The 57,671-nt window shown below is 28.2% G+C and carries 63 protein-coding genes, 2 tRNA genes, 1 rRNA gene, 1 other RNA gene, 1 riboswitch and 1 other annotated feature (1 of these 69 running past the window's edge); of the genes, 12 read left to right on the top strand and 55 right to left on the bottom strand.

Annotation, left to right across the window (positions count from 1 at the left end; genetic code table 11):
• The 25 genes from IC214_RS10260 to IC214_RS10140 form a co-directional block, all read right to left on the bottom strand.
• A protein-coding gene (locus IC214_RS10260) for a hypothetical protein (protein WP_227866615.1) crosses the window boundary here: on the bottom strand, positions 1-139 show its start. Its footprint begins 932 nt before the window's first position; the window shows 139 of its 1,071 coding nt (coding positions 1-139); its start codon is at positions 137-139; its stop codon lies beyond the left edge, outside the window.
• A gap of 210 nt (positions 140-349) precedes the next feature.
• Positions 350-426 (bottom strand) — tRNA-Ile (locus tag IC214_RS10255).
• Positions 427-744: 318 nt separating this feature from the next.
• Positions 745-1,227: a hypothetical protein gene (locus tag IC214_RS10250; RefSeq protein WP_021365848.1), complete on the bottom strand. Its 483-nt coding sequence runs from the start codon at positions 1,225-1,227 to the stop codon at positions 745-747.
• A gap of 151 nt (positions 1,228-1,378) precedes the next feature.
• Positions 1,379-2,233, bottom strand: coding sequence for an ORF6C domain-containing protein (locus IC214_RS10245; RefSeq protein WP_227866614.1), 855 nt, complete (start codon positions 2,231-2,233; stop codon positions 1,379-1,381).
• A 101-nt stretch (positions 2,234-2,334) separates the two neighbouring features.
• Positions 2,335-2,742 carry a RusA family crossover junction endodeoxyribonuclease gene (locus IC214_RS10240; RefSeq protein WP_227866613.1) on the bottom strand — a complete coding sequence of 136 codons (408 nt, stop codon included), beginning with the start codon at positions 2,740-2,742 and terminating at the stop codon, positions 2,335-2,337.
• 137 nt (positions 2,743-2,879) lie between these two features.
• Complete coding sequence (locus IC214_RS10235; RefSeq protein WP_227866612.1) at positions 2,880-3,461, bottom strand: DUF3850 domain-containing protein; 582 nt, start codon at positions 3,459-3,461, stop codon at positions 2,880-2,882.
• A 22-nt stretch (positions 3,462-3,483) separates the two neighbouring features.
• On the bottom strand, positions 3,484-3,753 hold the full coding sequence (locus IC214_RS10230; protein ID WP_227866611.1) for a hypothetical protein: 270 nt from the start codon (positions 3,751-3,753) through the stop codon (positions 3,484-3,486).
• Between the two features lie 82 nt (positions 3,754-3,835).
• Positions 3,836-4,159, bottom strand: a complete 324-nt coding sequence (locus IC214_RS10225; protein WP_227834398.1) for a DUF1827 family protein — start codon at positions 4,157-4,159, stop codon at positions 3,836-3,838.
• 17 nt (positions 4,160-4,176) lie between these two features.
• On the bottom strand, positions 4,177-4,350 hold the full coding sequence (locus IC214_RS10220; protein ID WP_227866610.1) for a hypothetical protein: 174 nt from the start codon (positions 4,348-4,350) through the stop codon (positions 4,177-4,179).
• The gene (locus IC214_RS10215) at positions 4,347-5,072 is read right to left on the bottom strand and encodes a phosphoadenosine phosphosulfate reductase family protein (protein WP_227866609.1); all 726 of its coding nucleotides are present in this window, start codon (positions 5,070-5,072) and stop codon (positions 4,347-4,349) included. Before IC214_RS10215 ends, IC214_RS10220 begins: the two co-directional genes overlap by 4 nt.
• A 4-nt stretch (positions 5,073-5,076) precedes the next feature.
• Entirely contained in the window at positions 5,077-5,316 is a 240-nt protein-coding gene (locus IC214_RS10210) for a hypothetical protein (protein WP_107578205.1), read from the bottom strand.
• Positions 5,317-5,411: 95 nt separating this feature from the next.
• Complete coding sequence (locus IC214_RS10205; RefSeq protein ID WP_227866608.1) at positions 5,412-5,660, bottom strand: hypothetical protein; 249 nt, start codon at positions 5,658-5,660, stop codon at positions 5,412-5,414.
• On the bottom strand, positions 5,660-5,989 hold the full coding sequence (locus tag IC214_RS10200; protein WP_227866607.1) for a hypothetical protein: 330 nt from the start codon (positions 5,987-5,989) through the stop codon (positions 5,660-5,662). The genes IC214_RS10205 and IC214_RS10200 overlap by 1 nt, the downstream gene beginning before the upstream one ends.
• 3 nt (positions 5,990-5,992) lie before the next feature.
• Positions 5,993-6,256 (bottom strand): hypothetical protein, encoded by a 264-nt coding sequence (locus tag IC214_RS10195; RefSeq protein WP_227866606.1) that lies wholly within the window; start codon positions 6,254-6,256, stop codon positions 5,993-5,995.
• A complete protein-coding gene (locus IC214_RS10190) occupies positions 6,244-6,393 on the bottom strand; it encodes a hypothetical protein (RefSeq protein ID WP_227866605.1) in 150 nt (49 codons plus the stop codon). Before IC214_RS10190 ends, IC214_RS10195 begins: the two co-directional genes overlap by 13 nt.
• Before the next feature lie 9 nt (positions 6,394-6,402).
• A complete protein-coding gene (locus IC214_RS10185; protein WP_227866604.1) occupies positions 6,403-6,777 on the bottom strand; it encodes a hypothetical protein in 375 nt (124 codons plus the stop codon).
• Positions 6,778-6,789: 12 nt separating this feature from the next.
• Positions 6,790-7,047: a hypothetical protein gene (locus IC214_RS10180; protein WP_227866603.1), complete on the bottom strand. Its 258-nt coding sequence runs from the start codon at positions 7,045-7,047 to the stop codon at positions 6,790-6,792.
• 13 nt (positions 7,048-7,060) lie between these two features.
• A complete protein-coding gene (locus IC214_RS10175) occupies positions 7,061-7,285 on the bottom strand; it encodes a hypothetical protein (protein WP_227866602.1) in 225 nt (74 codons plus the stop codon).
• A 39-nt stretch (positions 7,286-7,324) separates the two neighbouring features.
• Complete coding sequence (locus IC214_RS10170) at positions 7,325-7,576, bottom strand: hypothetical protein (protein WP_227866601.1); 252 nt, start codon at positions 7,574-7,576, stop codon at positions 7,325-7,327.
• A 69-nt stretch (positions 7,577-7,645) separates the two neighbouring features.
• A complete protein-coding gene (locus IC214_RS10165) occupies positions 7,646-8,440 on the bottom strand; it encodes a hypothetical protein (RefSeq protein ID WP_227866600.1) in 795 nt (264 codons plus the stop codon).
• A 14-nt stretch (positions 8,441-8,454) separates the two neighbouring features.
• The gene (locus tag IC214_RS10160; RefSeq protein WP_227866599.1) at positions 8,455-9,297 is read right to left on the bottom strand and encodes a recombinase RecT; all 843 of its coding nucleotides are present in this window, start codon (positions 9,295-9,297) and stop codon (positions 8,455-8,457) included.
• Positions 9,298-9,309: 12 nt separating this feature from the next.
• Positions 9,310-10,272 (bottom strand): lambda-exonuclease family protein, encoded by a 963-nt coding sequence (locus tag IC214_RS10155; RefSeq protein WP_227866598.1) that lies wholly within the window; start codon positions 10,270-10,272, stop codon positions 9,310-9,312.
• A 134-nt stretch (positions 10,273-10,406) separates the two neighbouring features.
• Positions 10,407-10,631 carry a hypothetical protein gene (locus tag IC214_RS10150; protein ID WP_227859855.1) on the bottom strand — a complete coding sequence of 75 codons (225 nt, stop codon included), beginning with the start codon at positions 10,629-10,631 and terminating at the stop codon, positions 10,407-10,409.
• Between the two features lie 132 nt (positions 10,632-10,763).
• The gene (locus tag IC214_RS10145; protein ID WP_227836282.1) at positions 10,764-11,093 is read right to left on the bottom strand and encodes a helix-turn-helix domain-containing protein; all 330 of its coding nucleotides are present in this window, start codon (positions 11,091-11,093) and stop codon (positions 10,764-10,766) included.
• A gap of 140 nt (positions 11,094-11,233) precedes the next feature.
• Positions 11,234-11,431, bottom strand: coding sequence for a helix-turn-helix domain-containing protein (locus IC214_RS10140; RefSeq protein ID WP_227862575.1), 198 nt, complete (start codon positions 11,429-11,431; stop codon positions 11,234-11,236).
• 74 nt (positions 11,432-11,505) lie between these two features.
• Between IC214_RS10140 and IC214_RS10135 the strand changes: the two genes are divergently transcribed.
• Entirely contained in the window at positions 11,506-11,880 is a 375-nt protein-coding gene (locus IC214_RS10135) for a DUF6173 family protein (protein ID WP_227862574.1), read from the top strand.
• Positions 11,881-11,889: 9 nt separating this feature from the next.
• Here IC214_RS10135 and IC214_RS10130 read toward each other — a convergent pair whose 3' ends face one another.
• Positions 11,890-12,096 carry a hypothetical protein gene (locus IC214_RS10130; protein ID WP_227862573.1) on the bottom strand — a complete coding sequence of 69 codons (207 nt, stop codon included), beginning with the start codon at positions 12,094-12,096 and terminating at the stop codon, positions 11,890-11,892.
• Positions 12,097-12,198: 102 nt separating this feature from the next.
• Between IC214_RS10130 and IC214_RS10125 the strand changes: the two genes are divergently transcribed.
• Positions 12,199-12,393, top strand: a complete 195-nt coding sequence (locus IC214_RS10125; protein WP_227853341.1) for a hypothetical protein — start codon at positions 12,199-12,201, stop codon at positions 12,391-12,393.
• Positions 12,394-12,475: 82 nt separating this feature from the next.
• On the opposite strand, the gene IC214_RS10120 is transcribed toward IC214_RS10125, so the two are convergent.
• Positions 12,476-13,267: an ORF6N domain-containing protein gene (locus tag IC214_RS10120; protein WP_227866597.1), complete on the bottom strand. Its 792-nt coding sequence runs from the start codon at positions 13,265-13,267 to the stop codon at positions 12,476-12,478.
• Positions 13,268-13,301: 34 nt separating this feature from the next.
• Positions 13,302-13,490, bottom strand: coding sequence for a helix-turn-helix domain-containing protein (locus tag IC214_RS10115; RefSeq protein WP_022618278.1), 189 nt, complete (start codon positions 13,488-13,490; stop codon positions 13,302-13,304).
• Positions 13,491-13,651: 161 nt separating this feature from the next.
• Here IC214_RS10115 and IC214_RS10110 point away from each other — a divergent pair, with 161 nt between their 5' ends.
• The gene (locus IC214_RS10110; protein ID WP_227866596.1) at positions 13,652-13,984 is read left to right on the top strand and encodes a helix-turn-helix domain-containing protein; all 333 of its coding nucleotides are present in this window, start codon (positions 13,652-13,654) and stop codon (positions 13,982-13,984) included.
• A gap of 9 nt (positions 13,985-13,993) precedes the next feature.
• On the opposite strand, the gene IC214_RS20870 is transcribed toward IC214_RS10110, so the two are convergent.
• Entirely contained in the window at positions 13,994-14,128 is a 135-nt protein-coding gene (locus tag IC214_RS20870) for a hypothetical protein (RefSeq protein ID WP_255613158.1), read from the bottom strand.
• Positions 14,129-14,625: 497 nt separating this feature from the next.
• Between IC214_RS20870 and IC214_RS10105 the strand changes: the two genes are divergently transcribed.
• The 4 genes from IC214_RS10105 (at position 14,626) to IC214_RS10090 (ending at position 20,040) form a co-directional block, all read left to right on the top strand.
• Entirely contained in the window at positions 14,626-16,074 is a 1,449-nt protein-coding gene (locus IC214_RS10105; protein WP_227831655.1) for an SAP domain-containing protein, read from the top strand.
• A 268-nt stretch (positions 16,075-16,342) separates the two neighbouring features.
• A complete protein-coding gene (locus IC214_RS10100; protein WP_227866595.1) occupies positions 16,343-18,007 on the top strand; it encodes a DUF4041 domain-containing protein in 1,665 nt (554 codons plus the stop codon).
• 454 nt (positions 18,008-18,461) lie between these two features.
• Positions 18,462-18,863 (top strand): type II toxin-antitoxin system HicB family antitoxin, encoded by a 402-nt coding sequence (locus IC214_RS10095; RefSeq protein ID WP_227866594.1) that lies wholly within the window; start codon positions 18,462-18,464, stop codon positions 18,861-18,863.
• Between the two features lie 58 nt (positions 18,864-18,921).
• Entirely contained in the window at positions 18,922-20,040 is a 1,119-nt protein-coding gene (locus tag IC214_RS10090; RefSeq protein ID WP_227866593.1) for a site-specific integrase, read from the top strand.
• 166 nt (positions 20,041-20,206) lie between these two features.
• On the opposite strand, the gene IC214_RS10085 is transcribed toward IC214_RS10090, so the two are convergent.
• The 6 genes from IC214_RS10085 to IC214_RS10060 form a co-directional block, all read right to left on the bottom strand.
• Complete coding sequence (locus IC214_RS10085) at positions 20,207-20,596, bottom strand: YkvA family protein (protein WP_227432374.1); 390 nt, start codon at positions 20,594-20,596, stop codon at positions 20,207-20,209.
• A gap of 191 nt (positions 20,597-20,787) precedes the next feature.
• Positions 20,788-21,789 (bottom strand): aspartate--ammonia ligase, encoded by a 1,002-nt coding sequence (gene asnA, locus IC214_RS10080; RefSeq protein WP_227432373.1) that lies wholly within the window; start codon positions 21,787-21,789, stop codon positions 20,788-20,790.
• A 58-nt stretch (positions 21,790-21,847) separates the two neighbouring features.
• Positions 21,848-22,103, bottom strand: a binding site (T-box leader).
• A gap of 137 nt (positions 22,104-22,240) precedes the next feature.
• Complete coding sequence (locus tag IC214_RS10075; RefSeq protein WP_227866592.1) at positions 22,241-23,431, bottom strand: MalY/PatB family protein; 1,191 nt, start codon at positions 23,429-23,431, stop codon at positions 22,241-22,243.
• A 283-nt stretch (positions 23,432-23,714) separates the two neighbouring features.
• Positions 23,715-24,836 carry a M20 peptidase aminoacylase family protein gene (locus IC214_RS10070; RefSeq protein WP_227432371.1) on the bottom strand — a complete coding sequence of 374 codons (1,122 nt, stop codon included), beginning with the start codon at positions 24,834-24,836 and terminating at the stop codon, positions 23,715-23,717.
• A 59-nt stretch (positions 24,837-24,895) separates the two neighbouring features.
• Positions 24,896-25,381, bottom strand: coding sequence for a YjiG family protein (locus IC214_RS10065; protein WP_227482732.1), 486 nt, complete (start codon positions 25,379-25,381; stop codon positions 24,896-24,898).
• A gap of 1 nt (position 25,382) precedes the next feature.
• Positions 25,383-26,051, bottom strand: coding sequence for a nucleoside recognition domain-containing protein (locus tag IC214_RS10060; protein WP_227482733.1), 669 nt, complete (start codon positions 26,049-26,051; stop codon positions 25,383-25,385).
• A 387-nt stretch (positions 26,052-26,438) separates the two neighbouring features.
• Between IC214_RS10060 and IC214_RS10055 the strand changes: the two genes are divergently transcribed.
• Positions 26,439-28,463 carry a sigma 54-interacting transcriptional regulator gene (locus IC214_RS10055; protein WP_227482734.1) on the top strand — a complete coding sequence of 675 codons (2,025 nt, stop codon included), beginning with the start codon at positions 26,439-26,441 and terminating at the stop codon, positions 28,461-28,463.
• Between the two features lie 151 nt (positions 28,464-28,614).
• Here the strand turns inward: IC214_RS10055 and IC214_RS10050 are convergent, their stop codons facing one another.
• The 3 genes from IC214_RS10050 to IC214_RS10040 all read right to left on the bottom strand — a co-directional run bounded on the left by IC214_RS10050 (position 28,615) and on the right by IC214_RS10040 (position 32,071).
• Positions 28,615-29,802 carry a DUF3798 domain-containing protein gene (locus IC214_RS10050; RefSeq protein ID WP_227432367.1) on the bottom strand — a complete coding sequence of 396 codons (1,188 nt, stop codon included), beginning with the start codon at positions 29,800-29,802 and terminating at the stop codon, positions 28,615-28,617.
• A gap of 203 nt (positions 29,803-30,005) precedes the next feature.
• A complete protein-coding gene (brnQ, locus tag IC214_RS10045) occupies positions 30,006-31,277 on the bottom strand; it encodes a branched-chain amino acid transport system II carrier protein (protein WP_227432748.1) in 1,272 nt (423 codons plus the stop codon).
• 140 nt (positions 31,278-31,417) lie between these two features.
• Complete coding sequence (locus IC214_RS10040; RefSeq protein ID WP_227860550.1) at positions 31,418-32,071, bottom strand: pentapeptide repeat-containing protein; 654 nt, start codon at positions 32,069-32,071, stop codon at positions 31,418-31,420.
• A gap of 333 nt (positions 32,072-32,404) precedes the next feature.
• Positions 32,405-32,506, top strand: a riboswitch (purine riboswitch).
• A gap of 71 nt (positions 32,507-32,577) precedes the next feature.
• Here IC214_RS10040 and IC214_RS10035 point away from each other — a divergent pair.
• Positions 32,578-33,921 carry an NCS2 family permease gene (locus IC214_RS10035; protein WP_227432365.1) on the top strand — a complete coding sequence of 448 codons (1,344 nt, stop codon included), beginning with the start codon at positions 32,578-32,580 and terminating at the stop codon, positions 33,919-33,921.
• A 155-nt stretch (positions 33,922-34,076) separates the two neighbouring features.
• Positions 34,077-35,441, top strand: a complete 1,365-nt coding sequence (locus tag IC214_RS10030; RefSeq protein WP_227432364.1) for an amidohydrolase — start codon at positions 34,077-34,079, stop codon at positions 35,439-35,441.
• A 367-nt stretch (positions 35,442-35,808) separates the two neighbouring features.
• Here the strand turns inward: IC214_RS10030 and IC214_RS10025 are convergent, their stop codons facing one another.
• The 7 genes from IC214_RS10025 to IC214_RS09995 all read right to left on the bottom strand — a co-directional run bounded on the left by IC214_RS10025 (position 35,809) and on the right by IC214_RS09995 (position 44,167).
• Positions 35,809-35,976, bottom strand: coding sequence for a hypothetical protein (locus IC214_RS10025; protein ID WP_227862563.1), 168 nt, complete (start codon positions 35,974-35,976; stop codon positions 35,809-35,811).
• 69 nt (positions 35,977-36,045) lie between these two features.
• Positions 36,046-37,911 carry an HIRAN domain-containing protein gene (locus IC214_RS21175; protein ID WP_227862562.1) on the bottom strand — a complete coding sequence of 622 codons (1,866 nt, stop codon included), beginning with the start codon at positions 37,909-37,911 and terminating at the stop codon, positions 36,046-36,048.
• A gap of 171 nt (positions 37,912-38,082) precedes the next feature.
• Positions 38,083-38,865 (bottom strand): shikimate kinase, encoded by a 783-nt coding sequence (locus tag IC214_RS10015; RefSeq protein ID WP_227824250.1) that lies wholly within the window; start codon positions 38,863-38,865, stop codon positions 38,083-38,085.
• Between the two features lie 63 nt (positions 38,866-38,928).
• A complete protein-coding gene (locus IC214_RS10010) occupies positions 38,929-40,146 on the bottom strand; it encodes an MFS transporter (protein WP_227845576.1) in 1,218 nt (405 codons plus the stop codon).
• Positions 40,147-40,366: 220 nt separating this feature from the next.
• The gene (aroE, locus tag IC214_RS10005) at positions 40,367-41,230 is read right to left on the bottom strand and encodes a shikimate dehydrogenase (RefSeq protein WP_227432359.1); all 864 of its coding nucleotides are present in this window, start codon (positions 41,228-41,230) and stop codon (positions 40,367-40,369) included.
• Positions 41,231-41,313: 83 nt separating this feature from the next.
• Complete coding sequence (locus tag IC214_RS10000; protein ID WP_227866591.1) at positions 41,314-43,236, bottom strand: FAD-dependent oxidoreductase; 1,923 nt, start codon at positions 43,234-43,236, stop codon at positions 41,314-41,316.
• A gap of 82 nt (positions 43,237-43,318) precedes the next feature.
• Positions 43,319-44,167, bottom strand: a complete 849-nt coding sequence (locus tag IC214_RS09995) for a sugar phosphate isomerase/epimerase family protein (protein ID WP_227432357.1) — start codon at positions 44,165-44,167, stop codon at positions 43,319-43,321.
• Positions 44,168-44,580: 413 nt separating this feature from the next.
• Between IC214_RS09995 and IC214_RS09990 the strand changes: the two genes are divergently transcribed.
• The gene (locus tag IC214_RS09990; protein WP_227432356.1) at positions 44,581-45,462 is read left to right on the top strand and encodes a LysR family transcriptional regulator; all 882 of its coding nucleotides are present in this window, start codon (positions 44,581-44,583) and stop codon (positions 45,460-45,462) included.
• A 210-nt stretch (positions 45,463-45,672) separates the two neighbouring features.
• Here the strand turns inward: IC214_RS09990 and IC214_RS09985 are convergent, their stop codons facing one another.
• From IC214_RS09985 to rnpB, 8 genes are all read right to left on the bottom strand, one after another.
• Positions 45,673-46,482, bottom strand: coding sequence for a DUF3800 domain-containing protein (locus IC214_RS09985; RefSeq protein ID WP_255613040.1), 810 nt, complete (start codon positions 46,480-46,482; stop codon positions 45,673-45,675).
• Between the two features lie 210 nt (positions 46,483-46,692).
• On the bottom strand, positions 46,693-48,627 hold the full coding sequence (locus tag IC214_RS09980; protein ID WP_227866590.1) for a cell wall-binding repeat-containing protein: 1,935 nt from the start codon (positions 48,625-48,627) through the stop codon (positions 46,693-46,695).
• 110 nt (positions 48,628-48,737) lie between these two features.
• Entirely contained in the window at positions 48,738-49,751 is a 1,014-nt protein-coding gene (gene galE / locus IC214_RS09975; RefSeq protein ID WP_227432353.1) for a UDP-glucose 4-epimerase GalE, read from the bottom strand.
• Between the two features lie 22 nt (positions 49,752-49,773).
• Positions 49,774-50,649: a UTP--glucose-1-phosphate uridylyltransferase GalU gene (gene galU, locus IC214_RS09970; protein WP_285894577.1), complete on the bottom strand. Its 876-nt coding sequence runs from the start codon at positions 50,647-50,649 to the stop codon at positions 49,774-49,776.
• Positions 50,650-50,842: 193 nt separating this feature from the next.
• Positions 50,843-51,163 carry a hypothetical protein gene (locus IC214_RS09965; protein ID WP_227432352.1) on the bottom strand — a complete coding sequence of 107 codons (321 nt, stop codon included), beginning with the start codon at positions 51,161-51,163 and terminating at the stop codon, positions 50,843-50,845.
• The gene (locus IC214_RS09960) at positions 51,153-53,144 is read right to left on the bottom strand and encodes a hypothetical protein (protein ID WP_227432351.1); all 1,992 of its coding nucleotides are present in this window, start codon (positions 53,142-53,144) and stop codon (positions 51,153-51,155) included. Before IC214_RS09960 ends, IC214_RS09965 begins: the two co-directional genes overlap by 11 nt.
• 122 nt (positions 53,145-53,266) lie before the next feature.
• A complete protein-coding gene (locus tag IC214_RS09955; protein ID WP_227866589.1) occupies positions 53,267-55,777 on the bottom strand; it encodes an SPOR domain-containing protein in 2,511 nt (836 codons plus the stop codon).
• A 276-nt stretch (positions 55,778-56,053) separates the two neighbouring features.
• Positions 56,054-56,388: RNase P RNA component class A (rnpB, locus tag IC214_RS09950), an RNA gene on the bottom strand.
• 131 nt (positions 56,389-56,519) lie between these two features.
• Between rnpB and srtB the strand changes: the two genes are divergently transcribed.
• Positions 56,520-57,206 carry a class B sortase gene (gene srtB, locus IC214_RS09945; protein WP_285891634.1) on the top strand — a complete coding sequence of 229 codons (687 nt, stop codon included), beginning with the start codon at positions 56,520-56,522 and terminating at the stop codon, positions 57,204-57,206.
• Positions 57,207-57,427: 221 nt separating this feature from the next.
• Here srtB and IC214_RS09940 read toward each other — a convergent pair.
• Positions 57,428-57,502 (bottom strand) — tRNA-Thr (locus tag IC214_RS09940).
• Positions 57,503-57,579: 77 nt separating this feature from the next.
• Positions 57,580-57,671 (bottom strand): 23S ribosomal RNA (locus IC214_RS09935); the annotation flags it as partial.

Here is a 57,671-nt window from a genome sequence, read left to right as displayed (position 1 = left end):
CTCCTATGTTATATACTCTAATTCCGACAAATATCATAAATAATAGAAGTAAAAAAAACATTTTATCTATAACAAATACACCTATAAGCAATATTGCCATACTAAGTAAGAATACCATTGAGTAAATTTGCTTTTTCAATAAATCAGCTCCTCTATATAATTATATTTATACTTTATATAGATTCTACTTTCATAGTATTTTTCCTTTTTTTTACTAAATAATATATTTTTTCTTATTTTAAAACATAATTCTTATCTTTTCTCTTAAATCACTACTACCTCTCTTATACTTCATAAAAGACTAAGCTTACCCAAACTTAGTCTTTTTATGGGGGAGGTATATACTTTTTGGTAACAGTAATAGGAATCGAACCTACGACCTTTCGAGTATAAATCGAATGCTCTAACCATCTGAGCTATACTGCTATGTTGAGTGAGGTTACCAAGCCCCACACGATTTTTAGACCTCTGAATTAAGATACAAAATATAAAATTTTGCCCTCAATTTCTCTACTTTTTAGTGTATCCGTTAGATTAATATTTGAACATAGTTAGAATTGAACTAACAACATCCTCATGCCCTGCCTAGTCTGTTCATATAAGCTAGGGCAATCCCTTGACCCTAGCCTAATATATATTAAGTTTTGAGAGGGAAATCTTTATTTCCACAATATTATTATCTCACGTTTTTGCCAATAAAAAGTCTCACGATAGTCTCCAAAAAGTCTCAAAATAGTCTCATTTTTAAGCTTTCCATGAAAAAATGGGCAATTCAAACTCTTTTATTTTCGGATATAACATATCCATGATTTTGCAAACTATTCTTTTTCTTATTCTAAAGCAATGACTTCTATCTATGTGCATAGCATTAGACATATAATCCATGTTAATTTTTTCATTGTTCATGTACATTTCATTGAAGAACTCTGTTTCAAAGCTATTTAAACTTGTTAATGCACATTCTATAGTTTCTTTTTCAATCTCTAGTGTTTTCTTATCTTCTTTTAATCTATTTAAATCCTCTTCTCTTTTAATAACTTCATTTTCCACACTTGAACTTATATTATAAGTAGGTCCTGTTTTTTCTTCATAACTTTGAGCCTTACATCCGCAAAACTCGTTTTCTAACTTTTTAATATATATATCTTTTATTCTTATTTGACTTTCTAATTTTTTATAGTTATATAATCTTCCCTCAACCTCTTGGAATAGTGTCTTTTTATTCATACTTCCACACTCCTATCAATTATTTATGTTATAATAATATTTGTATATAAAAGTTTTATATTTTTGACAAGTGGAGTGTGAAAGCACTCCTTTTCTTTTTAATTAACCTATTGAAGGTTTTCCCCTTTAAAGAGGGAAAGTCTTCCCTGTCTTAACTTACTATTGATAATTGACTATTTAATAATCTTATTTCTTCTTCAAGAACTGTAGGTAGCTTATAATTATCTACTATTTCCAGTACTTTATCTAACTGACAACGCTTTATAGCCTTGTAACTTTCTACTCCAAATTCTCGTTTAATTTGATGATATATATCACTATAAACTTTACCTCTTAGAGATTTATTTTTATAAGCCCTACTACCATGTCCTCCTAGTGATTTTGTTGCTATTCTCTTAACTTCTTTAACAATACTCTCACACTCTATATTGAATAACGGAGCATCATCCATAAAGTTTTCTAACTTCTCATTAACACTCTCTATTTTAGTTTCTAAGACTTCTTGTTTCTTATCTAGCATAAATATAGCTTGTAACTCCTTTGATGCACTTAAAAGAGGATTATTTAATTCTTTTCTCATAGAGAAATATCCATCAACTATTTTCTCGTATTGTTCCCAAGCCTTATCATCTTCCAGTATTTTAAGTAGCTTTGAATAACCTCTCTCAGATAACAAATAAATATTTCTTGACTGATTAAAAGATTGTTTACTATATCCAACATCTTCATAACCTAATCCTTTTGAAGGATTAGCCTTTAAATCACCTAGTCGTTCAGAACGACTCACTTTTAAATCTATAATATCTACATTTGTTTTAAATCTCTTTATATTACTATTAATTAGTTCATTTACATGTTTAAGTTCTCTATTATGTATCTCAGCTATATCCTTTACTAACATTGCTTTCTTGCCTTTTCCAAACCCACCCTCAATATCATGAAATTTCATTCCCTCAACTTCTAAAGTTCCAAGTACTGTTATTTCTTTATTTATGTTTTTATTCATGGTCTATCTCTCCTTTATCATTTGATATATTCTTTGTTTAGCTTTTTCACATTTTTATGAAAAATTGAGTACCTAATCTAACAAACAGATTTTTCCATTGGTTAAATAGCATCTTCCAATACAACTTCAATCCTCGGCTTATCACTATAATATTTACTAGCTACAACCTCAACTATCTGTGTATCATCCTTATAAGCTATCTCATTAAGTGAATCAGCTACCACTTTGATAACATTATCAATATCGGGTTTCTTACTAGGTCTTAACACATTATTTCTTTTCTGCTCTTTAACTTTTTTACTATTACTTTTAGCTATAGAATAATAGCATCTTAAAGTCATTTTTATGTATCCATCAAAGCAATGTTTGACTTTAGATTGATATAGCCATTTTATTAGGTCCTCATAATCTCTAGTTTTATTAGGTGTATATGTTCTTTTAGCGTAAGTATTCATTCTTGGTCTTTCTTTCCCAACTGGCTCTCCATCTATTACAAGAAAAACTTTCATTTTTTCACCTTCTTAGCCTTCTTTCTACATTCCTTACAACAATAAATATCCTTAGATTTTTCCTTAATATAAAATAATTTTCCACACCAACTGCATCTTCTTCGTTTCATAGAATCACTTCCTATTTAGCATAAATCTTATAGTTCTAAGTGAGAGTTTATTTTTATTAGTTCTTTTTCTAAAATCTCCAAACACTTATTCTTATTTTTTAAAATACTATTTTCAGAACAACATCTTGTTGTAATGCCAGTTGGAATATGAGTAACTCTAACAGAATAATTTTCATCTTTTGCAAAAGCTATTTTTAAATCTTTAGGATGTACAGTATATCCGTTTTCTAATTCATATAGCTCATTTTTACCTTCAATATAATTCTCACACTCTTTTAAGTTATTAATTTCAATTCTTTCAAGCATACACATATCTTCAAAGTAATTTTTACACTTAGAATTTTCACAATATATATTATTCAAATCTATCCCTCCTATAAATCCCATACCCAAAACTACATATTCATCTTGTAGATACTTACTGTCATCAAGTACATAAGCAATTTCTTTTTCTATCTCAAGACCTGTATATTTTTCTCCATCAAACTCTTGCAATATCAACAAGTCACCTTTTTTAAAATTTCTATCTTTCTTCCTAACCTCAAAAATTTCTCTCCCATTTACAACTTCTTTAAAATATTGAGGTAGTATTTTTAATTCATGTATCATAAGCTCACACCCTTTAAAAGTTTTAGTCTATTTCACCTTTTTCAACTTGTTCACATTCTATTTGAGATATAACTTTTTTATATGCTATTTGACCTTGCCATTCGTTTACTATAGCATCTTCAATATCTTGTACAAATATAGCTAATTTGCCATTTACATTTGCTATTTTTAAATATATAAGTTTATGTGTATTCTTCTTTTCTACCCACATAGTCACTTCCTTATTTTCTTCCAAACATAGATTATTTAGATATATCTCATTATTTATCTTATATATTTGAGTAGTAATCATACAATCACCTCTTTATAAGTCAAAGTAAGTCTATAGACTTTTAGTTTCATTCACAAACTTACCTTGACTATTTATTTTACAATTATTTAGTTGGAACTGCATTATCCTCTATTTCCCAAAGATGAAAGCAATTTTCATGTAAATTTATATATTCTTCTTTTGGTGGTAATATCTGTACTATAGTCTTATTTGGTTTCATTAATTTATATCTAACATACTTAATTTCATTCCAATTAGGAAATCTTTTTTCATTTGATATAGTTAGATGCTCTTTTCCATTTTCAACTGAATATATAACATTGCTCCCAGTATCCATATTATATATTTTCACATTTTTAGCCCCTAATCTTTCAAGCGATTCTTTTGCAAGAATGGACCTATCATTTTTATTCTCAACTAATAACATTTTATTCCCTCCAAATTTTATAAATAATTTTCTGCTTCCTTCTTCAACCATATTTTATGTGCTGTATCACAATCTTCACTTTTACAATCTCTATTATTGTTTTTGCAACTTTTACAAATCTCTTTCCCAAATTCCTTATACACTTCTCTTTCATCAAGATTCTTTGACTCGCACATTTCTTTATTAGTCATATGAGCACCTTCTCTGTTTGAAAGAAACTTATTTGTCTTTCATTTTCTATATCTTCATTACTAAATCTTCTTTCTAGGTCATGTACTGTGACCCCATTAGCTCTAAAAGGTACAGGACTATCTCTATCCAACTTAAGCATCTTTTGCCACAAAATAGGATAGTATTTTCTTAGTGTTTTAAGACTCTCTAAGCTTTGTTTAGGACATAAGTAACAACCTGTTCGCTTAAATCTATGATGTATTTCATAGCAAAAACCTTTTTCTTCTAAATACTTCAAACAATCACTTTCGGTCATTTTTTCTTCATAAAGAGGTGCTATACAATTATTCTCTAGTCTTTTATACCTGCTTGGTTCATCAAAGGCAATTCCAATGTACCTTTTATGTTCTCCAACCGAATTGAAATATTTATTAGCAGGAGCAAGCTTTAATCTGCTATTACACCATGCCCCTAGAGTATACGGAAAACCCCATATTTGCCCTTTATGTTTGCCTTTTCCATTTACAGTATAAAAGTATTCTTCAAAGGTTTTTTCTGCTTTAATTCTTGTTATTTTAAAGTTTATTCTTTTCTCAAAATCATCTATTATATCATAAATTTCTTTAAATTCTAGTCCTGTATCTATGAAAATAATCTCGTTTAATGGAAGTCCTTTTTCTAATATTAAAAGAAGCATTGCAGCTGAATCTTTTCCTCCACTAAAACTTGCAATATACTTCATAAAATCACTCCTTGCACTCTCTAAATGATTCAACTACCATTTCAGTCTCTCCACTAGTATCTTCTGTAAAATCTATTTGTTTACCATTATAATCATTTACATAAGCTGCTATATCATATATTCTTTGACAATCTTGCTCTATATGATTACAAATATCATTTATACTAGTATCACTTGGAATTTCAATTATAACTTCATGTCTCAAAATCACTTTTTCTTCAAATTCAATTTTATATTTTTTCATTTTAAATCCTCCTTTATTTCGTTTTTGAGAGTCGCAAAACACTTAAACAATACTTTATATTAAGATACATTTTGAAACTCTCTAAACTGTTTTTGTTAGATATTTTCTGTATATAAAAATCCTTTCAATCTTTCTATTTCTTTAATTAGACTATCATTCCAAGTTTTTACAGCCACATCTCTACTTAAAGAAACAACATAATCAAAACGTTCTATATCCAACCTATTTTTGTTAATAGCTCTTAAAAATTGTCTATTCCTTCCTACTCTATATCTACCTTTTGTTTCCTCCAGTATTTCAACTTCTTCTAATCCTTGTGGACTACATATATAAAGCTTCTTCATTATTCTTCTACCTCCATTTCAAGCCATTTTTTTATTCCAGTTTCACAATCATATTCAATATCATTAATCTTGCAATCATAAACACAACATTCACATATATTTTTATCAAGAAAGAAATCTAGTAATTTATCAATGAATGACAAGTCTTTCTCTTTTAACTTTTCTTTAAGATTTTTATTTTCTTCTCTTAACTTACTAATTTCATTAAAGACATTTAAAAGTAACTTCGAATCAACTTCATCTTTTTCATTTAAATTCAATCTATACTCATAAATCCTACCAGCTATAAAACTTCCTACTATAAGTATTGCAACAGTTAATATATTCATTTCTCAACAACCATTTCTCATGCTAAATACTTTTCCACAGCAATCGCATTTACGGTCTTCTACCCAACTGTATCCAGTATTTTCAATCATAATTTTTATATCTTCATCTGTTTCATACCAATCAGAGCAACTTTTATTTTTCTTACTTTTGCAGTAAGGACATTTATAATCTTCTGAAAGTTTAAAGCTAGGTTTTTCTTTGTATCTTAATGCTAATCCATTTCCTGTTAATTTTGCTTTTTCTAAAATATCATTCAAGCATTCCATTTTTCTAACATCCCTTCATTCTCATATCTACTTAATATTTTTATAGCTGTATCAATTGCTTTATTGATTGAGCACTTTCTCTTTTTTATTATCTTTTCAGCTAATTTAATTACCTGCTCTACATTTGCTAATACCATATGTCACTCCTATATTTCATTCCATCTTAGTTTTGCATACTTAATATCATATTTACCTTCATATAACGTATTTTTATTCAAACAATAACTAATTGTAGTAGGTGAACATTTAAGTATTTTAGATAATTGAGACATATTCCCTAGTCCAATTCTTCTGTTTGTATTTATATCAACAACTTCTACATTCTTCTTTTTAATTCTTTCCTCTACAAAACTCAATACTGCATCTTCAAACTCAAAATAATGTTCATCATTTTTAAAACCTTTTCTTCTATAAACCTGTGATTTTATAAAATACTCTAAATCACTACCCCATACCATTCCTTCATTTACTAACTGATAAGCTATTTCAGAAGCTCTCTGTCTAGCTGTTTTACTCAACATTTCCTTAACCCCCTATTCAACTGGCATTTCAAATACTTTCTCTTGATTGTGTCTAACTCTGCAAGAATCTATATAATCCATTTTCACTCCACTTTCAATAAACTTCTGTATATCATTTAGCACTTGAATAGCTCTTTCTTCATTCTCATATTCACCTATTTTTCTAAAATCTGAACTACCTTTAAATATAGCTATTACCTCATTTATATCTACTTCAATTCTATTAACTTTCATTAAATCTAATCTATCTTGACTTCTAATTATTATCATTCCTAATAACCCCCTACTTTTTAACTTCAACACACCATTCTGGCACTATACCAAAATTAAACCAAAATTCATTCGGATAATGAACATAACCATCATCAAAGATTTTCTTAACAGTAAATTCAGTATTTTCAATATCGTCAATCCAAAGTTCTTTATATTTTTTGTACTGCTCCATACCATTACTTTTTATAAATTTCTCTTTATCAAATCTATAAGTTCTACCTATTTCAAATCTCATATTATTGGTCCTCACATTTTCTTAATAATTTCTATATTTTTAATCGCAGAAAGTTTTATTGCAATGTGGGCATCCAGTTGTAAGTTCTTTACCAGCTATATTAGCATATCCTTTTGAGTTTCTAGTTTCTTTAAAAAACCTTATCTCATAGTTTTGATAAATATTTCTTCCACATCTACAAATCCCATCCTTTGGTGCAAAATGAGGGTAATCTTTTTTCTTTGCAAGTTCTTTTTGTGACTTTATACATTTTGCTATTTCTTTATCCGTTATTTTTACTAATTCATTCATATTATTTACCTCCAATATTTTTAACTTCTAGGAAGTAATATTGTATAATTACTCCCTAGATTATTTAACTCAACTGAACTTCTCCTTCTGACTTTTCTTAATAATCTCGTCTAGCTCATCACTGGTATATTGAGTAAATGTTTCATCAAAGTTTCTAAATTTATTCTTATTAACTTGCTCGATATCCTTCTCTATAAAGTTTCTATTATCTCTATAAATTTTTTCTAGGAAACTGAATGCTTCACCCTTTTTCTCTATAAATATATCTACTGCTTTTGATAGTCTATTTTCATCCCAAACAGATACTTTCTTTTGCATATTATTACTTAACTTTAAATGTGTATTTTCTTCAATCATTTCTTTATTTTTATTCACTACAACACTTGTCTGTGTAGTATAGTTACAGGGTATAGTAGAAGGATATAGTAGATGGGTTTTTCGTTCCGGATTTATATCCGTTTGGGTCGGATTTATATCCGAAGGGTACGGATTTATATCCGAGCAGTCGGATTTATTTCCGACCTGTTGATAACTATCACTAATCAACTCTATGTACCTATATCCTAATTTATAGTAACTCCATGTACCGCCTTGCTTTAATGTAGCATGTTCTAATATACCTATTTTATCTAGCTTTTTGAGTACTCTATAAATAGTGTCATGCTTCTCTGTATAAAGAATTGGTAGCTCTTTAATAACTCCTGAATAATCAACCCAATAATATTCAATTCCATTAATAAGTTTTCTTGCCATCCTGCCACTACCTAGAAAATCTACAAACCATCTCAATATAAGTAAATCTTTTGTGTTTAATCCTAATTCTACTGCCTTTTTCTGACTGAATCCTAATATTGTATATTTCAAGGTGACTCACCTACTTAATCAACATTTATAGCTTCTTCCACACTAACTTGACCATCTATATTCTCTATGTCTTCTTTTACCTCAAAATCAGCTTCTAAACTTTCACTTTCATCTACAACCATACTCATATCTTCATCTATTTCAGATTTTATTGTTTCATCTCCCACCATAGCTTTTTGTAGTTCTATACTAAGTGGTGCATATTTTAATAACTGTTTTATAACTGTCTTTTTTGCCATTGAGTCAAAATCGGTTTGCCATGGTCCACTACTGTAACTTTTACTTTTATTCTTAGCAAACTCTATGATTTCATCTTTAGTCATAAAAGAGAAACTATGTCCTCCTGTATCCAAATGATATACTGCATAATATCCAATTATTTCCCCTCTATCACCGTTTAGCTTAGGTTCATGAACTAAATCTTGATGAAGACCATATTTAATCTCAAACTTGTCATTCTCTCTTATTTTATGAGCATATATAGTTTTTATCTTTCCACTTCTTTGTGCTAATTCTAAAAGACCTTTATATCCAATTTGGAATTGTACTTTATTTCCATATGGGATTAAATATGCTTGACCTAAAGGTGTATTAGGCTCAAGCCCCAATTGAGCTGACTCCATCATTGAGGCTATAAAACTCATAGGTTCACATGATTGTAATCTTGGATTATTACTAAAAGCTGTTAATGCAACTCTTTGAAATCTTTCACTTGAAACCATACTAGGTAAAGCTTTTTTTATCTGACTTGCCATCTTATTCATAAGTTGTTCCATACCTTTACTTGGGCTCACCTTAACTGTGTTTGTTCCTGTGACTCTCTTTTCTAATGCTCCTTTTGCTTTTTCACTAGCCATATATACTACCTCCTATTTTATTTTGAATGTTCTGTATGAACTTATATTTGTATATTTTTCTGCTATATCAGGCATTTCTTCTTTTAATCTCTTGGTATCAATGGACCTTTTAGTAGCTCCTTTCCAAGTTATCATTCTTCCGTCTAATGTAGCTAACTCAAACTCTCTCATTTCACTTTGTATTTCTTGTTCTATTAGTTGTTTCTCTCCTTTTAATTCCTTCATTTGAGAAACTATTTCATCATATCTTTTTAACTTTGAAATACCATCTTCAAGTAGATTTAGTTCAATTTTCTCTTTGACTGAGTTTTTATATCTTGCTTTTAAATATTCACTATAAGCATCTGAACCATCAGGAATTGGTAAAATGTCTTTTACTACATTCTCTTCCCAGAACTCAGATTCTATCTTCATCAGATTTTCAATTACTTCTTCATCTCTATTTATCTTGTGCCATACAAACTTTTCATTTCCAAGAAGTGCTGCTATATAACAATGTGTAGCTCCTGTGACAGCCATATAGTGTAAACATTGTATTTCATAATGAAGTGGAACTCCATTTTCCCATTCTTTTATAGAAAAACTATTTGTTGTCTTACATTCTAGAAAAGCTTTTTCTCCTACTATAGCTCTGTCTATATTAGCTATTGCAAAAGGATACTTTTCATTTTTCAACATTCCGTTTACATTACGGACCTTAAGACCAGTTTCTTCTGTAAAAAGTTCTGCAACTAATCCTTCTAATCTATTTCCTAATTCCATTCTGAAACTTTTAGTTTCTATTGGTATTTCCTCTTTCTTTTCTATATATACTTGAACAGAAGTTTTCCAGGGATTTAATCCTGCTACTGCTGACGCATCGCTACCTCCTATTCCTAATTGTCTATTTTTAAGCCAATCAGTTTTATCTATATTTTTAGTATCAGTTACTACAAAAGCATCTAAATATTTTCTACGACTTGAATTTTTATTCATTTTATGGTATCCTCCTAAGTAATCGTTTTTTAGTTGTGTTGGTTACTTCGACCAGCACTTTTTTTATTGAAATAATTCTACTAAATATATTGCAAATAAACCTAATATTATTAAAGCTGCCATTTTATTTCCTCCTAAGGTAAAACTTTAATCTTATAATAGTTATCTTGAATATCTTCTACTGTTAATGCTTGATACTCAATACAACCCATCTCTTTATCAAAATAAGCTAAGTTTAATTCATTTTCAGTTGATACAACTATAATGCAATCTCTTTCGCCTTCATATAATGAATTTATTCTTATTGTTTTACCTACTTCAAGATTTTCTAAATTAAAAGTAATTTTTAAAACTTCCATGTTTAATCCCCCTTAAAGTTCAAGACCTCTTTGCTTGCATTCTTCCATATAACTTATACACTCTATATAAAATTTTGGTGTAGGTACTTTTTTATGTTTTTTACAGAATCTTAGAAACCATCTTAGAGTCATTTAAATCACCCCCTTTCTCTTTTTCATTACATTTCTATCTTTCATTGCATTTTTCATTACATATTCTTCAAAAGAAATCAAATCTATCCTATATGAACTACCCAAAGGAATTACAGTATAATGTTTTTGTGCCATTGCTTCTCTTATCATGTTTCTTGCAGTTGAATCAGACACTTTTAGGTACTCACGGAACTCCTTTACTGTAACTAAATCCATTCTTTTAATTCCTTCTCTATCTAAAAACATCTTTATGATGTCTGTTGTATCATCTCTTTGCATTAATTCTTGCACTAAATCTTTTGTGTCTATGAATTGTAATGCTGTGCTCATTTTTATCTCACCCTTTCTGTATATGTAGATTTATTATTTAAAGAAAACTTTGCTAAATTCAATTCCTAAAAAGTAGAAAATTAAAATTAGAACTGCTCTAAGTAATAATGCTTTTTCTTTATTTTTCATTTTTATCACTCCTATCTTCCAACTAATTCATCTAATGTAATGTCTAAATAGTCAGCTATTTTTATTAAAGTGTTTATGGTTGGATTTTTCTTTTCATTTCTTAAAATCTTATAGAATCCACTTACATCTATCCCCAATTCTTTTGCTAATTTATAAGGTTTTATATTTCTTTTTCTTAGTATTTGACTTATATTGTCACCTATTAACACTTAATCACCTCAGTTCTACATGGTATAATATAAATATGGAATATATTCTAAAATTTTTAAGAGGATGGTGTATTATGCAATTTCCAAACAAAATATCTAAAGAATTGCAAGAAGCTATAAGAAAGTCAGTCTCTGATACTTCTAATACAGAGCATTTTTTCTATGCTGAATTTCAATATGAAATTATTCTTAAATCCATAGAAGAATTTGAAAAAGAACTTGATGATGAACATGAAATTGCTCTAAAACTGACTAATTTCGGAAAAGATGTATTAATGATTGTTGAAGAAATAGGTTATCATAATCCTTGCCTAATTCACTACTATGGTATAGTAAATGGAGTTTATTCTGAAATTCTTCAACACACATCACAAATAAACTTTATGATAACTTCAGTAAGGAAAACTGACCCTTTAAAACCTGCTAGAAGAATAGGTTTTAAGTTGTAAATATTATCCTTATTTCCTAATTCTTTCTTTAGTAATTTCACTAATTTTTCTTTTTTCTTTTTTATTCATCTCATGTAAATACAAAACCATACATTGGTACATGCAATCTATAAAATCACTATTTGATTGAGCTATTAACTGGCTAAATAACTGTGCTTGTAATTGGTTTTCAAGCATGGTTATTCTTTTCTCTATTTCTTCTATCTTTTCTCTCATATAGTTCACTCCTTTTTGAATATCCTGTATCTATTTCTTAACACATTATCTCAATACACCATGTTATAATTAACTTAAATTCTAATGGAAGCTGGTGTTATCATGAAATTTGTTTATGTTAAGATATTTAATAACTGGATTGATATAACTGATATTGGCACTATAAATGGTTGTAATGCAGTAGAATATATTAATGGGAACCTTGATGAGATGTACTCTAGTAATTATGTTTCTGTAGATTACAAAGATAAAAACTATTGCATTCATCCATCATGTATTCAAATAGTTACAAAATAAAGTGTTTATCTCTCTTTAAAAAACTTTTAAGGGAGATATTTTTATTCTATATTTAATTTTCAAAGTGCTAGTTCAATTTAAACTAATTCTTACTTAAATCACTTGATATTCCGTATTTTAAAGCCATGTCTTTTACAATGGTCACATAACCCTCTATAAGCTTTTTATCGTCTTGTATTACATCTAAATTATTCACCTTATCTCTTTTAGATTCAGATACCCCTTCTTCTGCCATCTTTCTTCTTTTATTGATTAATCTTCGATTTAAGTCAACTCCAAACCTATTGTTTAGTAACTCGTAACTTTCTCTTCTAAGCATGTTTATATGTTCAAAACCACCTTGCTGTTTTGCTATTCTTGCAATTAGTTGTTGTGTATCCTTTCTCCAGTCTGTAGCATTTAATGAAACAACTTCTTTTATTGTTTTAACTTCTGTTTTTACTTCTAATGCTATATTATTTGCTTGATTAACTTGTAATCTTAAATCTTTCATTTCTTTTAAACTTTCTATTAATACATCTTCTATACAAGATGGTTTGTGTTGCTTAACCTTAAAATATGTTTCTTCTAAATTATCAAACTGCTCCCAAGCTTTGTCTGTGTCAAGAATCTTGCAATGTCTATTTGCCCCTCTTTCAGTCCAAAGATACATTTTAGAAGTAAATTTTAGGTTTTCATATTCTGTATGAATACCTTTAAAATTTTTTAAGTCATCACCTTGCAATAAGAAATAATGTTTACCTTCAATAAATCTCTCTTTATTATTATTAAAATTGTTACTTATATTTCTTGCATCTGTTTCATATACGTCTGCTAGTTGCTGTGTAGTTAGAACTCTTTCATTGTTTCTTTCTATTACTTGTAAGTTATTCATTTAATAACCCTCCCTTTTATCACTTTAAGTGATATTATTGTTTAAAAAAAATGTTCATGTCTTCGTTTGGGAATGTATTTTTAAATTTCTCTAAAAACCCTCTTCCTGGTTTTTTAAAATTTCCTTCTATCTTTGAATAATAAGACTTGGATATACCTATTCTTTCAGCTAATTGTTTTTGGGTTAGCCCTAAATTTTTTCTAAAATTTGATAACTCTTTCATGTTACACCTCGCCTTCACTATTTGTGATAAATTAATAATATCACTTTAAGTGAATATAGTCAACACTTTTTATCTCTTTTAGTGAAGTTTTCTAAAAAAAGATTTATTTGTATCACTGTTAGTGATACAATCTTAGTATAAATATGACAAGGAGTGATATTATGTTTTCTAATAGATTAAGAGAATTACGAAAGCAAAAAGGTTTAACACAAATGGAATTGGCAAAATTATTAAATTGTTCTTTGAGTAAAATTGCAATGCTAGAAACAGATAAAAGAGACCCTGTAAAAGAAGATTTGCTAAGATTTTCAGAAATTTTTGATGTATCTATTGATTATCTTTTAGGGAAAGATAATCTAGACTTAAATCCTCGACTGAACAAAGAAATGGAACAAGCTTTGCACAAATTATACTCTTTAGATGAAGAAAATAGAAAAGCAATAGAGAAAATTATTGATAATGCTTATTATAAAATAATAAATGAAGAAAAATAAAAGAGCTTTTTACACTCTTTTATTTTTTTTGTTGTCAGCTTCATGATTGATTAATTTTATTATATATTCATATTTTTGTGGTTCTGATTTAAATATCTTTTCTAATTTAGCCTTATTCTTTTTTAAATACTCATCTTTCTTCAACTATACCATCCCCCTGTTACAAGAACTTACGTTCTTATTTTTAGTTAAAAACTCCCAACAATTTTTAATAAAGCTTATGTAATTATATCCTTTTATTTCTAGAAATATTTTTAGATTATTCAGAATTGTCTTTGATAATTATCTTACTTACATAATAATACTTTTGATTTGTTAATGCAATAAAAAACTCGGAATTGTAATGAAAAAATCGAATTTTGTAGTCAGTTGTAAGTTTTTTCCAATTGAATATATTATTAATCGAGTTTTTTATTATATTTTTTTATGAAAACCTATTTTTATAATATTTTTTATAATAATTAACACGATGCTTATTTTACTTTTTATAACTTGTAAATATAGTATTCTTTTAAAAATATTTAATTCTATATTTTTCCCAATATATATATTCTTTGTATGGAAAATTTTATATACTTAAATTACTATCATAAGATAAAATATATTAGAAATTAATTAAATCCAGAAAGGAGTAATTTTTTATGAGCATTTTAAATCTATTTAGAAAAAATAAAAACAAAAATAATATTGATTGCAATGAAAAATCAAATAAATCAAAACAAACCTATAATAACACTATGACACCTTCACAAGAATGTAATTCTATTTCATCTCATAATGTAGAAGTAACAAATGAAATTAATAAAGTATTGAATGTGGGTTATAATGATACAACAGATTTATATGAACTAGAAAAACAAGCAAGAGAAAAATCGGATGCTTTATATGATATACATACTAATAGTGTTAGTGAGTTTAACCCACAAAGCAATATATTAGAAACAGATACTAAACCACTTACATCAATAGAAAAATCTTTCTTAAAATACATAATTGGAGAAAATATATGTGAGCCTTATATAGCAGCTTATTGGACATATGAATATAATATTAACTATTCATATTTAATTTCTAAGTTTTTCAATATGGATTATCTTAAGATTTCAAATTACATTGAAGACCTTACTAAATTAACAGTTTCTGAATTGAAAGAAATATTAAAATCTAATAATATTAAATCAACTGGTAAAAAGGCTGAATTAATAGAAAGGATAGAAAAAGAAATCTCATGTGAAGATTTATCTATTTTTTTTAGTAGCTCCAACAAATATTATGCTTTAACAGATAAAGGAAAAGAGCTGTTGAAAAATGTACATAAATCTGCTACTAAAAACATTGACCTAGAAGACCAGTGTTTAGAATTAATTTATACTGATAAATATGAGGACGCATATAACTTAATTTGTAAATATGAATCCTCTAAAAATATCCCAAGAGGAATTAATGTAAACTGGGAAAGTCATAAAATTACACCTGCACAAATTAGGTCTTACAAAACCATAAAAGAATTAGACATAAACTTAAAAGACATACTCTTAGATAATATAATTAAATCATCCTATATACTTTGTGATATGTTAGGAAATAATGCCAAAACTTCTATACTAGTAAAGCGTTTAGTAGGAGAAAAAATTGATAATATAGAAATTAATAATGCCATAAATAGTATAAATGATGTAATATACAATCACTCTACTATAATATATAGTGAGACTGATAGTAGTAGTAATAAAAATTTACATTATATAGACATTGTTAAAAATAACAAATCAATACCATTCGAAATTAATAATAAAAATTACAACTTCAAAATTAATGAAAATGAAATCTACTTTTTTAATATACTTAAAATTAAAATGTATGAAAATGAATTAAAAAATAATTTTGTCTTTGATAGAATGTCAGATGGAGTATTCAACGCATTTGATGCTTCAGGCAACTTCATTGGTAAAGTTAAATTGCAAGGTAGAAAAAAATGGATAATGTACATGAAAAATGAATTTGGTTCAGAACATATTTATGGCGAATTAATTCACTTAATTGATGGTATTGATGCTTGGATTGAATGTTCAAAAGAATATCTAAAATAGCAAAAAGAGCCACTTAAAATGATTAAAACTCATTTTAAATGGCTTTTCTTTATGCTCAAAATACTGATAACATACGTGTAAGAATGCTCTATTATTTTTTAATTTCGGTTAACATATCCTTATAATCCAATTGAATTCTTTTAAATAATTACCATTTTGTTTTATTCTTACGTTTTTTTGCAAATATATGGAAATTATGCATAAAATTTTATATACTTAAATTGTTATTATCATAAAGTAGAACAAAAAAATAAAAAGGAGTTTTAATATGAACAATGAAAATGAACAGTTAAAAAGTGATTTACTCATCAACGATGAAAAAATCAAAAATCTTAATTTCAGGATACCTTGGTACTACTCTTTATGGACTATATCCCTACTAATTCTTTCTACATTTTCAACATACTCTATATCATTTATAGTTGCAATAATATTCTTATTCAAAAGAAATAAGATAATGAAAAAACATAAAGATAGTATTAGTATGTTATTATCTGATGTCGAAAAAATCAATAATAAATATATTTCATTAAATGATGAAATTAAAATGAAAGAAAAACACTTTAAAGATTTATGTGAATCAAATGAAAAAACTTTAAAAGAATTATCCAATCTATTAGATAAAAAGAAAACTGAAATCGATAAATTTGATTCAGAAAACCAAGATAAATTTAAACTTATTGAAGAATTAAAAATAGAAAAAGAAAGACTTGATAATCTTATAAAGGATAAAAATATACTTAAGGATAATATTAATACTTTAAACTCTCATTTAGAAGAATTAAAAGATGAGAGGGAAGAACTTAGAGATATAAATGAAACTTTAAAAAATAAAAAAGAAGCGCTAAAAAGGCTATCAGAGGAATTAATACAGACTGAAGATGAAGTTCTACTTCAATCATTCGGATTATATAATCCAAAATATGATTTTGAGAATTCTGACGAGTATATGGAAAAATTAAAAGAAATAAGAGAAATGCAAAAACTATTAATAAGAAATAAAACAGGTGTAAAATATTCTGATTCTTGGACTGTTGATGGAAGCGTTCAAAAAGGTAGAACTATGACTAATCAAAATATTAAAACAGCTCTTAAGCTCTTCAATAGTGAGTGTGACATTGCTATGTCAAAAGTTAGTTTTAAAAATATTGATGCTGTAGAAAAAAGAATACGAAAAGCATTTACTGATACAAATAAATTAAATACTTCAAATAAAGTTTCTATAAAAGAAAACTATCTTAATTTGAAAATAGATGAGCTTTATTTATATTATGAATACCTTCAAATGAAAGAAGAAGAAAAAGAAGAACAAAGAGCTTTGAGAGAACAAATGAAAGAAGAAGCTCTTGTTCAAAAAGAAATAGAAAATCAAAAAAGAAAACTAAAAAAAGAAGAATTACAATTTAAGAATGAATTACTTAGACTAAAATCAACTATACCAGAAGATGAAAACGACAAATTAGAATGGGAACAAAAAATCAATTCTATAGAAGAAAAACTAGCTTTACTATCAAAAGATTTAGATGATGTATTAAATAGAGAACAAAATACAAGAGCAGGACATGTATACATAATCTCCAATATTGGTAGTTTTGGAGAAAATATATATAAAATAGGAGTAACTAGAAGATTAGACCCAACTGAGAGAATAAATGAATTAAGTAGTGCATCAGTTCCTTTCAAATATGATATACATGCAACTATATTTAGTGAAGATGCGCCTAAATTAGAGTCAGCTTTACATAAAGCTTTTGATAATAAAAGAGTTAATAAGGTAAATAATAGAAAAGAATTCTTCGAAGTTACTCTTGATGAAATAAGGTCAGAAGTTGAGAAAAATTTCGATAAGACTGTAGAATATACAAAATTAGCAGAAGCACAAGAATATAGACAAACGTTAAAAATACAAGAATTAAATAATAAATTAGCTTAAATATATTCAAACAATTATAATTTAATAAAATATTATTTTTGAATATCTGTACAAATTTGTGATATAATAATAGCAAGGAGATAAAATTTACTTTGTAAAAGGTGAATTTCTCTAATTGATTAGAATTTAAAAGTTATTTCTTTAAATCACCCTTATTGGCGTTTGGGTGATTTTTTATTTTCTCGTAAATGTAAGCTGACACAATTCCAGCTACTATACTCAATAAAAAGTTAATTAACATATAAATTCACCTCCTTCCTATATTGGAATTTGGCGTTTATATGAGAAAATCACCCTTAGCTTTTCAATTTTATTTTCCTTGCTAAAAATATTATAACATATAATTCTTACATATTTTACCTATATATTACATTTAAATTTCTATTTTAGTTTATTCTTCTTATTTACACGTATATAAGCACGTTTTATAATATAACTGTAAGGAGTTGATAAAATGAAAAAAGATATATATTTATATCCTGCTATACTAAGCTATGATAGCGATAGTATTTCTGTAGAATTTCCTGATTTGCCAGGTTGCCTTACATGTGGAGATACAACAGAAGAAGCCTTGAAGATGGCAAAGGAAGCATTAGGGCTACATCTGTATGGCATGGAAGAAGATGATGACATAATACCTAATCCAACGACTATAGATAAATTAAACTTAGAGAAAAATCAAATACCTACTTTAATAGAGATATATATGCCTATTCACAGAAAAGCTATAGAGAATTATTCTGTTAAAAAAACTCTCACTATCCCACAATGGCTTAATAGAGAAGCTGAAAAAAATAAGGTTAATTTTTCTCAGATACTTCAAGAAGCTTTAAAAAATCATCTTAATATTCATTAGATATAATTAGAGCAGTTCGACTGCTCTTTTATATAAAACTTATAAAGGGAGTGTACATATGAATATCAAATCAGCTTTTATAAGAAAAAGAGGAGAAAAATTTCATGTATATGTGGAGTATGTGGAAGAAGAAACTGGGAAAAAGAAACAAAAAAGTTATGGAAGTTATGAAAAGAAAAAGGATGCTGAAAAACATTTAATTGAAATAAAATCTACTATAAACAATAATAAGTTTGTTGCTCCAAACACTGTAACGCTTGTAGACAGATGCTATAGATACATAGAGGAAAAAAAGGATGACTTTTCTCCATATACTTTAAGAAACAGAAAAAGTATAATTAGAAATCACATCCAACCTTTTTTTGAAGATATAAAATTAATTGATATTAGTCCAAACCTTTTACAAACATATGTCAATAAAATATATAAAAAATATTCTTTGAATTCCGCAAAAAATTCGATTAGTTTTTTAAATGCTTTATTGCATGAAGCTTATCGACTTAGAGAAATACAAGAAGATGTTTCTAAGTTTGTAATAACTCCAAATAAAGAAAATGCATCTACAACTAATTTTTATACCAAAGAGGAGGCTCAGATACTGTTAGAAAGGTGTCTTGATACTGATTTAGCTATACCTATCTATTTAATGTTAGGACTTGGTCTACGCTTCGGTGAAGCTGTAGGAATTAGATGGTGTGATGTTGAACTTAATAAAAGTATTATAAATGTAAAACAAACAATGATTCATGTTGATGGAAAAGTAACTTTTAAATCACCTAAAACAGATAAATCTAAAAGAAGATTGACAGCACCAACTGAGTTAATAATTTTGTTAAAAGATGAAAAGTTAAGACAAAGTAAATTAAAATTACAAGGGATACTAAAAAATGAATTAGATTTAGTATGTCTAAATTCAAAATTTAAACCTTGGACACAACAAATGTTTTTTAAACCTTTTAAAAGATTATTAGAGAACAACAATCTTAGGTATATAAAATTGCATGAACTTAGACATACAAATGCAACTTTGCTGTTATTATCTGGCACTAACATAAAAACTATTTCAGAACGATTAGGTCATACAGATATAAAAATAACTATGAATAAATACTCTCATGTTTTAGAAGAAATGGACAAAGAAGCTTCTGATAATTTAAGTAAAATCTTATTTAAATAATCGTCAGTTCTATGTCAGTAAGATGTCAGTTAATCATATATTTTTTTATTTGTCAGTTAGATGTCAGTCAAATATTTATTACTAGACAGTAGTAAAAAGCAGTATTTTACTACTATCTAGCAGCACTTAATATTGTATAATATCTAAGCATAACACTTATAAAATGTTATTCTTCTTCATCTTTTATAGAAAATTCTACATTTTCAATTATATTTGAATGTTTATCCTGTTTTGCAATGATTCTGTATTTATTAATTTCTTCATTCACAATACCGATACTCCAAATTAATACTATAGCATCATCTATAAATCCAAATGCTCCAGCGAGCATTTCAGGTATTATATCAATACCAGATACAAAGTAGGATACAGTAAAAACTAATACAGAAACTACTTTGACCTTATCAATTATATTTATTCTTTTATCTGTCATAAAATCTGGTAGTTTAAGTAAATCAAATATAAAAAGTAATCCAAACTTAGCATTTTTAAATCTTACTAAAATTTTTTTTAAAGTATCTAAAATTATATCAATAACTCTTTTTAAAAGTTCCATATTTATCACCTCTTATAATCATAGGTTACTCTACATTATAACCGATATAATTAATTTGATGAATATTTTAGATATAAATTTTATTAATTAGTTTATACTTAAATTGTATTGATTACATATGGACAGTTATATAATAACTTAAGTATTTTAAATTGTTTATAATTTTTACAATAATATTAATTTATTTTTAATTATAACAATTCAATTCCTGCATTTCTAAAATTTTCAATCATATCTTGTGGCCATACTCCAACTTGTACTTCCCCTATATGTGCCTTTTGCAAGAAATACATACAGATTCTTGATTGACCAATTCCTCCACCAATTGTATATGGAAGCTCACCATTTAAAAGCATTTTATGATAATCAAATTCTTTTCTATCTTCACATCCAGCAAGCTTTAACTGTCTATCTAGTGATTCTTCATCAACTCTAATTCCCATTGATGATAATTCTAATGCAGAATCTAGAACAGGGTTATAAAATAGTATATCTCCATTTAATTCCCAATCATCATAATCAGGGCTTCTTCCATCATGTTTTTCTCCTGATACTAATGTCTTTCCTATTTGTGTTATAAATACAGCTTTTTTATCTTTTACAATTTTATCTTCTCTATCTTTTGGCGATAACTCTGGATACATATCTTCTAATTCCTGTGATGTTATAAATGTTATTTCTTCTGGTAAAATTTCTTTTATACCTTCATACATACTACACACAAATATTTCAGTATCTTTAAATACTCCATATAATCTTTTTACAACGTCTTCTAAAGTTTTTTCATTTCTGCTACTTTTTTCTATAACTAATTCCCAGTCCCATTGGTCTACATATAAAGAATGTATATTGTCCAATTCTTCATTTTTTCTTATTGCATTCATATCTGTATATAAACCACTTCCAACTGCAAAACCATATTTTTTAAGAGCTAATCTCTTCCATTTTGCAAGTGATTGAACAATTTCTGCATTTTTATCCATAAATGGTATATCAAAGCTTACTGCTTTTTCTCCATTTAAATTATCATTTGCACCTGTTTCAGGCAATACAAATAGTGGTGAAGAAACTCTTATTAAATTTAACTCATTACTCAATCTCATTTCAAAGAAATCTTTTAATTTTTTTATGGCTACTTGTGTATCAATTACATTTAGACTGCTTTTATAATCTTTTGGTATTATTGTACTCATACTATTCACTCCCTATATTCTATATATTTTTCCATTAAAAAAACCTCTCATCCCTATAAAAAGGGACGAAAGGTTGCTTTTCCGCGGTACCACCCTGATTAGTTTGAAATAGATTCAAACCCAGCTCATAATGTACAGATATTACTCGATACATCCCAATATGATAACGGTTTGGTTCCGACTAAGCCTACTCTTTTAAAATTTCAGTTAGCAACTCCAGGATGTTCTTCACTATAGACTTCATATTGGTCTCACACCATCACCAACTCGCTTTAATTACATTCTATACCTACTCTTCCTTTCAACGTCTTTAAAGTTTTATTTTTACTTTAATAAAAGTTAACTTTTGTGTTTTCTATTTATTCATAATAGTATGATAAGTGATTAGTTAAATTTTGTCAAGTTTATTATTTTTTATTTTTTATATACTTTATACATTTTTCCCCATGTTTTATAAGTTTTCAAATGTAGTTTTTAATCTATCCATACATTCTTTTAATAGAGATTGTGGGCATGCTACATTTATTCTTTCAAACCCAATACCTTCTTTTCCAAATATATAACCTTCATCAAATAATACATTGGCTTTTTTAAACATTAAATCTTCAAGTTCTACTTCATTTAATCCATAAGCAGTAAAGTCTAGCCAAGCTAGATATGTCCCTTCTGGATAAACAAGTTTAACTTTTGGTAAGTATTCTTTTAAGTATTCATCAATAAATTTTATATTATTATCTAGATATTCATTTAATTCATCAAGCCAGTCTTCACTTTCATTATATGCTGCAATAGTAGCTACAATAGCAAAAGGATTTGGTGAAGTACCAACTCCAACAGCTGTAACTTCATCTTGATACTTCTTCTTTAACTCTTTATTATTCACTATTATATTGGATAATTGCATTCCAGCTAAATTGAATGTCTTACTTGGAGCTATACATGTGACTATTTTCTCTTTATATTCTGGGCATAATGATTGTAAAGGAATATGTTTAAATCCTTTTCGAATTAAGTCAGAGTGTATTTCATCTGCTATTATCCACAAGTCATATTTTTTGCATATTTCTACGACTTTTTTTAATTCTTCTTCTCTCCATACTCTACCAACAGGATTGTGAGGGCTACAAAGAATAAGTACTTTATTATTGCCACACTTAGCTTTTTCTTCTAAATCAGTGTAATCCATTCTATAAGTTCCATTTTCATATATTAGAGAATTATTTACAACTTCCCTATTATTGCTTTTTATCTTTGCTTCAAATGGATAATATACTGGTTTTTGAATTATTACTCCTTCTCCAGAGTTTGTTAATATTCTTACTAAAATAGCTACAGCAGGTACAACTCCAGGGCTAAAAACAATATCTTCTCTATTTACTTCCCAGTTAAATCTTCTTTTATACCATCCACAAACTGCATCAAAGTATTCGTCACTATTATTAGAACTATATCCAAATATTTTGTGGTCGATTTTTTTATGTAATGCTTCTATTATTGGTTCTGCACATTCAAAATCCATATCAGCAATCCAAAAAGGTAAACCATCTTTTTGTGCTTTTGGTGAACAATTAGTTCTGAAATCCCACTTTACACAGTCTGTTCCTACTCTGTCTACAACTCTATCAAAATTATATTTACTCATTTAAGCCTCCTAAAAATATAAATTCTATAAATATTAAATTTGTCACTACTTGTAATCTAATGACATTTTACCACTCTACACACTATAATAATAATACTTTTTGGTTTAATAGATTTAAAATATATCTATTTTTCCTACAATAGATTTTTTCGATATTGTAAAAATAACTTCATTACAACAAAATAAAAAGAGACTATTTACGTCAATAATATTACAACTAACATAAAAAACCTCTTTTCATAAGTTTAAAAAATTTTAAATATAAATCAATTAATTTAAAATCTTATCCTAATCTCTTTTCAACTAGTCTGCACCAGATATCAACTCCATATTCTAAAGCCTTAGTATCAAACGTCACATTAGGATTGTGGAATCCTGGTGTAGCATCAGCACCTAGTCCAATATATGTAGTCTTACATTTTAGTTTTTGAGTATAATAGTGAAAATCTTCTCCACCAGAGTTTTTAAATACACCTATAGATGCATCTTCACCAAGTACATCTTTAATAGTCTCTTCAGCTAAACTTACAAGACCTTCATCAAACTCTGCTGCTGGAACTCCATCTTTTGAAAGCAATATAGCCTCTGCGTTTATAGAACTTGCAGCGGTTTTTATAGCATGAATAGCTTTTTCTTTTAATTCTTCTATTATTTCATTACTCTCTGCTCTTATATCTAAAGCCATAAAAGCTTCATCTGGTATATTATTATATGTTTCACCTTTAACTGATATATTTGTAACTTTAATAGAATTTGGAACAGCTGGATTTACTCTTATTGCATTTATTGCATTTACTGCTAAACATACAGCATCTACTGCATTTACACCTAAGTGCGGCTTAGAACCATGACAAGTAATACCTTTAATAGTAAATTCCATTATGCAACTGGCACAATGATACATTGCAGGTATGGCCTTTCCTAATCTACAATCTTGCCCAGGTCTTAAATGCATACCTACCATCTCTTCAACATCATCTAATAAACCAGAATCTATTACTCTTAATGCTCCATAAAGTTTTTCTTCACCTGGTTGAAAAATTATTTTAAGTTTTCCTTTTTTTACTAAGTCCCTCTCTTTTATTAAACTTGCAGCTGTTAGAAGCATGGAAGTGTGACCATCATGACCACAAGCATGTATCATTTTCTTTTCTCCATCTATTATAAATTCTAATGCATCTATATCTGCTCTTATCGCAAATACGGGCCCTTCTTTTTTTGAGTCTATTGTTACTATAATGCCAGTTCCTGCAACACCTTCATCTATATTTTCAAATCCCATTTTTTTAAGTTCTTCTAAAATAAATGTAGATGTCTTGTATTCTTCAAATCCTTTTTCTGGAATTGTATGTAAATAATCATACACCTTATGTACATAGTCAATATAACTTTTATTATTTTCCATAATATAATACCTCCATAAATTTTAATTTTTACCTTATATTACTCTTTTCCATATGTTGTCTATACTACAAAATAATTCATTATAAGCATTGCAATACATCCATTTAAAGTTGCTATTATAAACATATGTGGATAGTATTTAGTTTTTAATTCGGCTGTTCCTAACAACCTACCCATAAACTGTATCTGAGCTCCTGAAAGTAATAACATTGGTAAAAGTATTGCAACATGTGCTTGATTTATTTGACCTGCTGTAAACAAGCCAGCTATTACCCCAGAAGCTCCTCCCATTGATATAAATATTGTCATTATTGCAGTTGCTGCAACACCTGGAAGTCCAAATATGCTCATTACAGGTGTGAAAATTGTTCCTATTATATCCAAAAGACCAGTTAAATTGAATATAGAAATTATAGCAAAACCAAATATAACATTTGGAGCCATTGAATTTGTGCTTATTTGAAACCCGTTTCTAGCTCCACCAATAAATGCATCTATCACATTTCCTTTTTTAACTTTCACCTCTTTTTTTGCTATATCACTCATATTAAGCTTCCTCCTTTTCGAATTTATTTAAGTATAATCTAAGTAAGTTTGCTCCAACAAATTTCATAATTAAGATTAAGGCAAGTGGTATAAATATTGGAACATCGCCTATAAATGGAAACAATGCTGCTCCTGAAGCAAAGAAATTTGTGATTGCAGATGCTCCAGAAAACTGAAATGCACAGAAAACAGCTTTTTGCTTTTCATCTATATACCCATCATCTTTAAGTTCCTTAGTCATAGATGCAGCAGCGTCTGTAGATTGTAAACTAGCTATTAAAGTTAATCCTGCAAATCCAGGTAATCCTAGTAATGGTTTTAATAGTGGACTAAGAAGTTTTTGCGCTGCTTTCATACCATCTAAGTGGTCTATAACTCTGACTATTCCAAGTGCAAACATAACTGATGGTATTAAAGTTAATGCATATAGCCATCCATCACGAGGACCAGTCCCTCCATCCCCTCTGAAGTTTGCAGCTAATATACCTACACCATCATTAACTGTCCCCAGTGAACCAAAGTTTCCTAATACATTATTAAAATCTAGTACTTTTAATGCTCCAGGTGCATCTTTAAATATTCCTGAAAAGAATAATGCTCCTAATATTAATGCTACATACCCATACCATTTAACTTCTATTTTTTCTGTTGTTGATTCTAACTTGCTCATATAAATTCTCCCTCCTGCTTAAATAAATTTTATTAGTACACCTTTTCATTAAGCAAAACCCATGCCAATACTTTAATAATAATATTTTTTCATTTGTTTTTTTATTGTTAATTTTTTACATCATATAAATTGCTTGCAATTGCTAACTTTTTAAACTTATATTTATACATCTTTTATTGTCATGCAGTAGAAAAATCTTTATATTATAAATATTTTTCTATATAATTTTTCAAACTAATTTTATAAATAGGATTTTATAGGATAAAAACCTATAAAATCCTATTATTTAGCTAAATGTATAAATTTATCATGTTATTTGTTGTATAATATAACTTGTTCTGCTCTTAAAAAAGCAAACTAAATATTACCTTAGTTAGGAGAAATAAAATGGACAGAAAAAAATTAATCCTTATAACATATGATAAATTAAATGCTGACCACTACAAAGAAGAGTTAATAAGCTTTTTTGGAGATGAAATAAGTATAGAAACTCAAAACATACTTGATGGTATAAGAGAGAATTTAGAGGGTGATGTAGTTCTTTCTCTATCACCTTTAACTAGTAATTTTTTAATAAAGCATTTCAAGGAAGATATTGAAATTATCCATGGAACAAAGGCACTTTCAAAGCTTGGATATGAGAAAATGATGAAACTACCTCCAGGTACAAAATCATTACTTATGACTACCAATAAAACTTCAGCGTTTGAAATGGCTACTTATTTATATAAAATAGGAATAAATCATATCGATTTTGTACCAACATACCCAAACTGTGAAGAAATATATGATTTAGATACAGCTATAACACCAGGTCAGACTAGATTTATACCAAAATACATAAAAAATATCGTTGACTTAGGTTGGAGAAAAATTTCATTAGATACATATATGTCGTTACTAGTAGTATTAAAGCTAAAAAACGAGAAGTTTATAGAAAAACTATACAAGCTATCTAAGGAAATACTTAGTCATGATTTTTTAAATACATCATTAGATAATATATCTAAATTAAAAACTATACTCTATATGACTATTGACGAAATTGGAGATGGGTTAATATTTTTCAATACATTCAACAAGGTTACATTTGTAAATAAATCTTTACTAAGCATGTTGGAATTAGATGAAAAGCTCATAAAATCACCTTCTTTAATGGAATATTTACCAAAGAGTTTTTTGGATAAAATCACTCAAAATCTAAACATAGATAATATGATTATATACATAGATGAAATAGACAAAAAATTTATACTATCAAAAAAACCATTTTATCTTTATAAAAATATAGAAGGTTGCTTAATTACATTAAAAGATGTAAGCAAGATAGAAATACTAGAACAAAAAATAAGAAGTGACTCTGTTAAAAGAGGTTATATAGCCAAGTATAAGTTCAATAATATAATTGGAAATAGCACTGTTATAAAAGACTGTATCAAAAAAGCAAAAAAAATGGCTCTTACAGATAACCCTATTCTAATAACTGGTGAAACAGGTACTGGTAAAGAAGCTTTTACTCAATCAATACACAACCATTCTCCTAGAAAAAATAAACCTTTTGTAGCAATAAATTGTGCTTCACTTCCAAGTGAGTTGCTTGAAAGTGAACTGTTTGGATATGAAGATGGTTCTTTTACTGGAGCAAAAAAGGGTGGAAAGAAAGGATTATTTGAATTAGCTCATACTGGAACCATATTTTTAGATGAGATAGGAGATATGCCACATGATTTACAAGTAAAACTCTTAAGAGTTTTACAAGAAAAGGAAATTAGAAAAATTGGTGGTACAAATATTATTCCAATTGATGTAAGAATACTAGCTGCTACAAACAAAAACCTAGAAAAATTAATTTTAGAAAATAAATTTAGAATGGATTTGTTTTACAGGATAAGTATGTTCACATTAGATTTGCCTCCTCTTAGAAATAGATTAGAAGATATACCATTTCTTTTAGAATCGTTTTTAAAAGAACTTCCATATAAAAATATTAAACTCGATAAAAATCTATTAAAAGCTTTAAATTCTTATACTTGGATGGGCAATATCAGAGAATTGAGAAATTGTATTGAATATATGGCTTATATGGGTTCTAATCAACTTACGATAAATGACTTGCCACAAAATATATCTTCAAAATTAAATAATCATCATATGTTAGGAAATACCTCTATATTTCATGATTTAAATCAATATGATAAAAATATATGTGTTTCTATCCTAAAATCGTTATATATAAAGCCAATGGGAAGAGCAAAACTCATGAAATTTATGGAGCATAATGTCACAGAATATGAAGTAAGAAGTATGCTAGAATATTTGACATCTAATGAATATTTAACTCCTGGTAAAGGAAGAAAAGGTAGCTCTATCACCGAAAAAGGTATAAAAATTATAGAAAATAATATATTTTAGTTTTATATTAATTCAAATTTACTACCTCAAAATTTATATTTATAATCATAAATTTTATTTTACTATAACTTATTATAAAATAATAAAAGATACCTTCAGCAAAAAAGCTATGAAGTAATAATTTTTATTATTAGTTTCATAGCTTTTAATATTAGTATATTAATTGATTTAATATTACTGATTGATAATTATAAAGTGTATCTGTTAAAGGTACAAACTCTGAACCAATCCCAAATTTTAATTCTGCAAACGCCTCTAAATAGTCTGGGTCACATACATCTTCCTGTGTTAAATCTTGAAGTACCATCTCAGTCGCAAGATAAGTCGCTAATGATGGTATAAAAGCGTCCATTGGCATAGGATATCCACCAAGTCTATTTGACATGCCAGCAGCTTTAGCCTTTTCACTTATCATATCATTTATCTTGTCATAATTTTGAGCATCTTTTTTAGCTATTTTAAATCCCATAACGCTAGGATATGTATCTGTTGGTGATGGATTACTTTGCTCTGCAACTATATATTTTAACTCTAAAGCTTTAGTTAATATAACTTCATCCATATACTCATTTACACCAAATACATTTATATCTTTTCCATACTTCTTAACCTGTTTGTCTATATCTTCATTTAAAAATTGCTTCATTTTGCCCTTATCTTCTTCTGTATTTACATTTGGTGTATCAACTTGTACAAATTGCATTCCTAAACTTCTACAAGTCTCTTTAATTTTTTCCAGTCTTTTGGCTATATTGGCATCTTTCAAATCATCCTTAGATGCATAATGAATAAAAGCTTTTGCTCCCAGTTCCTTTGAACGTTCAACTAATAACTTTCCTCTTTCCTCTGTGTCAACGCCTAGATTTACATCTACATATTGACTCAATTGGTTTTTGTCCTCTCCCATAGGAGCTGAGATAGTTATTATTTCTGGACGCTTTTCTTTTACCTTTTGTAATGCTGGTAAAAGACCTGCTTGGTCCGTTGATACTACAATCGCCTGAATTTCTTTATCATCAGTCAATTTTACTATTTCATTTATAGACTTATCTATATTAGAAGTAAAGTTTTCTGGCAACACAACATGTTTTATAGTTCGCTCAACTCTAGCTTCACCATCTTTTTCTTTATCAGTTTCATTAGCTTCCTTATACTCTTTTGCTAAATCTTCTACTATACTGTATTGTACTTTATTTTCAGATAATGGCTGAGTTACTACTGCAACTTTGAAATCATCAATGATTTTCTCTTTATCATTTTTGCCTGTAACTAAACTACACCCTGTAATCCCAATAATTAAACATATAGATAGCATAAGTGCTGTTATTTTTTTAAGCATTAGTTAAAACCTCCTAAATTTGTACTTTCTTATCACTATTACTAATTTTATCATACTTCAAAGAAAAATTATATTATAAAAAAATTATATGCTAACTATTATAATCCAATCTAAAAAGTACTATGGGTAGATTAGATTTTGATTAAATCTACCCATAGTACTAAAAAAATTATATATTATAAAATTAAATTAACTATAAATTATTATGCTATTTGTTTTTTGCTTTTTATGAAGTTACCAACTATTCCACCCAATATAGCTGGTATTACCCAGTTAAAGCCCAAACCTGCAAGTGGTAAACTTTGTATAAATGGAACAGCTCCTGTCATTCCATTTACAGCTGATAATACACTAACTAGTAATGTAACATATGCTGCACCCTTAAATGCATTATCATTTTTTATATGCTTACCAGCTAATTCCATGATAACTATTGCCAATAAAACAGGATATATAGTTTGTAGAATTGGAACTGATATAGCTATTATAGCATCAACACCTAAATTAGATATAAGCATACTAGCCACACATATACCGATAACTAGTTGTTTATAAGTTGCTTTACTTATTCCTTCAAAATAAGTTGAAATTGATGCTGTTAGACCTGTAGAAGTAGTTAAACAGGCAAGTGCTACAATTACACCTAAAATTATCTTTCCTACTTGACCATATAATAGTATACTAGTTATCTCAACCAATAAAGATGCTTGAGGTATGCTAGTATCATATAAAGTTGAAGCTGTTGCTCCTAGATAAGTAAGACCACCATATACTAATGCCAGGAATACACAGGCTACAAAACCAGCTTTAATAGTCATACCTATTTGGTCTTTATCTGATGTATATCCTTTAGCCACTATAGACATTAACATTATAGTAGCCATAGACGCTGCACCTAGAGCATCCATTGTTTGATAACCTTGTGATATACCTTCACCAAATAGATTTTTATCTATCATATGTTCTGGACTCATAGGTCCTGCTGGAGATATTATCCCTTTTACAATTAGAACAAATAATACTAATAATAACGCTGGAGTTAAATATTTACCTATTATGTCTATAACTTTAGAAGACCTAATCGTAAATGCTAAAGTCAAACCAAAGAATATTACTGAAAATACTGCTTTAGCTACTGTTCCATGGTCTCCAAATATAGGTATAATACCCATTTCATATGTTGTTGCACAAGTTCTTGGTATAACAAGAAGTGCTAAACATGCTAGAGCAGCTACACTCATTACTCTTGCTAATCCTTTACCTGCTCTTCTAAGTACATCATCCATGCTTCCTTTACATCTTGCTGTTGCTATGATAACAAGCATTGCTATACCAGCATCTGCAACAACAAAGCCAACAAGAGGAATTAACCAGTCTTTACCGGATTCCATTCCTAAAAATGGAGGGAACATAAGATTTCCTGCGCCAAAGAACATAGAGAACAAAGCAAAACCAACTATAAAAATATCTCTCATCTGCTTACTCACACCAAACTACCCCCTTTGAAAATATTTTGAATATTAAGATAATCTTACTTTATTTTCATAAAAATGTCAATCTGGTAAAAATTCTCATATTGTTAACGTTTTCCCAATTTAATATTTGCATATAATTTTCATTTTATGATAATTCCCATCAGTTTTGTTAAATCAATTGCTTGCGACACATCAAAACAAGCTCCCCTAATATCATTTATTCCTACTTCAATACCTTCAATATTATTAGTTGTAAAATCTACTCCAGAAAGTTTAGTTCCATTAAAATTCGATTTTTTTAAATTTGTATACTCGAATACTAAATTTTCATTTTTTACTTCCTGAAACACAGAACTTTCAAAATTTGAATCTAAAATAGAAACTATCTTGAACTTAGAAAACGAGAAGTTAGAATATCTACCTAAAACATCCTTAAACAATACGTTTTTAAGTATACAATCATCCAATCTAACTCCTATTAATTTGCTGTCTTTAAATTCAACTCTGTATATACTTCCTCCATAGAAAGACGTATTGGATAAATTACAGTTTTCAAATACTACATCAAATAAGTCAATCTTTTTTAAATTACAATTTTCAAAGGATACATTTCTAAATATACAAGATTCAAAACTTGCTCCTGTAATATCTAAATCACTTATAACCTCATTTTCTATAGTTTTATTAAATATTTTTTCATCATTGAATATATCATCTAATATAACTTCAATATTTTCAACATTTTCTAATTCCCCTGTAAATTTAGGCTTTTGTACTTTAATAATCTTAGTCATTTTCTCCTCCACTATAAATTATATTATTTTTAAACTCGTTTTTATTATTATATTAAGCTATTATATGTACTTTCAATATATTAAAAAGTTTTTACGAAATATTCTTGTATTCAGTACATTTATAATTATATCACAAACTTATTTATAATGAATTTCCATTAATAGCATAAGTGTTACAGAAGTATAACATTTATTATACTTCTGTAACATTTATCTTTAGAAATAATTATTCTTCATAAAAAATGACCTCGGTTTTTTATAAAATCGACAAAAAAAACGAATAATTTCTTTAAATTTATTGTAAATAATACAATATTACGATATAATACAACAGAAAAACAAATAGAAAATGTTCATATAATATTAGTAATATGGTCTAATAGTCTCTACAAACTCACCTTAAATGAGTTTTCTATGAATAGAATGTTAACTTTAATATATATTCTATTCTATCTATATGAATATATATTTTTTTGTTTATATTTTAAAGTTTTTTGGAGGTAAAAATGGTACCAAACACTAATAATGTACAACCAGATGGAAATAATTCATCATTAAGCTTTTTAGACAAGATGTTTAAATTCAGCGAACGTGGCTCTAACCTTAAGACAGAAGTAATAGGTGGGGTTACTACATTCTTAACAATGGCATACATAGTTTTCGTAAATCCAGCAATATTATCTGAAGCTGGCATGGATAAAGCAGCACTTATAACAGTTACTATATTAGCTACAGCCATTGGTACACTGATATTTGCAATTTTAGGAAATGCACCATTTGCACTAGCACCTGGTATGGGTCTAAATGCATTCTTCACATATTCATTGGTTATAGGAGCAGGAATTCCATGGCAAACAGGTCTTGGAGTTGTATTCTTATCTGGATGTGTATTCTTCACACTCGCAGTAACAGGTTTACGAAAGACAATTGCTGATGCAATTCCTCGAGAATTAGCAGTAGCATCTTCAGCAGGTATAGGTCTTTTCCTTGCTTTTGTTGGTTTAAAAAACATGGGGGTTATAATTGCAAACCCAGATACAATAGTTTCACTTGCAGATTTTACACCAACAGTTTTAATAGCTCTTTTTGCACTTATCTTAATGGCAATATTAGAATACAAAAAAATTAAAGGTGGAATATTAATAAGTATAGTAGTCGCAACAGTAATATCTATTATATGTGGATTTGTAGAATTACCAACAGCAATAATCTCAACACCACCAAGTATAGCACCAATTGCTTTTAAATTAGATATTATAGGAGCGTTAAAATTCTCATTAATTGGACCTATCTTCTCTTTCATGTTTATAGACATGTTTGATTCGTTAGCATTCCTTATCACTTGTTGCAAACAGATGGGTCTTGAAGATGAAAATGGAGAAATAAAGGACCTTGGAAAAATGTTATATGCAGATGTTTCTTCTACTTTAATAGGTTCGTTTTTAGGAACTAGTACAGTTACAACATTTGGAGAATCGGCTTCTGGTATAGCAGCAGGTGCAAGAACTGGACTTGCTTCTGTAGTAACAGCGGCATTATTCTTAGCTACACTTATATTTACACCATTACTTGGTATAGTTCCTACTTATGCTGCAGCACCTGCACTTGTCATGGTTGGTGTATTTATGTTTGAAAGTATAAAACAAATCGATTTTGCTGATAGTAAAATAGCAGTCCCTGCTTTTGTTACAGTTTTATTGATGCCTCTAACTTATAGTATAAGTATTGGTTTGTGTTTTGGATTTATTTCATATATAATAATGCATGTTGTAGCTAAAGAAACTGATAAGATTAGTATAACACTTTGGGTTATAGGTATACTTGCAGTTGTAAACTTAGTACTAAGTTAGTATTTTAATTTTGATATATTAAAAGCTTATTTATTTTTAATTTAAAAATAGCAAAATCAATTTTATATCTAAATTGATTTTGCTATTAACTTTATATATAAAATTTATTATCATAATATATAGATAGAAAAATACATAGAAAAGGGATGATATTTATGTCACAATTACTTATAAAAAATGCATATCTAATCACTATGAATACAGATAGAGAAGTATATGAGAATGGAAGTATACTTATTGAAGACAATATTATAAAAAAAGTTGGGAAATTTGATAATAATATTGTAGATAAAGATGCTGAAATATACGATGCTAATGGAAAAATATTAATGCCAGGATTAGTCAATACACACGTTCACTTATCTCAACAATTAGGTCGTGGTCTTTCTGATGATGTTGTTCTTTTAACATGGCTTAGAGAAAGAATCTGGCCATATGAAAGTAGCTTTAATTACGAAGATTCTTTAATCTCATCTACTGCATGTTGTGTAGAACTAATAAAATCTGGTGTCACTACATTTTTAGAGTCTGGTGGTCAATATGTCGATGCTATGGTTGAAGCTGTTGATAAAACTGGAATTAGAGCATGTCTAGCTAAATCAGTTATGGATACAGGAGATGGTCTTCCTGAAGCATGGCAAAAAACTACTGATGAAGAAATCAACACTCAATTAGATTTATACCATAAGTTTAATAATACATCTAATGAAAGAATTAAAATATGGTTTGCTTTAAGAACTATTTTTAATACAACTGAGGATTTACTTGTTAGAACTAAACAATTAGCTGACAAATACAACACAGGTATACATATGCATGTAGCTGAAATAGCTGATGAAATTTCATTTGTAAAACAAAATACTGGAGTTGGAACAGTTGAATATCTTGATAAGTTAGGTGTTTTGGGGCCAAACCTTTTAGCTGCTCATACAGTTTGGCTTACGCATAAAGAAATTGATTTATTCAGATTACATGATGTAAAAGTTTCTCATAACCCTGGTGCAGCTATGAAAGTAGTACTAGGTTTTGCATCAATTCCTGAAATGCTAGAAAAAGGAATTCCAGTCTCAATTGGTACTGATGGGGCTCCTTCAAATAATAGAATGGATTTAATGAGAGATATGTATTTAACTTCATTAATACATAAAGGAAGAACTTTAAATCCAACAGTTATTCCAGCTGAACAAATATTAGAAATGGCTACTATAAATGGCGCAAAATGTGCTTTACTTGAAAAAGAAATTGGCAGTCTTGAAGTTGGCAAAAAAGCAGATATGATTATTCTTAATCCAGATACAATTCATTGCTTACCAATGCATAATCCAATTGGAAACATAGTGTATTCTATGACTAGCGAAAATGTAGATTCTACAATTTGTGATGGAAAGTGGCTTATGAAAGAAAGAAAGGTATTAGTTGTAAACGAATCTGAGTTATTGGAAAAAGTTAAAAAACAAGCTTCTAAAATAAAAGAAAAATCAGAAGTTAAAATTCCTTCTAAATTTAAAATTATAAAATAGAATAAAACCAATTGTTTTGTAGAGATACAGGTTCAAGTAAGCTTGTATAGTCTACTTACAAAACAATTGGTTTCTTTATGCTATATTTTATTAAAATAAAAATAGCTATTATATTATAAATACATCACTAACAGTTAGGTTCAGATTTAGATTCATTTTTTTATACTTAGTTATATCATTACAACACATTAGGCACGCACTTTTTTGTTCATTCATTGGACAAACTTCACATGGTTTATCTCTATTCTAAAATACCTTATAACACAATTGATTTATCTCTGTGTTTGGAGCTATACTCAATATGTTTTGATTTATAAATAAAAGCTCATATGTATTCTTGTTTATCACATAAGTCCATTAATTCAAATTATACATAACTGCTTTTATATATTTCTGGTATAAATGTCAAGGATTCTATTTCCTCTTTTGTCCAAAATCTATTTCCATTACACTCGTCAAAGCCTACATAACCACTAAATTCGCCCTCATCTAAGATTGTACATTGTGACATAGATTCTATCCATTGTACTTTCAAAATTTTATATAACCCATCATCAAGTGAAGATTGATTACAGTTTAAATTTCATATAATTCATAATATTATTTAGTTTATAACTTTTACCTTACTTCTATCTAATACCATTTTAAGTGAATTTTCAACAGTTTCAATCACGTCTTTATAACTTAAATATACGTTTATGTAAATATAATCTTCATCTAAATTGTATTCAGTTACTCTACAATACAAAAGTTTTCCTCCATCTAATAAATTACTCAAAATATAATTATCTTTTCTTGGAACATAACCTATTACATACCCAGTTTCTCCAACTATTTTAATAGCATTTTCATCATATAAATTATCTTTCTCTCTTTTTAGATAGTATATCTTACTCTTCTCCAATTCATTTTCTAAATATTCTCTATTTCTAAACCTTGAGCCAGCAACAGCTACTGAAATCAAATAAATGTCTTTACCATGCTCATTTACCTTCAGCTTTTTAGTATTTACAAATTCTTTTTTTAAATTATTACTTTCATATAACAATCGTCTTAACTCATCTTTTAATTTGATATTTTTTTCTTTTTCATAAGCTTCTTTAACTATTTGCATTTCTTTAAGAGAAAGTCTCTCTCTATACCTCTTCAAAATATTTATAGATTCCTTACGTACTTCATTTATGTTTCCAAAAAGTCCTTTTAAAGATAAATTTTTTCCTTTAGGGTACAGTGATTTACTACCTTTAAGGACAATGAAAAATAACATATCATCATAATATTCTTGTGTTAATTTATTTTTTTCTATATCTTCCATTTTTCCAATTAACTCTTCTGTTTTAAATGTTTTTTCAAAAAAATCTAATAACTTCAACTTACAGCTTGCACTTCCCTTTTTAGATATATGCCAATATACCTCAAAATCTCGAATATCTTTATTTAAATATGGTAATAAATCATCAAAAGATAAACGTACATCATAGATTTCTGACATTTTTATCATATCTTCTGTTTTTCCATCAGCTTCATTTAATGCTTTAAAGAATATACTTTTCCACTTTTCACTGAGTAAAACATTATTCATTTCTTTCTTAAATTCAACTTTATCACAACTTACTTTGTCATCCTCTAAAACACCTACTGCTATTAAAAAAATAGAATACAGACTATCAAAGTTAGTCCCATAGCTTGCTACAATTGGAAGAAATTGATTCACTAATTCCACTTTATTCCCTATATATTTAAATTCTACACTTAACAAATAATTGCATATAAGATATGCTAAGTTGTTTACCTTATCTTTATCTAAATCTCGTCTTTCAAGATATTCGCTTAAATCTACTGTAGAAATAATATAGTTCATTAGTAATCCTTCATATTTTTTATCTTTATATCCTTCTTCAATTAAATAAGAGGTTATTTCAGAATCTAGATTTTCCATATTGACAATGGCAAATACTTTTATTGAGCCTGTAGATATTCTAGATAGATTAAACAAATATGTATTGTAAAACTCAAGTTTTCTAATAGTATTACTTAAGTAAAATATGTATTCTCCAGATTTAGAAAATGTATCCACTATTTCTCTTATATTATCTACATCTAAATAATTTTCACTTAAAACAAGCCCAAGTTTTACATACTCATCTTTTTCACTTGTATATATTAAATCCTCTGTTAGCTGATATAACCACTTTTCATCAATTATTCGCTCTTTTATTAGAGTGTTTATCTTTTTCATAAAAATTTCAAAATAACAAATTAGAGACTTATGACTATACTCTTCTAACAGGTCAATTTTATTAGATTCACTTCTATAAATATTTAAAATATTCTCTACCAAATTATTTGCAAGTTCTACTTGTTCTCTTAAAGGTATCTTTTCGTATATACATAAATAATTCATTTCAAATGATTCTTTATATCCATCATAATCCTTAATCTTTTGTAGTTGCTTAAAAATACTACCCACTAAATTATCCTCCTTTACATTATTATAATTTATATTGATTATACTACTTATTTTAATGAATTTACATTTTTACACATAAAAAAATATTACTAGAAATTAAAATTTCCAGTAATACTAATTGTACAAATATTAAAGTTTCATTGCTTAACAATGGTTTTGTTAAATTAGAATTTATTTATCAAGTTCCGTTAACTTTACGACCAGCTCTTCACAAATTTCTTTTATTGTTTTATTATCTGTATTTACAATAATATCTGCTGATGCCATATATTTCTCTTCTCGTCTTTTCATCAAATCAGATATAAATTCAACATTCATATTATTATTAAGTATTGGTCTTTCATCACTATGTTTAACACGTTGAAGAATAGTTTCTGGACTTGCTGTTAATAAAACAACTCTTCCACTTTTTTTCATATATTCTACATTTTTATCTCTAAGTACGATTCCTCCCCCACAGGAAACAACTAGTCCTTCTCTTTGTTGTAAATTTATTAATGCTTGGCTTTCAAGATTTCTAAAATATTCTTCTCCTCGTTTTTCAAATATTTCAGAAATACTCATCCCTTGATGCTCAACTATATATGCATCTGTTTCTACTTGCTCCATTTCTAATAAATGACTCAAGTATGATGATACAGTGCTTTTTCCTACCCCCATAAATCCAACAAGCATTATATTGTAAGAGAATAAATTTTTAGCCTGTATTTTCTTACTATTTTTTACTACATATCTGAAAATATCTATAATTTCATCTTCAAACTTATGACCTTTTAGCTTCTCAATTAATGCTACTTCTTTTTTATTTTCATAGTCTGGCTGTAAAATGGGAAGACCTTTTTCCTTTTTAATATCAATAATACCTTTTATACATTCCATTCTTTTCTCAAGTAAATCAATCAGCTCATCATCATATAAGTCTATTTTTTCTCTTATTTTTTCTATATTTTCCATTGTCACACCTCTTCTTTCAGACATGTTAAAATTAAAAATACTTACAATTATATTATACTAATGTTACATATTACAATCATGTACTTTTTCTTTTTCATATCTCATGTTTACAAACAATGCAAGTAAAATTCCAACAAATGTTATAGCTACATTAAATAGTACAACATATTTTGGTCCATTTACTCCACCAGATTTTGTAATAAATCCAGCTATATTTAAAATAACATAGTTAGCTATACTAGATGCAATCATAACTATAGATGTTATTTTTCCTTTATTAGTTGGAAACATTTCATTTGCTGTCGATGTAGTCAATTGAAGCACACCACCTGCTGCTGAATAACCTATTACAAATCCTCCTACCATACAAATAGTTGGAGACTGAACAAAATACACAATTAATAACATAATTGAAGCTATTACAGGATAGATAACAAGTATTCTTATTGGCTTAACATATTTTTTTATAAGCACAGAAGTTATTAATACTGCACAGATTACTCCCATTGAATAAAAAGATTGAATTTTTGTAGGGTCAGCCATACCATATAATTTACCTAATTCTTGATTACAATTTAGCCATAGTACAAATGTAGATGTACATGTAAATCCAATACAAACAAGAGCTATACTTGTTGGTGTAAACTTCATTTTTTCTGACTTAACAGCCTTTCCATTATTATCAATAACATTGTTAGCTGGAGGAAATGGCAATATAGCTATTAAAATTGCATCTACAATAATAAGAACAGCTGTTACTATAAAAATAACTTTAAATGATATTGAATTTGCTGCAACAAATCCAATTATAAAAGGAAGTAAAAATTGCGCTAAAGCTATTGTGAATTTAGTAAACATATTTGCTATTGTTCCTAGACTAGCAAATATCTCCATACAAGAAGGTGTTACACAAGTATCTAAAAATGAGTTTGCTGCACCTCCAATTACTGCAAATATATACGCTATGTAAAAATTTGGTGAAAATACAATTCCAATAAAGAAAATTGCATGTAGAAAATTACCTATAAGTCCACTTACCTTTCTTCCATATTTATCTGAAATAGGGCCTGCAAATGGATATGATATAAGTCTACCTAACCCTAATGCAGCAATAACTGCTAAAACAATACTCACATCAAGAGTTCCATCTGATAGTGTCTTAGCTCCCCACATAGATGCAAATTCTGGTTTATATTGTCCTAAAATTGAAATTCCAATACCAAGTAAAAAATATGAAAAATACAACGCTATGGCAGTAGGATAGTATTTTTTATTATTCATAGTTATTCTCCCATTCTTGTTAATTTCTTAACATTTTTATATACAATAAACGCATTCCCATAATGGGTTTAAAGAATAGCTAAACTTTTACATTTAACTATACCACCGATACAAAACCCACTATGACAATTTGTAAAGTAATATCAAAATATTTTGTAAGGTAATATCAAAACATTGAGATACATATATATTCTATATTATTAAAGTATTATTTTTTCGTCTATTTAAAGTATAATTCTTTAATTTCTTCTACAGGCATTTCCAATCCAGTGTATAGATTAAAAGCCTCAGCTCCTTGATATAATAACATTCCTAATCCACCAATAGCTTTACAACCATTAGCTTCAGCATCCTCAATCATTTTTGTTTTATTTGGATTATAAACAACATCTGTTACAACTAACTCTTTTCTTAATACACTAACATCTTTTATATTAGTTTCATTATCATGAGGTTTCATCCCAATAAGCGTTGCATTTGTCAAAATATCACTTGATGATACTTCTTCATAAAGTTTTTCTGTATCTGCTAAATCATATAAATTAACAATACATTCTGGTACTTCTTTCTTTATATTTTCAATTGTTTGTTCCGCTCTTTTATAAAAATCATCCTTAGCATTGAAAATAGATATTTCTCTTGCTCCATCTAATGCACATTGTACTTGTATAGCAGTTGCCGCACCACCAGCACCCATAATCGTAAGTTTTTTACCCTTTACTTCAACTCCATTTTCTTTTAAATTACGAACATAACCAACACCATCTGTTATATGTCCAATTAACTTTCCATTTTCATTTACAATTGTATTACATGCTCCAATTATACGAGCTGCTGGAGAAAGTTCATCCATATATTCTGTAACAGCAGTTTTACATGGCATTGTTACATTTGCTCCTTTTATGTTGAACGTCTTTATAGCTGAAAGTGCATCTTTTACCTTGTCCACAGTAATATCAAAAGCTAAGTATCTATAATCTAAATCTAATTTTTCAAAACTATAATTATACATTAGTGGTGATTTAGAATGCCCCACTGGTGTACCTATTAATGCGAATAACCCTGTTCTTCCTGAAATTTCCATAATTTTATATCCTCCCAATATCATCAATTTCTTTGCAAATAATCTATTTAATTATTTGCAAAGAAACATCTATTTAATTTCAACTATATATTTAATGCTACTTCAAAAGCTTCTTTTGTTGCATCCAATGCTCTACGAGCCTTTACTGCATCCCCAACAACATAAGTTTCATTCACAAATTTCTTTACTTCTTCGCTTAATGGGTCATAATTACGAGAACCCATAGCAAGTACTACTGAATCGAAGCCTTTTAAATTATCTTCTGTTCCATCTGCAAGTGAATAGTCAACTCCATCGTTATAGAATTTAGCAACTTTAGCACCAGTAACAGTATGTATATTGTAACTTTCAAAATCATCCATAAGGAATTTACGATGTTCAGAAATTACATCTGCACCAACTTGTTCTCTTAATTCAATAACAGTAACATCATGTTCTTGTTCACCAAGGAAGGCTGCCACTTCACAACCAACCATTCCACCACCAACAACAAGAACTTTCTTTCCACAAGATTCTTTTCCATCAAGAAGATCCACTGCATGTATTAATCCTGATTCATTAATTCCTGGTATAGGAAGTACAAGTGGAGTTGCACCAGTAGCTACAATAACTGCATCAGGTGATTTTTCTTTTATAAACTCTACTGTAACTTCTGTATTAGTGTATATTTTTACACCATATTGATTGCACTTTGAAATATAACTACGAACTAAATTAGTAATATCTCCTTTACCTGGAGGATATGCAGCTAAACGCATTTGACCACCAAGCATTTCAGATTTTTCAACTATAGTTACCTTATGCCCTCTCTCAGCACATACCCATGCTGCAAGCATACCTCCAACACCACCACCAACAACAAGAACTTCTTTTGTAGTTTCAGCTGGTTTAAGTTCAGATTCATGACCTAATATCGGATTTGCAAGACAAGCTATAGGCTTACCTTGGAACATGTTTGGCACACAACCTTGTAGACACGCAATACATGGTATCATTTCATCTAACTTCCCATTTTTAGCTTTGTTAGGCATACTTGGGTCAGCTAAACTTTGTCTACCAAATGCTACTAAATCACATCTACCTTGACGAACCATTAATTCAGCAAATTGTGGCTCTGTATAACGACCAACAGTTATTACTGGTATACTAACAGATTTCTTTATTTCTGTAACTAAATCTGCGCTAAATCCAGCATGAAGAACTGTAGGAGCCCACATATATTCATCATGTATATGTATACTACGTGAAACATGAAGTCCATCTACTCCACAATCTTCTAAATAAGCTGCGATTACTGAACTATCATGTACATCAATTCCACCTAAAATATCATCTGTACTATTTATACGACATAGTATTGCTATAGAATTACCTACCTTTTTACGTATATTTTCAATTATAAGGCGAGGTAATCTCATTCTATTTTCAAAACATCCACCAAATTCATCTACACGTTTATTTGTCCTTGGTGATATAAAGCTACTAACTAAATATCCATGAGCACAGTGAACTTCAACAGCATCTACACCAGCTTTTTTTGCACGTAACGCAGCATCTCCATAAGATTCTATAAGTTCATATATTTCTTCAGTTGTTATTGCTAATGGTGTATTACGTCCATTTGACGCAGGTATTGCAGAAGCAGCTTTTAAAGGATACCCTGCAATTTTTTCATTTCCCTCAGAACCAGCATGTTGTAATTGTATAGATACTTTTGAACCTGCATTATGACAGGCATCTATTACATTTTTAAAACTATCTATTGTGCTATCATCATACAAACAAGGTTTACGAGGTCCTCCTTTAGCTTTCTTATCCACAACACTAGATTCTATAGTTATTAATCCAAAACCACCTAAGGCACGTTCAAGATAATAAGCCTTAGAAGTTTCACTTAAAGTACCATCTGTGTTTGCGAAATTATTTCCCATAGGAGGAACTACAAAACGGTTTGGAACTGTCATTGAACCAATTTTTATAGGTGTAAACATAGAACTAATCTTCATAAGGTTTTCCTTCCTTTCAAGTTTTATATTTTTTTCTTATATTTTTATGCTTTATATACTTTAATATCGAATAAGTCTATTTTTATTTTGGAGATACTTCTGGCCATGCTTTATCTAATACTTTTTTAGTTGCCTTAAATACAGTCTCAGCTGTAGTTGATAATCCTTTAGCTACTAAAGAATCAGATATTACTTCAACACCTATAACTTCTGGTGATATATTATGTTCTTTGATTATTTTTACAAATTCTTCTGTATTTCCATATCCTTCACCTGGAGCTACACGGTCATGTAGTGATTCATCTCTAAGTTTTTCATAAGGTGTCTCTAAAACATCACAAACTTGAATTGATACTATCTTTTCTGCTGGAACAGGTGCAAGGTCATCTACTGTTTGTTTTGCTCTAGCCCAGTGCCATGTATCTAATATAAGCATTGCATTTTCACGGTTACATCCTTTTACAACACGCCAAGCAGTAGCTAAATCTGGCACACCGCTGTATGGCATAAACTCAAGTCCTATAATAAGTTCTCCTGCTCTATCACATAATTCTCCTAATGCAGTTATAATTTGTTCTTCTGGTACCATTTCTAATAGACCACAGTTTATATGTTTAACATTAAATAAACGAGCCATATGATAAACATTTTGTTCTTTTTCTTGTTGAGCTTCTGTTCTATCCTCTTTAGTCCCCCATTGAGTTATATATTCTACTTCTGTAACTTTCATATTATATTCATCAAGAATTGAAAGCATTTCTTCGTCTGTAACTCCAGCGTTTTTTGCATCCACATAATTTTCAGCACGTAATCCAATGCCATCAAATCCAGCTTCTTTTGCAATACGCACTCTATCACGGAATGAAACTTCTGTGCCTAATGTATAAGAACTAATAGTAATTGGAATGTTAATATTTTTTTGATTATTCATAATTTAAATATGCCCCCTTTAATTTCTTTATAATTAATCTTTTTTTTGATTTTATTTTTTTATTTATTCTACTAGTAGCATTATTTTACTTTAAAAATAAAAATATTTTTTTGATTTATCTTTATCTAGATTTTATAAATTCATTGTATCATGAGACTTTATTAATAACAAATTGATAATTTCCTATCAATTCATAGATTTTGTTTATAGATTTTATTGATAATATAATTTATTAATATATACCTTAACTCTATCTATCTAAAATTTAAGACAAAAAACGATAAATTTCTTTAAAAGCTTTTATTATTACGCTGTAATCATATATAATAAAAATGTGAAAAACTTCTTTAAGGTCAACTTCTTTAAATACATACAAATAAAAAATACGATACTCATGAAAGGATGAACAAAAATTGAACTTATATCACTTACGCTATTTTGTTACATTGGCACATTTAGAGCACTATACAAAAGCAGCAGAAAATTTATCTATAACACAACCAAGTTTGAGTCATGCTATTTCTTTGTTAGAAAGTGAACTTGGAGTGTCTCTATTTGAAAAGGAAGGTAGAAATATAGTTTTAACTAAATATGGTAAAATATTTTTAAGAGACGTGGAAAAATCATTAGAAATCTTAGACTCAAGTGTAAAGTCACTAAAGATAACGGGTACTGGTGAAGGTCAAATTGACTTAGCTTTCCTTAGAACACTTGGTACAGACTTTATACCTGATATGGTTCATAGATTCTTAAAATCTAATCCTGATAAATCAATTGACTTTAAATTTCATACAGGTGTAACTACTGATATTATCCAAGGTCTTAAGGAAAGAAAATACGATATTGCTTTTTGCTCAAAACTTGAAAAAGAGAAGGGAATTGAATTTATACCTGTATCCAAACAAGATTTAGTATTAATTGTACCATATAGCCACCCACTGGCTACAAAAGATACTATAGATTTAAAAGAGACAATACCTTATCCTCAAATAGTATTTAATCAAAGAAGTGGACTTAGATATATAATTGATGACATGTTTAAAAAAATAAATCAACAACCTAACATAGTTCATGAGGTAGAAGAAGACCAGGTAGTTGCTGGATTAGTTGCAAAAAATTTCGGTATAGCTGTAGTACCAAATATGCCTATGCTTAAGTTTACAAAAGTAAAAGTAATTCAAATCGTTTACCCAAGTTGGGAAAGAAATTTTTACTTAGCAGTTATAAAGGATAGATATTTGCCTCCTGCAATTAAAAATTTCAAAAACTTTGTCATTAAAAATGCTCAATTATAAGTATTAATAAAAGAGGTTATTTTTAAATAGTCTCTTTTTTAGGGTTTCTTCCAAAATAAAAAAATCTATACTTCTAAAAGTATAGATTCTTAACTGACAGTCGGCATCCGAGTCTCAGTAATAATCGTTATATAACAGCAACTGTATTTCAATTCCTGAATAACTAAGTTATTTATATTATATCAATTTTCTAAAAATTTGTCAATCTATCTATCTCATTTTTTCAAGCCATGGTCCAACAGGCTCTACAATCGGAACTTCTTTAAAACCCCAATTTCTTATGTCATTTAAACTAGTTGGAGTGTATATTTTACTTCTTACAGATTTAAATATTTTATTTTTTTCTCCATATTGCACACATTTTGGATTTGCTTCTATTAATCCTCTTCTAGCTCTACTAAGAGGATTACATAGAATATCAGCTATTTCTAAACCTTCTTTGTAATCTACATCTTCCTTTTTGGCAATTATAAAACCTTTTACCTTGTCTCTTAACTCTTCATCTATATCTAAATATATTGTTCCATTATTAAAAACATCAAAAAATGCCTTTTGTACTTTTAAATTTGAAACATCATCTCTTGATTCAATAACGATTCTTGCAGACTCTACATTTTCATTATTTACAAATGAATAGAAATTTTGAAGCACATGTATAAAAGCTACAACATAAGGTTCCTTTGAAGGTGCATAGTATTTTTTTAATCTAGCCTTATCTACTGTTACTGATATTATGGTGCACTCTAGTTTAGATAGAAATAAAGGTAATTCATCATAAAATAACTTAATTTGTGAATCATCAAACCTTTCAAATGCTCTTGACTTTCTGGATATATCAGTCAAGTGTATTCCTATATTACTAGTTCCAAAGCAATAATCTTTAAAGGCATCCATCTCTTTCCTTAAACAACAGACATAATCACCTTGACTCACTGCATATTTATATTCAAAAATTACTCCTGTTAATGTAAATGGGTCCTCATGATTTATATCAGCTCTCCCACTTTCATCAATAAACATTATATACTTCTTCTTTATAATTTCACTCACCCTCTTAACATATGATGATATCACCTATATTTATTTTATATGAGTTTTGAAAATATTCCAAGATTTTTAGATAACTTAAACTTAATTTTGTAATAAAAAATTGAGATATAAACAATCAAAGCTTTAGGCTGTTGAATTTTACATCTCAATTTCATTTTATACATTATTTATATAGTTTTATTATTTTCTAAGAATATCTATTAATTTATCCATACCTATATAAGATACTCCTCCTCCAATTTGATAAGGAGTTTCAACTTTTTTATTTGCAAATACTCTATTTTGTTCTGCTGATAATCCTGAATTATCCATTAAAACTATTGGTGAGTGTAATTTTGCAGCTAATGGTCCAGCTGATAAAGCATCTACTAAAGCATCTGATTTGCTAACTAACACAGATTGTAAATCAGTATCGCCATAGAATTTTTCTATAACTTTAGCATTAGTATCTAATCTGTCATTTCCATATATTCTATTTCCTGAAACATCTTCAGTAGTTATTTCATTCATCTTAGCTATTGTTGAATCATTAATTGCATTTGGTCCACCTATAAAATATGCATTTTCTAATTTTCTTTCTGTTAGCCAAATATAAGATTCTTCTGTAATTCCATCTTTCTTAACTAGTATTATAGGTTGTTTTTCTTCTCCAGCTTTAGAAGCTACAGATAGAGCATCTGCCTCTCCATTTCCAGAAACCATATAAGCTGTCTTTATTTCTTCTCTGTTTCCAAGTTCATTAGCTATTCTTACAGCAGTTTGATATCTATCTTGACCTGATATTCTCTTTGTCTCTGCATTAAAAGTACTCTTTATTTCTTGCTCTAATTTAGAACTTATTGCATTTTCTCCACCTATTAAAATTACTGTTTTAGGTGCTAATGAATTCATTTCTGCAACAGTTTCAGTTGGTAATTTATCTGTATTAGTAAGTAATATTGTTGCATTGTAACTACTTGCCAAAGGCGTTGCTGTTATTCCATCTGCTATTGCATTTCCATTTACTAATACAACAGTATCTGAACTGTCAGCACCCCAATTTCCAACTTCACTTATTTTTTTAGCTGTATCAAATCTATTTGCTCCTACAACTGTGTTCCATGTAGGGTTTATTGTTCCATCTTCATTGAAAGTATAATCTTTTCCATCTATTTTTTGAGTTCCTGTTAGCATTTTACCTTCTTTGTCTAAATAGTAAGATTTACCTTCTAATTGCTGCCATCCTGTTTGCATTACTCCTGTTTTATCAAAGTAATACTTATTACCATCTATTTCTTGCCATCCTACTACTGATAAGCCATCATTTCCTAGATAGTATTTCTTGCCATCTTTTTCTTGCCATCCTGTTTGCATTACTCCATCTGAATTAAAGTAATAAGTTTTTCCATCAATTACCTTCCATCCAGATACTCTTACTCCATCAATTCCTAAGTAATATTTTTTGTTATTAATTGTCTTCCATCCTGTTTGCATTACTCCTGAAGCATCAAAATAATACATTTTTCCATTTACTTTTAACCAACTATTTTTTTGGTATGTTCCATCAGATTTTACATAATACTTCTTACCATTTTCTGTTTTCCATCCTGTTTGGTTTAAATTTATCTTATATTTTGCTGCTATTTTAGTATAACTGTCATTACTATAATCTATAATTACATCTGAACCTACTGGAACTTGGTCAAATAACCATCTAACCTCTTTATTGTGCATTCTTATACATCCACCAGAAATGTGTTTTCCTATAGAACTTTCATTATTATTTCCATGTATCCCATATGTATCTCCATAAGTTCCTTTTAGTGCTAATCCCATCCATCTATCTCCTAATGGATTTTTTGGGCTTCCTCCAGGTATATTTCCTTTATAATATGGTCTATTTTTTATCTTGTTAACTACCTTTGTTTTCCCTGTTGGTGTCTCTGAACCTTTTTTCCCTGTTGCAACTTTAAATTCTTTTACAAGCTTGCTATTTACAAAATATCCCAGAGTGTTTTTTCTTGAGTTTACTATAATTACATGTTTACTGGCTGCACTTGATTCTGGTACACCACATGCAAATACTAAAACTAAAGTCATTGCTAGTACTAAATACTTTTTTAGACTTTTTTTCACTACAACTTCCCCCTCTTTTAGAAACATAACTACACGCCTCTAATTATAACATAAAATTACCAATATCTTGTATTTACAAATTTGTTACATTTAACCCTTTAATATACATTTTATGCTTCGTATCCATTTGGATTCATACTTTGCCATCTCCAAGAATCTTGGCACATTTCTTCAAGTTCATATTTAGCTTTCCATCCAAGTTCTTTCTCTGCTTTTGATGAATCTGCATAACACATTGCTACATCTCCAGCTCTTCTTCCAACAATTTTGTATGGTATCTCTTTTCCACTGGCTTTAGAAAATGCTTTAACTAAATCAAGAACACTATATCCTTTACCAGTTCCTAAATTGTAAACAACAAGTCCTGGATTTTCTTCTAATTTTTGTAATGCCTTTACATGACCAGCAGCTAAATCTAATACATGTATATAATCTCTAACTCCAGTCCCATCATGAGTTGGATAATCATTTCCATATACACTTAGTTCTTTTAATTTACCCACTGCTATTTTTGTTATATAAGGCATTAAGTTACTTGGAATTCCATTTGGTTCTTCACCAATTCTTCCACTCTTATGAGCACCTACTGGATTAAAATATCTTAAAAGTGCTATATCTAATGACTCATCTGCTTTTGATATATCCACTAACATCTGCTCTATCATAAGCTTAGTTCTTCCATATGGATTAGTTACAGAAAGCGGGAAATCTTCTAATATCGGACAAGTATGTGGATCTCCATATACAGTAGCTGATGAACTAAATACAAATTTCTTAACACCATATTCTCTCATTAATTCAAATAAATTTAATGTACTTATTAGATTATTGCTATAATATTCAATTGGCTTTTCTACTGATTCTCCAACTGCTTTTAAAGCTGCAAAATGTATAATAGATTCAATATTATTTTCTTTAAATACAGTGTGCATTTCATTTTTATTAGTTATATCAATATTATAAAATTTTACTTGTTTTCCAGATAATTCTCTAATTCTATCAACTACTATTGAGTTACTATTACTTAAATTGTCAACTATAACAACTTCATAACCTGATTCTAAAAGTTCTATTGCTGTATGGCTTCCTATATATCCTGCTCCTCCAGCTACTAAAACCGCCATAGTAATTACCTCTTTTCTAAATTTATTTTTCGCTTACTTTTTTTCTCATATAAGCCATTAAATCATCTTTTAGATTTTCTCTTTTTAGAGCAAAATCTATTGTCGCCTCTAAAAAACCAATCTTATCTCCCACATCATACCTTCTTCCTTCAAAATTATAAGCATAGATAGCTTCTTGTTTTCCAAGAGTTTGAAGTGCATCTGTTAACTGTATTTCTCCACCCTTTCCAGGTGTTTGTTTCTCTAATATATCAAATATTGCAGGAGTTATTATATATCTTCCAAGTATGGCTATGTCTGATGGTGCTTCTTCAATTGCAGGCTTTTCAACCATATCTTTAACTTTATAAACCCTATCTTCTATATGTTTTATATCCAATATTCCATATTTGTTTGTATCTTCTTTAGCTATCTTTTGAACACCTAGTACAGTTGTTTTATATTCATTATAAGTATCTATTAATTGCTTTAGACAAGGCACATCTGAGTCTACTATATCATCACCTAATAATACAGCAAAAGGTTCATCTCCTATAAAACTTTTTGCACAGTAAATTGCATGTCCAAGACCTTTTGGCTCCTTTTGTCTTATATAGTGAATATTTACCATATTTGATATATCTCTTACCATTTCTAGCATTTCTGTCTTACCTTTTTGTTCTAATTCTAACTCTAATTCAACTGATTTATCGAAATGGTCTTCTATAGATTTTTTATTTCTACCTGTTATTATAAGAATTTCTTCAATTCCTGAGTCTATAGCTTCTTCTATTATATACTGTAAAGTTGGTTTATCTACTATAGGAAGCATTTCTTTGGGCTGTGATTTTGTTGCTGGTAAAAATCTAGTTCCTAGCCCTGCTGCTGGTATTATCGCTTTTTTTACTGTCATCTGCATTTTTTCACCCTTCTTCGTAAATTTTCTCTTGTACCAAATTAATATACCATATTTATACTTTTTCTTCAAACTCTATATTATCCCAATTCTTAACATTACAAGAACATAAAGGTAGATGAAATTTCATCTACCTTTAGTTTTTATAAGTTAATATATTATATTGTCTATATTCTACCTAAAACTCACATAGGTACTAAATTTCATCCAAAATACCCTTTATATCACTATCTATATCATCATCCAAATATGAATCTAAATCTTCTAAATCCACTTCTAATTCTTGATATGTCATGTCAACACTTACATCTTCATCTATATCCATTTCTGATATTAATTCTCCTAAGATGCTATTTCCATCAGTATCTAAATCTCCATCTATATCTTCACTTATATAGTTTTCATTCAAGACTTCATCTAAATCAATCTCATAATAAACTTCATTATTTTTTTCATCACTTGAATTCAGACCTAAAAACTCATAATTAAAATTCCATACATTGTATTTACTTGACATACTTCATTCCTCCTGTGAAAAACATATTTTCATCTAGCTTATTGGCTCCATAATCAACAGAATTATATATTTTTTCAATTATGTCTTTTCTTCTTTCATTTGTATTATTATTTAATGTCAATTGTCTAAATACATATGTATTTGTTATTCTCTCGAATAATACTTCTTTTATACTATCATCATTAATATTTTTATAATTTTTCCATAAAACTTCAAATAACTTAAACATCTCTCTACTAGTTTCATCCACATAGTAAGGATACATATTTTCTACTAAATGATTTAATCTTGATATAGCTTGTTTTAAAAATACATCCAAGTTTGCACTTTCACTTTCCTTTAACATCCTATAATTGTATCGCTTCTTATCTTCACCTGATATTACAAATATAATATTATCTAAACTTTTTTCAACTCCATCTAAATAACTACTTATATTGTATGATAAATCAAAGAATAAATTTTTAATCTGTCTAAATACTTGTACATCAAGTTTTGCATTATACTTTTCAAATAACTCTATATCTTGATTTTCTAATATTCTTGGAGTATAAGCTGATATCAAGTCTAAATTATTTCTCTGTTCTTGTATCTGATTATAAAGTGCATTTATGACTTCTATTCTTATTTCATCATTCAGTTCTCTTTCTAATACTTTATCAAATTCAGATTTCATGTAATAAATATTTCCAAAGAAATTAAATATTATCATATCATTCATAGCTTTAGACCAATTTTTATATAAAATCTCAACAGAAACGTCTTTAAGTAGTGGTTTTTTTGCATATATAAAGACATCTTGCATAAGTTTTTGAACCATACTTCTACTTAAATTTAAAATTATTTTTTGATTATTAAATTTTATTTCTGTTTCTACAAAATCAGAATTTTTACTTTCAATATCTCTATTAATTACAATATCTTTAACATCACTATTTTTTATAGATATAATTTCTTTTTGGAAAGACTTCATTATTGTTAAACTATTAAAATCTTCTTGGATAAAAAATGGGGCATGTTTTAATGTATATCCTACTATTTCATTTTCTATATCTTTTAAATCCTCTATTTGCATAGCTTCTTTATTTTTATCATTTATGTGCAAGTTAAATACATTTTTATTATCATATAATATAATGTCTTCTCCTAAAATTAACTTTGAACAATTATCTTTTGTTGACTTAACAATAGTTTTTTTAGACTTCTTATTTATAAAAATAAGTTGATCCTGATATTTTACTAAAAGCATATTAGTATTTTTATAATCAAATCCATCTATATTTCCTGATATTTTACAGAATACTATCTCACAATCTTTAGGAAGATTTCCTATTTTCTTATTATCTTTAACTCTCTCACTTAAATCGGCTGGAACTATATTTTCTACATTATTATTAAATATAGAAATAGACCTTACTATAAGACCTTCTCTTTCCATATGAAAATAACCCTTTAGAGAAACTCTCTTATCTTCTAAAATATATCTTTCTATATCATCAAAGTTTATTTCAAATCTATTTTTTCCACTGATAAATATAAACTTTTCATTATCTTTATTAATTCCACCCATATAAAATTTATTATCATCTAAACTCAAGATAGTCATGTTGTCTTTTAAATAAAATATAAATTCTCTTTGGTTCTTACAAATTAAATCATATTCATCTAAAGTTATTTTCATAGTTAAACTTGCTGTAACATTCTTACTTGAATTCTCACTTTTTATATAAAAAGGCAAGTTATCTCCATAAATGATTATTTGAGAACCTTCTAAAACTGCTTCTAACTTTTTTTTATTATCTGAAAAACTATATATATATTTTACCCCTGATTCATCATTAACTTCATCTGCTTTGCTGATTATAATATTACCTAAATTTGTTATATGAAGTTTCTTAGATTCTTTTGAATATCTACTGATACCACTAAGCTCAAATCCATCTGAAAGCTCATATATAATTTTTTCTCCTAATTTCAACATACCTTCACCGCCTAAACAAAATTATAATTATTTTCTAAAGGTGAATAAAATGTCTCAAAATAAATAATATCTTTTAATACTTTTTATTTTGAGACATAATTCGTCCTTATTTAATAAATATCCTAAGCACCTTCAACTATTTCTTCATAAAGTTTATCTAAATGTTTAACATATTCACGATATCCAGATTTATTTTTTAACTCACTTCTTAAATCTTCATATTTTTGTCTAAGTTCTTCAGCACTTAATGAAGGAGCTGATTCTTTCAAATCTTCTAATTTGTAATCATAGTACTTATCATACATCGCTATATATGTATCAATAGATTTCTTAGCTAATTCATTACATTTTTCTTGTGCTTCTCCATACTCAGAATAATCACCTATCTTCACTTTATAATATCCATTCTCTTGAACTATTGTTGAAGAAATACCTTTAGCTTCATATTCTTTTGCTGTTTCTTTTGCTGTTGCTTCAACTTTAAGTGAACCTGCATAGACAGTATAATATACACCTTTACCGTCTTTATATGCTTCCATCTCTTTTGCTTTCTTTTCAGCTTTTTCTTTTTCCTCTGCTTTTGCCTTTTCTTCTGCTTCTTTCTTTTCTTTTTCAGCTTTTGCTTTCTTTTCTTCTTCTGTTTGTTTATTGTTGGCTTGTTGCTGAGTTGGTGCTTTTGGAGGTGTCGTGTCTTTATCATTTTTCTTGTTATTGCCTACTGTTATAAAGTATCCTACACCAACAATTGCCACTATAACTATAGCTATAATAGTCTCTTTTAATCTGCTTTTTTTAGAACCAACCTCTTCATCATCTATAGAATCTTCTTCATTTGATTCATAATTTTTTATTTCTGTTTTCTTTTCCTTAGAATTAGACTTAGAAGAATGTTTAGACTTTTTGCTATTTTTTTCTTTCTTGTTAATAGGTATTACTACTGATTTTTCACTTTCTACCTTTTTTTCTTCTGCTTCTTTTGGCATTTCATCACCTAATCCCTTACTTTCTTTTTCAGATTTAGGCTCATTACTTGCTGATAGTTTTTTATCTAACTCATCATTATTTATTGGTTTTTCTATTTTTATGCTGCGTTCTTCTTCTAAACTTTGGTTTATTTCTTCTAAGTTTTCTATATTTTCCTTAATAGATTCATCAGCTTCACTTGGAACTGTATCAGAAGTATTATCTAATCCAATTTCTTCCTTTTCAGTTTCTTCTAGCACATCCTCTTTTTTGCTTTCCTTTTTCATAAATCCAAATAATTTATCTTTTTTTCTACTCTTCTTATTTTCTGGTTCAATTATTTCTTCTTTGTTTATATCATAATCTTTTTCAATATCTTCTTTATTTTCTATAACATTCTCTATATTTTCATTCTTATTAATTACTTCTTCTTTAGTATCTTCCTCTATAGAAATGCTACTTCTAAAACAAACATCTTTATCTGCATTTTTTATCATATAAATATATTCTTCAATATCAATGTCTTTATTTTTTCTAGTTCTCTTTGATACAATATCGTGATTTTCTAATTCAGAAGATTTATCTTTTAGAACAATGTGTGCTTCTTCCCAAACATTTTCACTAATTTCTGTTTTATTTTTAATTACATAATCTATGAATTCCTTAAAATTTTCAGCACCAAATTCTCCAATTATAGTTAATCTCATCGCACCTTCTATAAGGTCTCTATTTCTTCTCTTCAAAAATTCTAATGCAACTGTTGCACAAACAAAGTCTTTAATAACTTCTCCACCAAAGCCATAGCCTTCAACATAAGGAAGTTCTTCTAACCCACATAATTTTTTATATTCATTATATACAGTTTGAGATATACTTTCATCATTTAAACTATTTAGTTTATCCATAAACTTTGCTTCTACATCATTTATCTGCGGTTCTTTTCCTAATTCTGACTTTTTAACTGAATTTAATAAAACATCATTTTCTGAATTATCTTTACCTAATTGTAAATCTTCAATTTCTGTTGCTTTTATATCTTCACTGCTTTGTTCAGAATTCTCTTCTATATTTTTAGGTACTACCTCTTTGCTACTAGCTAATATCTTATTTACACAGAATATTATTTCTCTTTTTAGTTCTCTTTTAGCATCAGCTTGATTCTTAAGAAATAAACTTGCACAATCTTTCTTTTCTAAACTTATCTTTCTAAGTGTTATATTAAGAAGGTCTTTATATAGATTTAGAACCTTATAATCCTTTTCTAAACGTCTTCGTCTCTCTAATAGGTCCATTTTATCATAAGCTAAAAAACTACTTAAATCGTTGGCTTTTAGACAGTCTAAACCATCCTTCATTGCCTTATTTACATACTTTCTACATTTAGCTGTAGTTAATTCTAATTCTTTCTCTAATTCATCTATTTCAGGTATGTATTTATCTACTATCCATTTCCCGATAAGCGGTTCTGTATTTCTTGCTAATGTTTTATAAAACAATATATTAAATTTTAAAAGCTCAGCATATTTTGCTTCATTGAATTCTACTTTTTCAAATTTCTTTTCTAAAACACCTTCTAATTTTTCATTTATCTTAGACTCTTGTTTTAAAAAACTTGCTGTGACATTTAAAACAGTATTTCTTATTATATTATTTTCACTCAAAACCTTCACTCCTTAAATCAATTATTTTATTGTGATATTTACATTATGTAAAATTACTAATTTGATTATGATATTTTAATAATTAGTTACTAAATTTACTACATCTTATATCATATCATATTATTTACATCATTTTACTTTTTCTTTTTATATCCATCTTATATTATACCATTTTTAATATCTGTACTAACTTATATTACAATATTCCACAAAATTTTGAAAGTAAATTAGACAAATTTGCAAATAAAAAAACATCAGTTTAAACTGATGTTTCACCTATCGAAAAAATTAAGCAAGTCTATAAGCGGAGTTCTGTATTAGATAATCATCTTTCTAGGCTTATTGTCACCAATAAGCTCAAGCGACCTACCTACCGGAGAGTACGAGCAGCACTCTTTATTCCTATCTTGGTCTTGCTCCAGGTGGGGTTTACATAGCCAACTAGTCGCCTAGCTGCTGGTGAGCTCTTACCTCGCCTTTCCATCCTTACCACTTAAGTGGCGGTTTATTTCTGTTGCACTATCCTTAGGATTGCTCCCACTAGGTGTTACCTAGCACCCTGCTCTATGGAGCTCCGACTTTCCTCATGTAAAATTACATGCGATTATCTGGCTTACTTAATATTCATTTTACTTAGCTATATTATCATAAATACTTAAGTATGTCAAAGTAATATTATACTAAAAATTTAAATTTCTTCAAAAATAGTGTAATATAGGTATATAAACTATTATTTATGATTTGAGGTGGAATGTTGAAAAAATTATATAGAGTAATAATTAATATTATATTAATATTAGTAATAATCTATAGTGGATTTAATATATGCTTAAAGCTTAGCAAGTACAGCCATGATACTAAAGTATCTGCTCAACTTCAGAAAAAAGAAAATAAAAAAGAAGACTTATTAAAAATAAACAAAGATTTTAAGTTTTGGCTTTCTGTTGATAATACAAATATAAATTATCCAGTTGTACAATCTAAAGATAATTCTTATTATCTTGACAAAGACTTTTATGGTAAAAAATCTATCTCAGGTACATTATTCATGGATTATAGAAATAAATCTCTGGATGACCAAAATGTTATAGTATATGGACATAATATGAAAAACAAAACAATGTTTAATAATCTAAATAAGTTTAAAGATGATGATTTCTTTAAAGAAAACAATCAAATAAAAATCACTATGGATGGAAAAGAATTATTATATGAAGTATTTTCTGCCTATATTGTAGAATCTGATTATGATTATCTAAAAACAAGCTTTAATAGCGAATCAGACTATCAAAAATACATAGATGCTATTACTTCCAAATCATTACATAAATCAAATATGAAAGTAAGTAGTAAAGATAAGATAGTTACACTTTCTACATGCACTTATGAATTTGATGATGCTAGAATGGTAATCCATGGCAAGTTAGTTTCAAATTAAATATACATGTCTTTTTAACAATTCTTACACAAATAATCAAATTTTTGCGTTAAGGTATTCACATACAGATTAAAATAATTATTTTAATCTGTATAGCTATTTCTTACTTAATAGCTATTTTTTACTTAAATTTATCAATTTCCTGTCTATTTCTATAAACTATATAAAATAATAAATATATTATATAATAAAAAAGACTATGTTAAAAACATAGTCTTTACTGGAGCTGGTGATAGGAATCGAACCTACAACCTGCTGATTACAAGTCAGCTGCTCTACCGTTGAGCCACACCAGCACACTTATTCTATTGTGAGTTAAATTAACACTCTAAAAACTGCATATATATTTTAATTAATGAACATCAAATAAATATTGGTCAAGTCCTCGACCTATTAGTATCGATAAGCTAAATACATTGCTGCACTTACACCTTCGACCTATCAACCAGATAGTCTTTCTGGGGT

This window comes from Clostridioides sp. ES-S-0190-01 (genome assembly GCF_020658275.1).
GTDB lineage: Bacteria > Bacillota > Clostridia > Peptostreptococcales > Peptostreptococcaceae > Clostridioides.
The sequence above is the reverse complement of the archived record's forward strand: the minus strand, read 5'-3'. Positions and strand labels throughout refer to the sequence as shown.

Coding starts and splice junctions, on each gene's coding strand:
- IC214_RS10150 (WP_227859855.1), bottom strand. CDS start 10,631: ATGGAAGTTTTAAAAATTACTTTTAATTTAGAAAATCTTGAAGTAGGT.
- IC214_RS10000 (WP_227866591.1), bottom strand. CDS start 43,236: ATGAAGATTAGTTCTATGTTTACACCTATAAAAATTGGTTCAATGACA.
- IC214_RS09995 (WP_227432357.1), bottom strand. CDS start 44,167: ATGAATAATCAAAAAAATATTAACATTCCAATTACTATTAGTTCTTAT.
- IC214_RS10230 (WP_227866611.1), bottom strand. CDS start 3,753: ATGATTACTACTCAAATATATAAGATAAATAATGAGATATATCTAAAT.
- IC214_RS10010 (WP_227845576.1), bottom strand. CDS start 40,146: ATGAATAATAAAAAATACTATCCTACTGCCATAGCGTTGTATTTTTCA.
- IC214_RS10095 (WP_227866594.1), top strand. CDS start 18,462: ATGAAAAAAGATATATATTTATATCCTGCTATACTAAGCTATGATAGC.
- IC214_RS10055 (WP_227482734.1), top strand. CDS start 26,439: ATGGACAGAAAAAAATTAATCCTTATAACATATGATAAATTAAATGCT.
- IC214_RS10100 (WP_227866595.1), top strand. CDS start 16,343: ATGAACAATGAAAATGAACAGTTAAAAAGTGATTTACTCATCAACGAT.
- IC214_RS10170 (WP_227866601.1), bottom strand. CDS start 7,576: ATGAATGAATTAGTAAAAATAACGGATAAAGAAATAGCAAAATGTATA.
- IC214_RS10040 (WP_227860550.1), bottom strand. CDS start 32,071: ATGACTAAGATTATTAAAGTACAAAAGCCTAAATTTACAGGGGAATTA.
- IC214_RS10130 (WP_227862573.1), bottom strand. CDS start 12,096: ATGAGAGAAAAGATAGAAGAAATAGAGAAAAGAATAACCATGCTTGAA.
- asnA (WP_227432373.1), bottom strand. CDS start 21,789: ATGAGTACAATAATACCAAAAGATTATAAAAGCAGTCTAAATGTAATT.
- IC214_RS10250 (WP_021365848.1), bottom strand. CDS start 1,227: ATGAATAAAAAGACACTATTCCAAGAGGTTGAGGGAAGATTATATAAC.
- IC214_RS10225 (WP_227834398.1), bottom strand. CDS start 4,159: ATGTTATTAGTTGAGAATAAAAATGATAGGTCCATTCTTGCAAAAGAA.
- galU (WP_285894577.1), bottom strand. CDS start 50,649: ATGCAGATGACAGTAAAAAAAGCGATAATACCAGCAGCAGGGCTAGGA.
- IC214_RS10180 (WP_227866603.1), bottom strand. CDS start 7,047: ATGATAATAATTAGAAGTCAAGATAGATTAGATTTAATGAAAGTTAAT.
- IC214_RS10235 (WP_227866612.1), bottom strand. CDS start 3,461: ATGATACATGAATTAAAAATACTACCTCAATATTTTAAAGAAGTTGTA.
- IC214_RS10015 (WP_227824250.1), bottom strand. CDS start 38,865: ATGGAAAATATAGAAAAAATAAGAGAAAAAATAGACTTATATGATGAT.
- IC214_RS10120 (WP_227866597.1), bottom strand. CDS start 13,267: ATGAATAACTTACAAGTAATAGAAAGAAACAATGAAAGAGTTCTAACT.
- IC214_RS10210 (WP_107578205.1), bottom strand. CDS start 5,316: ATGAAAAAATATAAAATTGAATTTGAAGAAAAAGTGATTTTGAGACAT.
- IC214_RS10125 (WP_227853341.1), top strand. CDS start 12,199: ATGAAATTTGTTTATGTTAAGATATTTAATAACTGGATTGATATAACT.
- IC214_RS10090 (WP_227866593.1), top strand. CDS start 18,922: ATGAATATCAAATCAGCTTTTATAAGAAAAAGAGGAGAAAAATTTCAT.
- srtB (WP_285891634.1), top strand. CDS start 56,520: ATGTTGAAAAAATTATATAGAGTAATAATTAATATTATATTAATATTA.
- IC214_RS10060 (WP_227482733.1), bottom strand. CDS start 26,051: ATGAGCAAGTTAGAATCAACAACAGAAAAAATAGAAGTTAAATGGTAT.
- IC214_RS10220 (WP_227866610.1), bottom strand. CDS start 4,350: ATGACTAATAAAGAAATGTGCGAGTCAAAGAATCTTGATGAAAGAGAA.
- IC214_RS10085 (WP_227432374.1), bottom strand. CDS start 20,596: ATGGAACTTTTAAAAAGAGTTATTGATATAATTTTAGATACTTTAAAA.
- brnQ (WP_227432748.1), bottom strand. CDS start 31,277: ATGAGAGATATTTTTATAGTTGGTTTTGCTTTGTTCTCTATGTTCTTT.
- aroE (WP_227432359.1), bottom strand. CDS start 41,230: ATGGAAATTTCAGGAAGAACAGGGTTATTCGCATTAATAGGTACACCA.
- IC214_RS10195 (WP_227866606.1), bottom strand. CDS start 6,256: ATGGAATGCTTGAATGATATTTTAGAAAAAGCAAAATTAACAGGAAAT.
- IC214_RS10155 (WP_227866598.1), bottom strand. CDS start 10,272: ATGAATAAAAATTCAAGTCGTAGAAAATATTTAGATGCTTTTGTAGTA.
- IC214_RS10215 (WP_227866609.1), bottom strand. CDS start 5,072: ATGAAGTATATTGCAAGTTTTAGTGGAGGAAAAGATTCAGCTGCAATG.
- IC214_RS10065 (WP_227482732.1), bottom strand. CDS start 25,381: ATGAGTGATATAGCAAAAAAAGAGGTGAAAGTTAAAAAAGGAAATGTG.
- IC214_RS10110 (WP_227866596.1), top strand. CDS start 13,652: ATGTTTTCTAATAGATTAAGAGAATTACGAAAGCAAAAAGGTTTAACA.
- IC214_RS10030 (WP_227432364.1), top strand. CDS start 34,077: ATGTCACAATTACTTATAAAAAATGCATATCTAATCACTATGAATACA.
- IC214_RS09965 (WP_227432352.1), bottom strand. CDS start 51,163: ATGTCAAGTAAATACAATGTATGGAATTTTAATTATGAGTTTTTAGGT.
- IC214_RS10115 (WP_022618278.1), bottom strand. CDS start 13,490: ATGAAAGAGTTATCAAATTTTAGAAAAAATTTAGGGCTAACCCAAAAA.
- IC214_RS10075 (WP_227866592.1), bottom strand. CDS start 23,431: ATGAGTAAATATAATTTTGATAGAGTTGTAGACAGAGTAGGAACAGAC.
- IC214_RS09960 (WP_227432351.1), bottom strand. CDS start 53,144: ATGTTGAAATTAGGAGAAAAAATTATATATGAGCTTTCAGATGGATTT.
- IC214_RS10185 (WP_227866604.1), bottom strand. CDS start 6,777: ATGTTGAGTAAAACAGCTAGACAGAGAGCTTCTGAAATAGCTTATCAG.
- IC214_RS09985 (WP_255613040.1), bottom strand. CDS start 46,482: ATGTTTATTGATGAAAGTGGGAGAGCTGATATAAATCATGAGGACCCA.
- IC214_RS10205 (WP_227866608.1), bottom strand. CDS start 5,660: ATGAAGAAGCTTTATATATGTAGTCCACAAGGATTAGAAGAAGTTGAA.
- IC214_RS10135 (WP_227862574.1), top strand. CDS start 11,506: ATGCAATTTCCAAACAAAATATCTAAAGAATTGCAAGAAGCTATAAGA.
- IC214_RS10245 (WP_227866614.1), bottom strand. CDS start 2,233: ATGAATAAAAACATAAATAAAGAAATAACAGTACTTGGAACTTTAGAA.
- galE (WP_227432353.1), bottom strand. CDS start 49,751: ATGGCGGTTTTAGTAGCTGGAGGAGCAGGATATATAGGAAGCCATACA.
- IC214_RS10105 (WP_227831655.1), top strand. CDS start 14,626: ATGAGCATTTTAAATCTATTTAGAAAAAATAAAAACAAAAATAATATT.
- IC214_RS10050 (WP_227432367.1), bottom strand. CDS start 29,802: ATGCTTAAAAAAATAACAGCACTTATGCTATCTATATGTTTAATTATT.
- IC214_RS10070 (WP_227432371.1), bottom strand. CDS start 24,836: ATGGAAAATAATAAAAGTTATATTGACTATGTACATAAGGTGTATGAT.
- IC214_RS10145 (WP_227836282.1), bottom strand. CDS start 11,093: ATGAGCACAGCATTACAATTCATAGACACAAAAGATTTAGTGCAAGAA.
- IC214_RS10240 (WP_227866613.1), bottom strand. CDS start 2,742: ATGAAAGTTTTTCTTGTAATAGATGGAGAGCCAGTTGGGAAAGAAAGA.
- IC214_RS10160 (WP_227866599.1), bottom strand. CDS start 9,297: ATGGCTAGTGAAAAAGCAAAAGGAGCATTAGAAAAGAGAGTCACAGGA.
- IC214_RS10200 (WP_227866607.1), bottom strand. CDS start 5,989: ATGAATATATTAACTGTTGCAATACTTATAGTAGGAAGTTTTATAGCT.
- IC214_RS10035 (WP_227432365.1), top strand. CDS start 32,578: ATGGTACCAAACACTAATAATGTACAACCAGATGGAAATAATTCATCA.
- IC214_RS10190 (WP_227866605.1), bottom strand. CDS start 6,393: ATGGTATTAGCAAATGTAGAGCAGGTAATTAAATTAGCTGAAAAGATA.
- IC214_RS10175 (WP_227866602.1), bottom strand. CDS start 7,285: ATGAGATTTGAAATAGGTAGAACTTATAGATTTGATAAAGAGAAATTT.